Genomic DNA, 55,433 nt, shown 5'->3' with positions numbered 1-55,433 from the left:
CGCCGGCACCGTCGACACCCTGCGTGAACTGGGCGAGGGCCGCTTCGAGGTGGAGGCGCTGCACCTGGTCCGGTTTCGGGACGAGGAGACCTGTTCGACGGTGATCCGGGACGCGCTGGCCGCCGGCGATGTGGCCCATGCCGCCGAGCATCTGGGACGTCCGTTCCGGTTCACCGGTGTGGTCGCCCACGGTGACCATCGGGGACGCGAGCTCGGCTTCCCGACCGCGAACCTGCCGGTGCCGCCGGAACTGGCCTGCCCGGCCGACGGCGTCTACGCCGGCTGGGTGACCCGGCTGGACGGACGCGATGCTCATGGCCTCGAACTGCCCGCGGGTCAAGAGGCTGGACGCTGGCCGGCGGCGATCTCGGTGGGGACCAATCCGACCTTCGACGGCGTCCAGCGGCGGGTGGAGTCCTACGTTCTGGATCGCACCGACCTGGAGCTCTACGGCGCGCCGATCGCGGTGGAGTTCACCGCCCGGATCCGTGGTCAGGTCCGGTTCGGCGACATCGAGACCCTGGTCGCCCAGGTGAACGACGACGTCCGGCGCAGTCACGAGATCCTGCAGGGCTGAGGTTCCGCAGGTTAGCGGCCCGCACCCTGGGTTTTGCCGACGAACCCGAGCGCCGGGTCGCGGTCGACCCGACGGACGGCCCTCAAGCCGCTTTCTGGTTGTTCTGAAATACCCCTACGGGGTATGTGGTCACCCGGGTTTCCGGTGTGAGCCACTTTCTGGTGGATACGGGTCGCTCCTACCGAGGCCATTTCAACCAGAAACTGGTTCGAGCCGGAACGGCACCCCGGGCAGGCGTCCATAACCACAACGATCCGGTTCGAGCCGGGACCTGCAGCACCTTGCGCTCGGCCCTCGGCGGGCGCACAGTAGGGGTATGACCTGGCTGGTCGCGCTGGGGGTGGTGGCTGCGCTCGTCGCGGTCACCGTTCTGATGCTGCGGCGGCCGAAGCGGCCCGCGTCCGCCGGCGGCTACGACCATCGGGTGCCGGGCAACAGCCTGGGCCTCGACGAGGCGGACGCCGAAGAGCTGCGAGAGCTGGAACGCCAGATCGAGCAGGAATTCGGGGTGGCCCGGGTGCAGGTGCTGATGCACCGGCTGACCAATGTGGTGCGCCGCAACGTGCCGCTGCGGGCGGTCCGACCCGGACCGGCCCGTGGGCTGGCCCGGATCTGCTTCGCCGACGGCACCACCGTCCAGGTGCGCGGACGCCAGGTCGGCGACCTGGGTTATCTGGCCGCCACGGCGATCACCCGTACGGTGTGGGTGTCGGATTTCCACGCCGAGCAGAGCAACGTCGTGGTCGATCTCGACTGGGACCGCGGCCGGGTCAGCGTCGTCGCCGTCGGCCTGGATCAGGCCGACTGACCCGCTCGTCCCACCGCCCGCCGGTTGAGCCTGTCGAACCCGTTGCCGGGGGACGTCGGCCGACGAAACCACCGCTCGCCTAACTATTTGGGGCTCGCTGAACTCAGCGAGCCCCAAATAGTTAGGCGAGCGGTGGAGACTGGCGACCGGGACCAGGCCGAGTGGAGCGGGGCCAGGCCGAGTGGAGCAGGGCCGGACCGACTGACCGGAGGTCGGGTAGCCAGCCGAACCTCAGCGCAGCAGCCGCAGCGATTTGCGGTAGATGGCGTCCATCTCTTCGCGGGAGTGGGTGTTGCCGAGGCCGTCCACGTACTCGTAGGTGGTCAGCTTGTGGTCGCCGGTGGGGGTGTAGTCCAGCGAGATGTACATCGGGATCGCCGCCGCGTTCTGCGGGTCGACGCGCAGGAAGATCTCGTCGAACCCCAGCTCGACGGCCTGCTGTTCGAGGAACCGGGTGAGCTCTCGGGCGGCGCCCTGGCGGCGCGACTCCGGATACACCCACAGGCTCTTCAGTTCGGGCTGCAGCAGGTTGTCGGCGCGGCAGTCGAGCACGCTGGAGCCCAACTGGACGTCACCCCGCATCGCGATCGCGAAGTAGTAGTCACCCTGCTGCTGCCGCTCGAAATGGCCTTCGGCGTAACGGGCGTTGGGATGGGGTTCCCGGCGTCCCAACTCGGGGAGATCGCTCGCTGTGCACAGCCGCACCAGGATGGGCTCCGTCATAGATACCTCCGTGGCCTCGAGGGCAGTCCGGTTGGTTGTCGGTCGGGGGTCGGCGCTGCCGCCCCGACTGGCGCAAGCCTACGTCCCCCGCACCAGCCCCGCACCCCCCACCCGGGTGCCCGGGCGGGGAGGCCGCGGAGCATCGGCATCGTCATCCCAGGTCCTTGAGCTGGGCGATCACGTCGGCGACCGCCTGCTGCGCGCTGCCGTACAGCATCGAGGTGTTGTCGGCGTAGAACAGGGCGTTCTCGATGCCCGAATAGCCGGCGCCGCGGCCGCGCTTGATCACGATGCAGTTGCGGGCCTTGTCGGCGTCCAGGATCGGCATGCCGTAGATCGGGGACGTCTTGTCGGTGCGCGCCACCGGGTTCACCACGTCGTTGGCGCCGATCACCAGCGCCACGTCGGTCTGCGGGAACTCGGCGTTGATCTCGTCCAGGTCGAAGATCTTCTCGTACGGGACGCCGGCCTCGGCGAGCAGCACGTTCATGTGCCCCGGCATCCGGCCGGCCACCGGGTGGATCGCGAACGACACCTCGACCCCGGCGTCCTCGAGCAGCTTGGCCATCTCCCAGACCTTGTGCTGGGCGCCGGCCACCGCCATGCCGTAGCCGGGGACGATGATCACCTTCTCCGAGTACCGCATCAGGGCGGCCGCGTCGGTGGCGGTCATCTCCTTCATCCGGCCCTCGATGGCGCCGCCGGCCTGCGCCTCGCCGCTGATCGGGGTGAACAGCACGCCCAGGATCGGCCGGTTCATCGCCTTGGCCATCAGCTGGGTGAGCAGGGTGCCGGACGCGCCCACCACGATGCCGGCGATGATCAGCGCCGGGTTGCCCAGCACGTAGCCCTCGAAGCCGACGGCCAGGCCGGTGAACGCGTTCAGCAGCGAGATCACCACCGGCATGTCGGCGCCGCCGATCGGCATGGTGAGCACCGCGCCGAGCGCCAGGGCGAGCAGGAAGAACAGCACCAGCAGGACCGGGTTGGCCGATCCGGTGCCCATCGAGGACAGCACGATCCAGATGCCGAGGCCGATGGTGACCAGGGCCAACACGACGTTGACCAGGTTCTGCATCGGCAGCCGGATGGCCTTCTTCATGATGCCCTGCAGCTTCAGGAAGGCGACCACCGAGCCGCTGAAGGCGACCGAGCCGATCAGCGAGCCGAGCACCGCCAGGGTGCCGACCACCGGCCCGTGCACCTCGGCGCGGGCGAACTCGACCGCCGCGATCAGGGCCGCGGCACCGCCGCCCATGCCGTTGTAGATGGCCACCATCTGCGGCATGTCGGTCATCTTCACCACGCGTCCGGCCCACCAGGCTACGCCGCCGCCCAGCACGATCGCGACCGCGATCAGCGCCATATTGCGCATCCCGGGCACGAAGAAGGTGGCCGCGGTGGCGAGCACCATGCCGACACCGGCCCAGGCGATGCCGCGCCGCGCCTTGACCGGCGAGGCCATCGCCTTCAGGCCGACGATGAACAGCACCGAGACCAACAGGTAGATCCCGTTGACGATCCATTCCATGGGTGATCAGGCCTCCTGGCCCGGGTTGGGCAGCTTCTTCTTGGGGGCGAACATGGCCAGCATCCGTTCGGTCACCACGTACCCGCCGGCGGCGTTCGCGGCGCCGAGCAGCACGGCCAGGAAGCCGAGCACGATCTGCAGTGGCGTCTCGGCGTGGCCCAGCGCATACATCGAGCCCACCAGCACGACGCCGTGGACGAAGTTCGAGCCCGACATCAGCGGCGTGTGCAGGATCACCGGGACCCGCGAGATCACCTCGTAGCCGGTGAACGCGGCCAGCATGAAGATGTACAGGTAGAGCAGGTCGTTCATCTCAGGCCTCTCCTCGTTCCGGGGCCGGCTCGGGGAATCCCAGCACCTGGCGGACCAGCGGGTGGACGACCTCGCCGCCCAGGGTCAGCGCGGTGCCGGCGATCACCTCGTCGGTGGTGTCGATGCCCAGCGCGCCGTCGGTGATCATCGGGGCGGTGAAGTTGAACAGGTTCTTGGCGAACATCTCTGAGGCGTGCACCGGCATCCGGCTGGGCAGGTTGATCGGGCCGACGACGTGGGCCGGGCCGACCCGGACCTCCTGTCCGGCGACCGTTCCGGCCACGTTGCCACCCTGCTCGGCGGCCATGTCGACCACCACCGCGCCCGGACGCATCGCGCTCACCATCATCTCGCTGACGATCCGCGGGGCCTGCTTGCCGGGCACCGCGGCGGTGGTGATCAGCACGTCGCACTGGGCGATGGCCTTGCCGAGCTTCGCCTCCTGGGTGCCGCGCTCGGCCTCGGTCAGCTCGCGGGCGTAGCCGCCAGCACCGACCGCGCTGACCCCGGTGTCGACGAATTTGGCGCCCAGCGACTCGATCTGCTCCTTGGTCTCGGGACGGACGTCGTAGCCCTCGACGATCGCGCCCAGCCGCTTGGCGGTGGCGATGGCCTGCAGCCCGGCGACACCGGCGCCGATCACCAGCACCCGGGCCGGACGGACGGTGCCGGCGGCGTAGGTCAGCATCGGGAAGAACTTCGGGCAGCGGGCGGCGGCGATCAGCGCGCACTGGTAGCCGGACGCCGCACCCTGGGAGGACAGCACGTCCATCGACTGCGCCCGCGAGATGCGCGGCAGCAGCTCCATGGCGAAGGCGTTCACCCCGCCCGCGGCGAGCGCCTGCACCCGGGCCGGGTCGGCGAACGGCGCCAGCGTGCCGATCAGGACGGTGCCGGGACGCAGCGCCGCGATCGCCTCCGGGGACGGCGGCCCGATCGTCCACACGACGTCCGAGCCGGCCATCACCTCCTCGATGCTGCGCGCCCAGGTGACCTCGCCGAGCGAGTGGTCGGTGATGTGGGATTTCGTGGTCGCGCCGGCCTGAACCAGGACGGTGGCCCCCAGCGCACGCAGCTTCGTGGCCACGTCGGGCACGATCGGGGTACGCCGTTCGGCGGGGTCGGCGCTGACCGGGATTCCGAGAACGAAGCCCATGGCTGTGGATCTCTCCCTTGTCCTTGTCGGACGTCGTCAGACGATGATGATCCAATCCAACCCTGGCCTGATGGGCTTGTCACATCGTCTGTGGGGGTGGGTGCGGTGCACTAGGCTGCTGCGGTGGATTATCGCGTCGCCGACCTGAACCTGGCCGATTTCGGACGCAAGGAGATTCAGCTCGCCGAGCATGAGATGCCCGGGCTGATGGCCATGCGGGAACGCTACGCCGACGCGAAACCCCTTGCCGGAGCCCGGATCGCGGGCTCGCTGCACATGACCGTGCAGACCGCGGTGCTGATCGAGACGCTGGTCGCGCTGGGCGCCGAGGTGCGCTGGGCGTCCTGCAACATCTTCTCCACCCAAGACCAGGCCGCGGCTGCCGTGGTGGTCGGCCCGCACGGCACGGTCGAGGATCCGCAGGGGGTTCCGGTGTTCGCCTGGAAGGGCGAGACGCTGGCCGAGTACTGGGCCTGCACCGAGCAGATCATGGACTGGGGAGACCGGCGTCCGAACATGATCCTGGACGACGGCGGCGACGCCACCCTGCTGGTGCACAAGGGCGTCGAGTTCGCCAAGGCCGGCGAGGTACCCGAGGCCGGCCCGGGCGACTCGGCCGAGTACGCGGTGGTGCTGCAGCAGCTGCGCAGCTCGACGCTGGACTGGGTGGCGATCAGCAATGAGATCCGCGGCGTCACCGAAGAGACCACCACCGGGGTGCATCGGCTGTACGAGATGGCCAAGCAGGGTGCTTTGTTGTTCCCGGCGATCAATGTCAACGATTCGGTCACCAAGAGCAAATTCGACAACAAGTACGGCATCCGGCACTCGCTGATCGACGGCATCAACCGCGGCACCGACGTGCTGATCGGCGGCAAGACCGCCGTGGTCTGCGGCTACGGCGACGTCGGCAAGGGCGCCGCCGAGGCGCTGGCCGGCCAGGGCGCCCGGGTGATCGTCACCGAGATCGACCCGATCTGCGCGCTGCAAGCGGCGATGGACGGTTACCAGGTGGCCCGGCTGGACGACGTGCTCGACGTGGCTGACATCGTGATCACCTGCACCGGCAACCGCGACGTGGTCAGTGCCGACCAGATGGCCCGGATGAAGCACCTGGCGATCGTCGGCAACATCGGCCACTTCGACAACGAGATCGACATGGCTGGGCTGGAGGCCTACCCGGGTGTGCAGCGCACCGTGATCAAGCCGCAGGTGGACCGCTGGACGTTCCCCGACGGGCATTCGATCCTGGTGCTGTCCGAGGGCCGGCTGCTGAATCTCGGCAACGCCACCGGGCACCCGTCGTTCGTGATGAGCAACTCGTTCACCAACCAGGTGCTGGCCCAGATCGAGCTGTTCACCAAGCCCGAGGACTACCCGACCGGCGTCTACACCCTGCCCAAGGAACTGGACGAAGAGGTCGCCCGGCTGCACCTGGACGCGCTGGGTGCGGTGCTCACCGAGCTGACCCCGGCCCAGTCCGACTACCTCGGCGTCCCGACCGACGGACCGTTCAAGCCGGACGCCTACCGCTACTGAGTTCACCGCGTGGTCTTGCATGACGACGCGGATCACTCTTCCGGGTTTTGGCGTCTTTTCCGTGGTTCAAACCCTGGATAGGACGCTAAACCCCGGAAGTGTCGTCCGGGGTCAGGTGGTCGTGCGGCGGCTGAACCTATCGATCAAGCCGACCACCGCCACCGCGACCACGTAAACCACGATGTCGCGGACGTCGAAGCCGGTCCCGAGCACCAGTGCGATCGGCGGGAAGCCGGACGCCCAGGCGTGCGGCAGGCCGGTCAGCTGGAACAGCTCGATCGCCACGCAGAGCGAACCCGCGATCGCGGCAACGGCTGCCGGACGCACCCTCGGCACCAAGAAGACGACGGCCAGGTAGATCAGGACCGCGTACAGCGCATCGCCGGCGACATCGGACGCCTCGCCGCTGGGCAGCGCGAAGCGCACCGCCAAGCCGGCCAGCACCGTCACCACGGCGAGCCCGGCAGCGATCAGCCGGCGGCGCGGTGACGAGAGCATCTCGACAGGCTAGCCGCGGTCGTCCGGCCCGACGTGGTACGAGGGGCGGATCCGCGTACCACTGCGGTCGGGTGCGGACCGTGGGGTCTGACCCCACGCACCACCCGCTCGCGTTCGCTCAACTCACAGCGGGCCGAGGACGTCCCTTGGATCGGCCTCCAGTTCCAGCGTCTCCAGCACCGTCAGCAGGCTGCGTTCCTCATAGCGGAAGTGGCTTTCCATGATCGCCGCGATGCCCTCCAGGTGCCGGTCCAGCTCGTCCGGCGGCGCCGTCCGATCGACCGCGGCCTGCAGGCTGGTGAGCAGATGGGCGATCATCGAGTGGTCCTGCCGCAGGTTGCGCAGGGTGTCCCGCAGTTCCGGGTGGGCCGCGGCGATCGCCGGGAACAACTCCCGGTCCTCACCCTCGTGGTGCCCGGTCAGCGCGGTGCAGAAGCCGTGGCAGAACAACAACAGATCCCGCTGTGCGGGTTCGGCGGGTTCACCGGCGGCCAACGCGGTGCGGGTCAGCCGCAGCGCTTCGCGCAGTCGTTCGTGGACGGTGCGCAACTCGCGGCTCCAGGCGATCAGCCTGGCCTTGTCGCTCTCAGTCACGTGAGGGCGAAGGGGGCGACACGATCATCGTCGTCTCCTCGTGTTCGGCGCCTCCATGCCTGACACTGCCTGCCACCGGCACGCGACGCTGACCCGAAGACTACTGCGGGTAGAACGTCAGAAGAGCTCTCGGCCCAGCGGCCGAGCGTAGGTTGGCGGTATGGATACCCGCCACGAGAAGCTCGCCCACGCCCGCTCGTTCGGTGAGGTCGCGGACGTCTACGAAGCTGCGCGTCCGAGCTATCCGGCGGACGCGGTTTCTTGGTTGGTGAGGCCGGACGAGGTGCGCGTCGTCGATGTCGGTGCCGGCACCGGCAAGCTCACCCGGGCGCTGGTGGCCGCCGGCCACGAGGTCACCGCGGTCGATCCGTCCGAGCAGATGCTGGCGGTGCTGCGCTCCCGGATCCCCGGGGTGCAGACCCTCACCGGCACCGGCGAGCAGCTGCCGCTTCCCGACGGAACGGCCGATGCGATCACCTTCGCGCAGGCCTGGCACTGGGTCGACCCGCAGCGGGCCTCCGTGGAGGCGGGCCGGGTGCTGCGTCCGGGCGGAACCCTGGGGCTGGTCTGGAATCTGCGCGACGAACGGGTCGACTGGGTGCGCGAACTGGGTGTGGCTATGCGGGCTGACAAGGGTCAATACACCATCGGTATGGACGACGACCCGAAGGTGGCCGCGCCGTTCGGAACACCCGAGCGGACCGAGTTCGGTTGGACGCAGCCGATCGATCGCGAGGCGTTGCTCGAGCTCGTTCGCTCGCGCAGCTACTTCGCCGTCCTGGACGCCGCGGGGCAGCAGAAGGTGCTCGATGCCGTGCGCCGTCTGTTGGACACCCACCCGCAACTCGCCGGCCGGGAGGCCCTCGAACTGCCCTACGTCACCGTGGCCTTCCGCTACCGGCGTCCCGACCGCTGCGCCGGAGCGACAGCGGCACGGGAGGGCCGTCGCCCTGTGGTGAGGCGTCCAGGCCCTAATCCAGGGTGCTCAGAATCCGGGTGAAATTCGTCCGGAACTGGTCGTGGATCTTCGCGCTGGTCACCCGCAGCACCGTCTCGTCGTTGTCGCGCAGCGAGCCGTAGGAGAAATTATGGCTGCCGGTGAAGACCACCTTGGTGTTCTTCTTCCCGGCGAAGTAGCCCTCGATCAGCATGTACTTGGAGTGGATCAGCCGCCGGGCCGGGTTCTCCGTGGTCGCCGGTCCGGCCAGGAACAGCCGGACGCGTCCGCCGGGCTTGGTCAGCGGACGGCTCAGCGCCGCCACCACGGCGTCCGACTGGCCCAGATAGGGCTGGAAGGTGGCCGGGACGTCGTAGGCGACGTCCACCAGGCAGCCGCGGTCGGCCAGTTGCCACAGCGCCTCGGCGACCTCGATCCGGTAGAAGTCCTTCATCGCCACCCGGATGACGGTGCGGCCCTTGGAGCCCACCTTGGTATTGCCGGTGCAGCGGACGTCGCTGCTCAGGGTCTCCGCGATCGGGTCGCCGGCGGCCACCGGGAAATGCCACACCTTGGCGTTCCCGCTGGTCTTGACCCGTCCGTAGTCCGCCGACGGCTGCTGCTTCCAGAGGTCGTTGAAGTAGGCCACGTAGTCGTCGTAGAGGCCGGCGTTGGCCAGCACCACGGCGTTGTTCCAGTAGCCCGCCGAGTTGGTCTTGTTGAGGTTGGCCGACGACTGCACGACCACCTTCGTGCTGCCGTCGGTGCGGGAGAACAGGAAGAATTTGTTGTGGTTGTTGGAACCCGGATGGGCGTTGCCGATGCAACCCCGTCCGATCGGGCAGAACGTCACATGGAACTTCGGGTACTTCTGTTCGAGCGTGCGGAAATAGTCGCCGTAGTGGGTGAAACCGGGCTCCAGCGCGCCGTCGCTGTCCAGCAGCAGCCGCACCGTCACGCCTCGCTTGGCGGCCCGGATCAGGGCGTCCACGGTGGCCTGTTCGGTGCTGGTGTAGACGTACATCGCCACCCGGATGATCGCGCCGCCGTACTTCTTCGACTTGCCGGGCGCGGCGTCGATCAGGGAGCGGATGCGTTTGCTGATCGTGTACTGCTTGGCGGCGACCAGCGGATCGTTGAAGACCGCCGAGTCGGTCACTTTGGCCGTGGCGGGGGTGGCAGGGAGGGCCAGCAGGCCCACGGTGAGTGCGCCGGCGAGGGCGCCGGCAAGAAGGCGCAGGACAGGCATGATCGTTTCTCCGGATGGGGGGCTCCGGCGTCGACCGGGGGTGGCCGACCGGGGGGTGGTCAGGAGTGTACTGGCCGGGCCGGCTCAACAGAGCCGGACGGGCTGCCCGTAGCCGGCGACCTGCTGATCGACGGTGAGCAGTTGAACGCCCTCCACCCTGGCCTGGGCCACCAGTAGCCGATCGAACGGATCGCGATGCAGCGGCGGCAGGTCGGCCACGGCCGCCGCATGGGTGCCGGTGATGGGCAGTTCCGTGTAGCCGTTTTCGATCAGCGCGCGGCGGAGCACGCGAGCGTCGGCGGTGAAGTCGCTGCGTCCGAGCGTCGCCTTGATGGCGACCTCCCAGATGCTGGCCGCGCTGAACAGCAACGAGTTCCGATCGTCGGCGATCTCGGTTTGCAGCGACGCCGAGAGCTTCTCCGGCGCGTAGCCGGCCCGCAGCAGCAGGTGGGTGTCGAGCAGCAGGATCATGACTGGAACAGCGCCGCGATCTCGTCGGCGCCCAGCTGGTCGAAGTCGTCCGGGACGATCGCCTGCCCGGCGAGGAACCCGAGCCGCTGTGGGGCCGGGGCGGCGTCGACGCGGGTGAGCTTGGCCATCGGGCGTCCGGCTTTGGCGATCACGATGGTGTCGCCGGCCGCGGCCGCTTCGACCAGCTTGGAGAGTTCGGTCTTGGCCTGGTAGATGTTCACCGACGTCATGGCAGCCTCCTCGTCGTTGGTCAATCATACTTGGTCAAGGCCGGGGCCGGCATTCCGCAGCCCGAAAGCCGACGGCGGTGACGGTCGATTCGCCCTGGATGGACCCGTGCGGTAAAGTCTGGGGTTGGCGTCAGGACGCCCGCGGAACCCCAAGAGCCGCCCATCGATCATCCAGCATCGAAACCATCTGGTCGGGCAGCGCCGCGCAACGGGAAACCGAGAGGAGAGCAGCAGTCTTCATGGACGCTGAACTGAAGAAGAAGACCATCGAAGAGTACGCGACCAAGCCGGGTGACACCGGTTCGCCGGATGTGCAGATCGCGCTGCTCACCCGCCGGATCGCTCACCTGACCGAGCATCTGAAGGTGCACAAGGGCGACCACCACAGCCGCCGTGGCCTGATGCTGCTGGTCGGCCAGCGCCGCCGGCTGCTGAACTACGTCGCCAAGCAGGACATCGAGCACTACCGCGAGCTGATCGCGCGACTCGGCCTGCGTCGCTGACTTCACGAGGGGAGTGGCTCCGGCCGCTCCCCTCGCGGCATCCCGCCGGGTTTCGACAAGCTCGACCAACGGAGAGTTTCGACGAACTCAACCAGCGAGTCCCGGCGCACAACTGAATAACCACACCACCGTCCACCGCGCGAAGTCATGGGAATCGTCGGTCCTCGGTAGTGGCTCTCGGGTCGCCGACCATCTGAAGGCAAGCCCCGCGGGCCTCGATCGAAGACCGGGTTCGTCAGCCGTATCGGACGTGTCGCCGCAGCGGTGGAGCAACCCGAAAGGAGGTCCCGTGGAGGGACCCGATCTGCAGTACACCGAGGCCGTCATCGACAACGGCCCGCACGGCAAGCACGTCGTCCGGTTCGAGTCGGGCCTGCTGGCCCGGCAGGCCAGCGGCAGCGCCTGCGTCTACCTGGACGGCGACACCATGCTGCTGTCCGCCACCACCGCGTCCAAGAACCCGCGCGACGGCATCGACTTCTTCCCGCTCACCGTCGACGTCGAAGAGCGGATGTACGCCGCGGGCCGCATCCCCGGCTCGTTCTTCCGCCGCGAGGGACGTCCCGGCGAGGCCGCCATCCTGGCCTGCCGGCTCACCGACCGTCCGCTGCGGCCCTGCTTCGTGAAGGGCCTGCGCAACGAGGTCCAGGTCGTCATCACGGTGATGGCGCTGAACCCCGAGGTGCTCTACGACGTGCTGGCGATCAACGCCGGCTCGGCGTCCACCACGCTCGCCGGCCTGCCGTTCACCGGCCCGGTCGGCGGCATCCGGGTCGCCCTGATCGGCGACACCTGGGTCGGCTTCCCCACCAACAGCCAGCTCGAGGACGCCACCTTCGACATGGTGGTGGCCGGCCGGGTGCTGCCCGACGGCGACGTCGCGATCATGATGGTCGAGGCGGAGTCCACCGAGCAGACCTGGGATCTGGTCCGCTCCGGCCGTCCGGCGCCCACCGAAGAGGTCGTCGCCGCCGGTCTGGAGGCCGCCAAGCCGTTCATCAAGGCGCTCTGCGACGCGCAGGTCGAGCTGGCCGCCAAATTCCCCAAGAGCGTCGGCGACTTCCCGGTCTTCCTCGACTACCAGGGCGACGTGTACGAGGCCGTGGCCGCCGCGGCGTCCGAGCGGCTCGGCCAGGTGATGAGCATCTCCGGCAAGCACGAGCGGGAGACCTCCACGGAGGCTTTGCTGGCCGATCTGCACACCGAACTCGACGGCACCTTCGAGGGCCGCGAGAAGGAGATCACCGGTGCCTACCGGGCGCTCACCAAGAAGGTCGTCCGCACCAAGACGCTGACCGACGGCATCCGGATCGACGGCCGCGGGCCGCGCGACATCCGGACGCTGAGCGCCGAGGTCGGCGTGCTGCCGCGGGTGCACGGTTCGGCGCTGTTCATGCGCGGCGAGACCCAGATCCTGGGCGTGACCACGCTGAACATGCTCGACATGGAGCAGAAGATCGACTCGCTGGCGCCGGAGAACACCAAGCGCTACATGCACAACTACAACTTCCCGCCGTACTCCACCGGTGAGACCGGCCGGGTCGGTTCGCCGAAGCGGCGCGAGATCGGCCACGGCGCGCTCGCCGAGCGGGCCCTGGTGCCGGTGCTGCCCAAGCGCGAGGAGTTCCCCTACGCGATCCGTCAGGTGTCCGAGGCGCTCGGCTCCAACGGTTCGACCTCGATGGGCTCGGTGTGTGCGTCCACCCTGGCGCTGCTGAACGCCGGCGTGCCGCTGAAGGCGCCGGTCGCGGGCATCGCGATGGGCCTGATGAGCGACGAGATCGACGGCCAGATGCGCTACCTGGCGCTGACCGACATCCTGGGCGCCGAGGACGCGCTGGGCGACATGGACTTCAAGGTCGCCGGCACCCGTGACTTCGTCACCGCCCTGCAGCTGGACACCAAGCTCGACGGCATCCCGTCCGACGTGCTCGCCGGTGCCCTGCAGCAGGCCCGCGAGGCCCGGCACACCCTGCTGGACGTGATGGGCGAGGCGATCGACACCCCGGACGAGATGTCGCCGTTCGCGCCGCGGATCATCACCATCAAGATCCCGGTCGACAAGATCGGCGAGGTGATCGGCCCCAAGGGCAAGATGATCAACCAGATCCAGGACGACACCGGCGCCAACATCTCCATCGAGGACGACGGCACCATCTACATCGGTGCCGACAACGGCGAGGCGGCGGACGCGGCCCGGTCGATGATCAACGCGATCGCCAACCCGACCATGCCGGAGCGCGGCGAGCGCTACCTGGGCACCGTGGTGAAGGTGATGAACTTCGGCGCCTTCGTCTCGCTGCTGCCCGGCAAGGACGGCCTGCTGCACGTCACCAAGCTGCGCGCGCTGAACAACGGCCAGCGGGTGGAGAACGTCGAGGACGTGGTCAGCGTCGGCCAGAAGATCCAGGTCGAGATCTCCGACATCGACGACCGCGGCAAGCTGTCGCTGGTCCCGGTGATCGAGGAGAAGGCCTCCGCCGAGGCCTGATCCGCCTTCCGGCCCGATCCATCGTCCGGCGCCGCATCGCTCTTCTCGAGCGGTGCGGCGCCGGCGCGTCTGCGGGTGTTGCCGGCGCCGGGGTCAGCTCGGCAGTCCCAGAGCCTGCGCCACCGTGCGCAGATCCGGCATCGATCCGATCCGGCCGCCGGGTTCGCAGGGGGTCCCGTTGCCGGGGTCGCTGAACAGGCTGCGGATGTCGCCCGGCGTGAGCACCTGGCCGGTGGCGGCGTGGTAGATGCTCTGGATCGACGCCGCCGCCCCCGCGATCACGGCGCTGGCGGCACTGGTCCCGTTGAAGTTGCGGTACGCCGTCGTCGGATCCGCACAGGCGTTCCGGCACCCGCCGGTGTGGACGCCGTCCGCCCACGCGTAGCAGTCCACCCTGCTGCCGAAGTTGGAGCCGTCCCAGCGTCGGTGCTCACCCGCGGGGGTCGTCTCGGGGACTCCGCCGCCCACCATCAGGGCATCCGAGGTGAATCCGCTCTCCGGACCCAGGTCGGCGCGGCCGCCCCGGGTGCCGAGGGTGTCCAGGTCCACGCCGCCGTTGCCGGCCGCCTCGACGACGATGATGCCGTCCGCGGTCAGGCCGCTGAGCGCGATCTGGACGGCGACGTCCCGTTCCACCGGGCGTTGGCCCCCGGCGTAGGACGCGGCCTCCAGGCTGGTCACCTCGAGCAGGACGATGTCCCCGGTGTCCGCGGCGGCACGCGCGGCCAGGATGGCGTCGCCCAGGTGTGCCGGCGCGTAAGGGTTGGACAAGGTCGGAATGACGTTGGACGGTGCCTCTCCCTTGTAGTGCGAGGCGGCGAGCACCGCAGCCTCCCGGCAGATCCCCTCCACGCCGCCGGCGGGCAGCGGCTGTCCGGCGACGATGCCGAGCACCGCCGTCCCGTGATTGCCCCGCTTGCCGTTGACGCCGTCCTGGTTGAGGCCGCTGATGATCGGCACGTTCAGGTGGGAGATGGCCTCGTGCTCGAGCACCCACCCGCACTCGACGTCGATCAGCCGGGTGCGGCCCACCTGACTGCCCCGATCCCATCGCCCGCTGCCCCCGTCGCGGGTCCATGCCCAGCGGGCGTTGATGCCGTAGGGCGCTGGGTCGAGTTGGTCCCAGCGCCGGGCCGAGGCCCGGCCGGGGGAGCGAACGGTGCGAGCTTCGGCGATCTCCTCGCGTTCCATCAGGCCGGTGGCGGCCTCGACGACCGGGGGCTCGGTGTAGGCCAGCTGCACCTCGGGGAGCTGGTTCAGCATGCCGACGAGCTCGTCGGGGTCGAAGCGTCGTGAACTGACGTCGATCCGCCAGAACTGGACCAGGCTCGGCACCTCGCGGGCCCCGCGCCGGCGTCGATCGGTCTCCTGGCGGCGCAATTCCGCGACGTCGACCGCGGTGATCAGGCGGGTGCCGGTCAGCTCCAGCCTGGTCAGCACGCTGTCCAGCCCCTGCAAGCCGAGTTCCTGGGCCGCGGCGGCGAGGTCCGAGAAGGCGTCGGCGTTCACCTCCGGGGACAGCTGCACGACGACGTGGTTCGGCACCGGCACCTCATCCCAGGCGCGGTGCGCGCGCGGGTCGTCGGCGGTGCGGGTCGGGTGTTCGGACATCGGCCCTCCTGACTCAGAGTTCGACTCGGTTGTCACCGGATAGGACGGCCGGGGCGACACCGGTGATACGCCCGCGGGCTGGTCCGGTGTCGAACCGGACGAGTCAGGCCGCCGGAAGTGCCACCCGCAGCCGGTTCAAGGCGCGCTGCCGGGTCGGCCCGATGCTGCCCAGCGCTATGCCCAGACGAGCGGCCAGCTGTTCGTAGGAGAGGTCCTGCAGCAGGGCGGCGACGACCTCACGCTGGCGCGGGCTCAGCTGGGCGATCGCGTCGTGCAGATTCCGCAGCCGCTCGCTCCGCAGGATCTCCCGTTCGACGCTGCTGCCGCCGGCACGGTCCGGCGGGGCCGGCACGTCGTCGACGCTGATCTCGCGGCACTCCTGCTGCAGCAGGGCCATTCCGGCCCGGTGGGCGGTGGTCGACAGCCACCCCGGCAGGCAGGCCGCGTCCCGGATCTTGGTGGCGTTCTCCAACAGGGCCAGCCAGACCCGCTGTTCCAGGTCCTGGCGCTGCCACGGCCGAAGACGCAGTTGGGCTGCCCGGGCATAGATGCACGGCCGGTAGCTGCGGACGACCCGATCCCAGATCTCCGCGTCCCGATCGGCAAGTCGCTGGAGGAGATCGGCCGGCCAACGACGGCTCTCCTCGATTTCGCCGGTGGCGATGGCTGAAGTGGTCATAGGTCGAGCTTCCGGCGTTCTCGGTCGCCGGGCAGGGACCTCCGCCCGCCACGATCGGGAGGAACGCCCGGACCGGGCGGCCCGCGTCCGGCTCAGGGTTGCTCAGAGGTGCAGCCCGGCGTCACGCGCCATCAGCGCGATCTGCACCCGGTCGGCGATGCCGAGCTTCGCGAGGATCCCGGCCATCTGGTTGCGGACGGTCTTCTCGGTGACGCCGAGGGCGTCGGCGATCTGTGCTCCGGAACGCCCGGAGGCGAGCAGCCCGACGTGTTGGAGCTCCCGCGGCGACAGCAGGTCGAAAGGGGACGGGACGGTGCGCCGCAGCCCGGCCAGCGCGGAGGTCGCCACCTGCGGCCCCAGCACCATCCCGCCGTCGCGGACCGTTCGCAACGCCGGCAGCAGGGCGTCGGGTGCCGACTCCTTGAGCAGGTAGCCGGAGGCGCCCGCCTCCAGGCTGGCGTGCACGGTGGCGTCGTCCTGGGTCATGGTGAGCACCACGACGGCGCATTCCGGCACCGCCCGCCGAATCCCGCGGATCAGGCTCACCCCGTCCCCATCGGGCAGCCCGAGATCGACGACCGCCGTGCCGGGCCGCTCCAGCACGGTGAGTCGCAGCGCCTCGGCGATGGTTCCGGCCTCGATCAGCCGGCCGATCCAGTCCTCACCGCTCAGCAACGCGGCAAGACCCCGCCGCACCACCGGATGATCGTCGGCCAGCAGCACGGTCTCCGCCCCCGGGAGCCTCCGCATGAACCGATTGTAGGAATCGGACGTATCAATGTCAGGGGCGCATCCGCTCCTCTCGCCGAGCCGTAACGTGCGGCCGAAGCGGAGCGTTAGGAGTGGCGGATGTCGGAGATGTCCCAGGGAACGGCGTCGGAACCTGGCGATCAGACGGTGTGGGAGGTGCCCCGACGCTGCCTGGTCGTCGATGCGACACCCTCGTTGCAGGGCTGGGTCGACGATTTCTACACGATCATGGCTGCCGCCGAGAAGCCCGGTGGCAAGCCGGAGCTTCCGGACGGCATCGTCGTCGTCACGGTGGCCGCACTGTGGCGAGCGGTCGAGGCCGCCTTCGGCGAGGACGGCGAGCCGTGGTCGATCGTGGAGAACGGTTGGCCGACCCTGCCCGACCCGCACGAGGTGGGTCCGGGTGACTTCTGGTCGGAACTGCGGAGGCTGATCTGCCGCTTGCGCGGGGGTTGCTGAGAGCATTGTGCGATGCGCCGCCACCTCGGAGCGCCCACCGTCGCGTGGACCATCGCGGCGGCCGGCCTGATCGTCGCCCTCGGCAGCCTGCTGGTCGAGCCGGTTGCCGCCGGGACGGTCAACTTCCACCACGTGATCGTGGCGGTGATCGCGCTGCCGCTCGGGGCGCGGGTGGCGAGCCATGCTCCCCGCAACCACTTCGGGTGGTGGCTGCTGGCCGCCGGCGCCCTGGCGGCCCTGGCGGCCGGATTCGGGTTGGCCAGGAGCGGCGTCGGCGGCTGGGTCGGCAACTGGGTGTGGTTCCCGGGCTACGCGATCCTGGCCCTGAGCGGGGTGCTGTTCCCGGACGGACGGCTGCCGTCGAGGCGGTGGCGGGTACCGCTGGCGGTGATCGGTGCCGGGCTGCTGATCGGCCTGGTCGGGATCGCCGTCTTCCAGGCCCGCTACCTGCCGACCGGCGCTGCCGTACCGATGACCTGGGACGTGGTGGCCAGCTGGATCGGTCTGGCCGCGCTGCTGCTGGCGGCCGTGCTGGCGCCGGTCGCGATCGGGCTGAAGGTTCGCCGGGCCGGGCCGGGCGAACGGGGCGCCCTGCTGTGGGGGGTGGCCTCGGCCGCCCTGGTGGTGGTGGCCTTGGCCCTGGAGGCGGGCGGGGTGTCGCTGGCCGGCGTCCTCGCGATCCTGGCGTTCCCGCTGGCCACGGTCGTCGCCATCGTCCGCTACGGCCTGTACGACATCGACACCGTGGTGCACCGCGCCATGCTCTACGGCACGCTGGCCTTGGCGGTGATGGGCATCTACGCGGCATTGACCGCGGTGGTGGCGGACGTGGCGGGCGCCCAGCTCGCGCCGATCGCGGCCGCCCTGGCGGCGGTGGCCGTGCTGCCGGTGCGGGACAGCCTGCAACGGGCGATCGACCGGCGGCTCTACGGCGACAGCGGCCGGCCCTACGAGCTGCTCACCTCGCTGGCGCGGGGCGTCGGAATGGCCCTGACTCCCGGCGAGATGCTGACCGCGGTGGTCGACCGGGTCGCCGAAGGACTCCGGGTGCCCTACGTGGCGGTGCTGCTGGATCCGTCCGAGCGTCCGGAGCGCTCCAGCGGCACCCAGCGGCCGTGGCCGGTGACCACGCTGGACCTGGTCCACCGGGGCGCCACCATCGGTCAGCTGGTGGTTCAACAGCGTGCCCCCGATGAGCCCTGGCTGCCCCGCGAGCGCCGGCTGCTGCACGCGCTCGCCCTGCAGGTGGCGGCCCCGGCGGCCGCCGTCCGGCTGATCCGCGACCTGCAGCAGGCCCGGGAAAGGCTGGTCACCGCCCGCGAGGAGGAACGTCGCCGGCTGCGCAAGGACCTCCACGACGGGGTGGGGCCGGCGCTGAGCGGTGCCCGGATGCAGCTCCGGGCAGCGCTGGCCGCGCTCGGCCGGACACCGGAGGAGTCCGCCGTCCGCGCCATCGAGGACGATCTGAGCCTGGCCTCCACCGAACTGCGCCGGGCCATCGAGGGACTGCGGCCGCCGGCGCTGGACCGCGGCCTTCCCGCGGCGCTCGCCGGGGTGGTCGACCGGCACGCCCAGGGCGGGCCGCCGATCGACCTGGTGCTCCCGGACCGGCTGGAGGGGGTGCTGGCCGCGGTCGAGGTGGCGCTGTACCGCGTCCTCGACGAGGCGCTCTCCAACTGCGTCCGGCACGCCGGGGCGTCCCGGGTGACGGCTCAGATCCGGCGCCAGGACGACAGCCTGCTGCTCACCGTCACCGACGACGGACGCGGCTACTCCGGACCCCGTCCGGGCGGATTCGGCACCGAATCGATGCGGCAGCGCTGCGAGGAACTCGGCGGCTCGTTCGCCATCGAGGCCGCGGCACCGCACGGAACGGTGGTGACCGCCCGCTTCGGCTGCGGGCAACCCGGCTAGCGGCCGTTCGGGTACGCGAGACGGTTTGGTATCGGGGGCGGATCTGCCGGTATTGTTGGCGCCACTCGGGGGAGGCCTGTTTCGCGACCCCCGAGGAGACTCAGCCGTGTATGACCAGCGGTCCCATCCGCTCAATGCTTCGCACGTCGCATTAGACGATGCACCCCCACCCGCCGCTTCCGATCATTCCCCCCGCACCCTGCGCCGTTCGTCCTTCCGGGCGGACGTGGCCCGCTTCGCCACCGCACCCAATGCCCGCCTGGCCGGCTGGGCTCCGGGTCTGCGGCTGCTCGGCACCGAAACCAACCGGTCCCGCCTCTCGGCCCATCTGGGCGTGCTGCTCTCGATCACCGCGATCGTCGTCTACGGCACCTGGCGGATCCTGTTCACCATGCCGCTGGGCGGCTGGAACCTGGTCGCCGCCTGGGCGCTGGTCGCCTTCGAGGTGCTGCCCGTGGTCGGCCTGGTGGTCCGGGCCCGCAACCTGTGGAACCTGGACTGCTCCGGCCCGGAGCCGGTGACCACCGTCGAGCCCGGGCTGCGGGCCGCGGTGTTCATCCCGACCTACAACGAGCCGGTCGAGGTGATCGCGCCGACCATCGCCGCCGCCGTCGCGCTGGAGCCGGCCCATCAGACCTGGGTGCTGGACGACGGCGACCGGCCGTGGGTGCGCGAACTGTGCGAGAGCTACGGCGCCCGCTACGTGCGCCGCGACCAGCACACCCACGCCAAGGCCGGCAACATGAACCACGCCCTGGAGCTGATGGCCGTCGAGGTCGCCGCCGGGGCCGAGCCGATCGACGTGATCGGCGTCCTGGACTGCGATCACGTGCCGCTGCCGCACTTCCTGACCGCGACCCTGGGCTGGTTCCGCGATCCCGAGGTGGCCCTGGTGCAGGCGCCGCAGACCTACTACAACTCCGGCGCCTTCGACGACGACGGCGACACCGGCGAGCAGGGCGTCTTCTTCCACGTCCAGCTGCCCGCCCGCGACCACGCCGGCGAGGGCTCGTCCTGGTGCGGCTCCACCTCGCTGATCCGGGTGAGCGCGCTGCAGGACATCGGTGGCATCGCCACCGACACCATCGTGGAGGACCTGCACACCACGATGCTGCTGGTCCGGGCCGGTTGGAAGACCGCCTATCACCATCAGGTGCTCGCCCTCGGCCTGGCCCCGGCCACCCCCGAGCAGTACCTGCTGCAGCGCCGCCGCTGGGGCCTGGGCTGCATGCAGGTGCTGGTCCGTGAGCGGCTCTGGGCCGCGAAGCGCTGGCTGTCCTGGCGGGGCTACTACGAATACCTGGACGCCACGGTGTGGTGGCTGGAAGGCGTCGCCACCGTCGCCGGGTTCCTGATCCCGGTCATCGTGCTGCTCAGCGGGGCGCACGTCTCGACCGCCGACCCGTGGGTGTTCATGGCCGTCTTCACCGTGCTGTTCGTGATCCGGCTCTGGGGCGCCCGGCGGCTGTACCGGCTGCACCTGCACTGGGGCAGCGCCTTCGCCCTGCGCATCCTGCGGATCCCGGTCGGCCTGGCCTGCCTGTGGTGGCTGCTCACCCGGCGCACCCTGGAGTTCGCGGTGACCCCGAAGGCCGGCTCGGACGAGCGGCGCCGCGGCCACGTCCCGCAGATCCTGTGGTGGCTGCTGGGCCTGATCGTCGCCGTCGTGCTGTACGCCGGGCTGGGCGTTGCCGGAGTGGTCCCGTGGCAGACCTCGCCGTCGTCCACGGTGACCGCCGGCGCCTGGGTGGTGCTGGCCGGCGTGGTGCTGCTGATGGGCATCCGCCGCATCCAGTCGGCGCAGTTCGCCACCTCGCGGCGCAACGCCTACCGCGTCGAGGTGCATGCGCCGATCAGTATCAACGGGGCCGAGGGCCAGCTGCTCGACGTCTCGATGGGCGGCGTCGCGCTGTCGGTGCCGGCCGGCGTGCTGCCGCCGGCGTCCGAGATCGAGCTGGTGCTGCCCGGGCAGACCGAGCCGATCCTGCTGGAGACGGTCCGGGTGCGCAGCGAGGGAGCGACGGAGATCGCCTCCTTCCGGGTCCGCTTCGGCGACTGGGAGGCCTACCGGGCGATCGGGCTGTGGCTGTTCCACACCCCGTCCGGGGTGATCCAGGGCCTGCCGGACGCGGTGCCGGTGGTGGCGCTGCGCAACGGGCCCCGGTCCACCCGGGTGCAGACCCTGGTCGCCCAGTACGGGGTGTCCGCCGGCAGTCCGGTGCTGGATGGCTGAGCCCACCGGCGAGTCGGCGCCACCACGTCCGACGGGGGACCGCTCCCGCGCGTGGTGGCTGCTGCTCGCGGTGGGGGCGGTCTGGATCGTGGTCAGCCGGCTGCTGCCGGACGGGCTGCCGCGTTCGCTGTCGTTCCAGCTGCTCGGGCCGATCTGCGCGGCGGGGATCGTCGTCGGCATCCGGATGAACCGTCCGGCGCATCCGCTGCCCTGGTACCTGATGGCGGCCGGCCAGTTGATCTGGGCGGTCGGCGACACGGTCGGCGCGATCGACAGCGAACTGCTCGGCAACCACACCTTCCCGGCACCCTCCGACGCGATCTACCTGGCCGGCTACCCGGTGATCGGGTTCGGGCTGCTGCTGCTGAACCGGGAACGCTCCCGGCGCGGCATCGCCGGCCTGCTGGACAGCGCGATCCTGGTGGTGGCCCTCGGGCTGCTCACCTGGGTGTCGATCGCGCAGCCCACGCTGGCCACCCTGGACGTCTCCACCGCCGGCGCGGTGATCAGCCTCGCCTACCCGGCCGCGGACGTGGTCCTCGCCGCGATCGTGATCCGGCTGGTGCCGACGACGTGGGGCCGGACGCCGTCGTTCCGGCTGCTGCTGGCCGCGCTGGGCACGCTGCTGCTCGCCGACCTGCTGGCCTCGGCCCTGGAACAACTCACCTGGGCCTCCAGCGACCAGCTCGGGTTCGGCTGGATGGCCTCCTACCTGCTCTGGGCCGCCGCCGCGCTGCACCCGACGATGGCTCCGGTGACGCAGTCCGCCCCGGACGCCGAACGCTCCTTCAGCCGCGGCGGCCTGGTCGCCCTGGCCATGGCGCTGGCGATGCCGGGCGCGCTGCTGACGGTTCGGGAACTGACCGGGCAGGGCGTCGACGTCTGGCCCATGGTGATCGGCTGGGCGCTGACCTGTGGCCTGGTGATGGCCCGGATCGGGGTCGCGGTGCGGGCCTTGGAGCAGACCCAGGCCGAGCGGGAACGGGCCCTGCTGGCGCTCGCCCACCAGGCCACCCACGACCCGCTCACCGGGCTGCCCAACCGGGCCCAGGCGATCGAGGTGATCCGGGCCGCGCTGAACCGGGCCCGGCGCACCGGGGACGTGATCGGGCTGCTGTTCATCGACCTGGACGGCTTCAAGCAGGTCAACGACACCCTCGGCCATGCCGCCGGCGACGAGGTGCTGACCGTGGCCAGCGGACGGATGCAGCAGGGCGTCCGGGCCGGTGACGTGGTGGCCCGGTTGGCCGGCGACGAGTTCGTGGTGCTGCTGGAGCCGGTGGACGACGAGTTGAGCGCCGTCCGGGTGGCCGAGCGGCTGGTCGCCGACCTCGGCGAGCCGATCAAGCTGAGCACCGGACGCGAGGCCCGGATCGGCGCCAGCATCGGCGTGGCGATCAACAGCGACGTGACCCTCGACCCGGACCGGCTGCTGCAGGAAGCCGACCATGCGGTGTTCCGGGCCAAGGCCGGCGGACGCGGCCGGGTCGAGGTGTTCGAGCCGTCGCTGCGTGCCGAGCTGGACCACCGCGCCACGGTGGAGGCGGCGATCGTCAGCGCGCTGCGCAACGGCACGCCCGCGGTGCGGCTCAGCCCGATCGTCGACCTGCGCACCGGCCGTCCGACCGGGGCCCAGGTCGAGGTCGCCGTCCCCGGACCCGACGGCGAGCACTGGACGCGGCGCGAGCTGCTGCCGCTCACCCAGGGCACCGACAAGCTGTGCGACCTGGACAGCTGGGTGCTGCGCACCGGCGTGCTGGACCAGCCCGGCGACGGCTGGCTGCTGGTCCCGGTCACCGGACGCCACCTCGCCCAGGGCACCATCCTCGCCGACGTGACCTCCGCGCTGGAGGCCGGTCTGCCGGCCCGGCGGCTGATGCTGCTGGTGCCGTCCGACGAGGTCGGCGGGGCTCGGGTGCTGGACACCTTGGAGCAGCTGCGCCGGCTCGGCGTCCGGATCTGCGCCGACAGCTTCGGCGCCGACGACAGCGGCACCGACCGCTGGGCCCGGGTGCCCTTCGACTACGTCCGGCTGGACCGCCGGCTGCTCGGCATCACCGACGGCACCCTGCTGCTGCGGCTGACCGTGGAGACCGCCAACGCCTTCGGCTACGGGGTGATCGCGCCCGGGATCGGCACCGAGGCCGAGGCCGAGGTGTTCGCCGCCGCCGGCTGCGAGCTCGGTCTCGGCCCGCTGTACGCCGACCTCGCGGTCACCCGCGCGGCGCGCTGAGCCAGCCCGGCAGCTCCGCCGCCGGGATCGGCCGCGACCAGTGGAAGCCCTGTCCCAGATCGCAGCCCAGCCGGCGTCCGACGTCGGCCTGCTCCGCCGTCTCGATGCCTTCCAGGGTGACCTTCAGGCCCATCTCGTGGGCGGCCGCGGTCAGCCCGCCGATCAGCGGGGCGGCGCGCGGACGGTGCAGCTGGGCGGTGAAGCTGCGGTCGAATTTGATCCCGTCCACCGGCAGCCGGATCAGGTCCCGCAGGTCGTAGTAGCCGGAGCCGAAGTCGTCCAGCCAGACCGCGATCCCGGCCTGGCGCAGCGCGTCCAGCTGGGGGGCGCCGGTGTCGGCGGCGACCGGGCGGGCGGTCTCGGTGAGCTCGACGCAGACCGTGCCCGGGGTCACCTCCGCGGCGCCGATCGCCGCGATCAGGTCGCCGACGCCGGAGGCCGAATCGAGGTGCCGTCCGGACATGTTCACGCTGAGATGGAAGCCGGGGCGGAGCCGTTGCCAGCGGGCCAGGTCGGTCAGCGCCTGCCGGATGATCGCCAGGTCGAGTTCGATCACCAGGTCGCTGTCCTCGGCCAGCGGCACGAACTCCGCCGGCGGGATCAGTCCCGCGGGGGAGTGCCAGCGGGCCAGCGCCTCGACGCCGATGATGGCGCCGCCGGCGAGGTCGATGAACGGCTGGTACCAGGGGACGAGCTCTCCGGCATGGATCGCTTCGCGCAATGCAACGGCATCGACGGCCTCGACGCTCACCGCCGGACGGCTGTTCTGTGCGCGTCCGGACGTTGCTGATTGCGCCGGTTCGTGGGGGTGAGTTCCGACATGGTCCGAAGGCTACAAGAAGCGCGGAGGCCGCAACGGGCAAAGCCGCAGGTGAACAGCATTCGGCCGGTGGGAGAACAGCGGGTGACGTCCACTAAGGTCGTTCCCCGTGGCCAGCGACATCACCGTCTTCTCCGGCTCCGCCCATCGCGAGTTCGCGCAGGAGGTCTGCGACTTGCTGGGCATGGAGCTGTCGCCCTCGGTAACCACCCGGTTCAGCAACGACTGCCTCCAGGTGCATCTGGACGGCAACTGCCGCAAGCGGGACGTGTTCATCGTCCAGCCGCTGGTGCCGCCGGTGCAGGAGAACCTGGTCGAGTTGTTGCTGATGCTGGACGCCGCCCGCGGCGCGTCCGCCGGCCACCTGACCGTGGTGATGCCGCACTACGCCTACGCGCGCAGCGACAAGAAGGACGCCCCGCGGATCTCGATCGGGGCCCGGCTGGTCGCCGACCTGCTGCACAAGGCGGGCGCGCAGCGGGTGGTCACCATGGCGCTGCACTCGCCGCAGGTGCACGGCATGTTCGAGATGCCGGTCGACCACCTGAGCGCCCACCACGTGCTGGCCGAGCACTTCCGGCAGCGTGACCTGAGCAACGCCGTGGTGGTGTCGCCCGACTTCGGCAACGTCAAGGAAGCCAACCAGTTCGCCCGGCTGCTCAACCTGCCGGTCGCGGCCGGTGCCAAGCGCCGGCTCACCGACGACCGGGTGGTGATCGACAGCATCGTCGGCGACGTCAAGGGCAAGGACGTGATCGTCCTCGACGACGAGATCGCCACCGCCGGCTCGCTGGTCGAGCTCTTCGACAAGCTGCGCGAGGTGGGCGTCAACTCGATCAGCGCCGCCTGCGTGCACGGGCTGTTCACCGGCCCTGCGGTGGCCCGGCTGAACGCCCAGCCGGACCTGAAGGAGATCGTCTGCACCAACACCGTCCCGCCCCGGATCGCCGGCGAGCTGGACCGGCTGACCGTGCTGTCGGTCGCCCCGCTGTTCGCCGAGGCCGTCCGCCGGATCCACAGCGGCGAGTCGATCTCGTCGCTGTTCGACGCCTGAGGCAACGCGGCCACCGCTGGTCGAGCTTGTCGAGACCCCCTCGGTCAGTCAGCCAGCTGGGCGAGCAATGCGTCCAGGCCGGGTGCGCTGCCGGTGTTGTCCACGCTGACGTGGCGGGCACCCAGCCAGTCGCAGCGGACGTCGCCCGCCGTCGCCCAGAACTCGGCCCAGTGGGCGAGCTTCCAGGTGTCCCGGGCGAGGCTGCGGGCCTGGACGCGACGCCGGATCGCCTCGCCGTCGACTCGCACGTGCACCACCACCGGCTCGATGTCGGACGTCCAGCCGTACCGTTCCGCGGCGTCCAGCACGAACCGCTCGCGGGGCAGGTAGCGGCCGAACGGGGCGTCCAGCACCACCGGCAGACCCAGCATCAGGTTGTCGGTGGCGACCCGCAGAATGGCGTCGTATTCCAGATCCATCACGTGTGCCTGGTAATAGGCGTTGTTGTCGCGTTCCTGCGGATCGGTGCCGGCCAAGCTCAGCAGTGCTTCGGTGAAGCCTGTGCAGGTGGTGTCCTTGTCGATGTAGGCGGCCCGCAGCCGCTGGGCAAGTTGCTTGCTGGTGGTCGACTTGCCGCTGCCGGCCGGGCCGACGACGAACAGCAGTTGGGGCATGGGTCCTCCTCGTTGAAGACGTGACGAGGCGCGCGGCCTCGAAGAAGTGGGCCGAGTGTGGGTGTCCCGCGGCGTCCGAGCGCCGCGGGACACACCTCTCAAGCGAGTTGCTTGCGATCCTTGACGAAGACGCCGTAGGCGATGGCGCCGACCAGCAGCAGCACGCCGCCGGTCACGAACACCAGCGTGTAGGAGCCGTCGTTGGCCGCCAGGATCGCCCCGGTGACAATCGGCGCTACGGCGGCACCGATGAAGCCGCCGAAGTTCTGGATTGCGCCCAGTGACGCCACCTGATTGCTCGGGGCGACATCGGCGGCCAGCGTCCACAGGCAGCCGATCGGCACCTGTGCGGCGAAGTAGCCGACGCACAGCAGCGCGATCACGGCGGGCACGTTGGTGACGAAGGCCGCCGGCAACACCGCGGCCGCGGCGAGCACGGCTCCACCCACGATCGGGATCTTGCGGGCCAGCACAGTGTTCACGCCGTGTTTGACCAGGCGGTTGCTGAGCCAGCCGCCGAACAGCACGCCGGCGATGCCGAACATGAACGGCAGCATGGCGACCCAGCCCATCTGGCTCAGCGAGAATCCCAGCGAGGTCTGCAGGTAACTCGGCAGCCAGGTCAGGTAGACCCACACGGTGTAGAAGATGCCGAAGGCGCCGATGATCATGAACCAGGTGTTGGAACGCTTGAACAGCTCACCCCAGCCGACCTGCTCCTCCTTCTCGCCGGACGCCGTCGTGTCGGGGGTGTGGCCGTGGATGGCCAGGAACTCCTGGGTGCTCGGATCGCGGTACAGGCGCAACCAGAAGACGACGACCACCAGGCCGAGAACGCCGATCACGATGAACATGCCACGCCAGCCGATGGCCAGCAGCAGGGCGACCAGCAACGGCGGTGCGATCGCGTTGGCGATCTGGGAACCGGTGTTCACCACCGCGACCGGCAGGGCACGGTCCTTCGCGGCAAACCAGTTCTGGTTGACCTTCAGGCCGGCGGTGAAGAACGGCGACTCGGCGATTCCGAGCGCGACCCGCAGGGCATACATCGTGCCGAAGCTGTTGGCGATGGCCATCAGCATGCCGACCACAGACCAGCCGGTGGCCGCCCAGGCGAACATCCGCTTCGGTCCGAACCGGTCGACCAGGTAGCCGGCCGGAAGGTTGGCGATGGCGTAGGGCCAGGAGAACGCCGACAGCAGCAAGCCCATCGCCACGGTGTCGAGGCCGAACTCCTTGGCGATGGTGGTGTTACCGATGCTCAGGGTCGAGCGATCGAGGTAGTTGACGACGCCGCCGATGACCAGCAGCGTGACGAACCCCCAACGCAGCCGATTGAGGGCCTTGTCCGGCGACGTATCGGCGCCCGCGGTTTCATGGTGAGGCATGGATGACACTCCTTTGTGGTTCCGGATCGGTTGGGGCTCAGCGGGCGTCGGCGACGGCGGCCAGGAAGCGCTTCGCGGCGTCGGTGACGCGCGCATAGTCGCCGTCGACGCGCGCGGCTTTGGTGATGCTGCTGCCCACGCCCACCGCGACCACGCCGGCCGCGAACCAGTCGCCGACGTTCTCGGCGGTGGCGCCGCCCGCCGGCAGGATGGGTGCCTGGGGGAGCGGCTCGAGCACGTTCCGGACGTAGGTGGGGCCGGCGATGCTGGTCGGGAAGAGCTTCACGATGTCGGCACCGGCGGTCATCGAGTCGACGATCTCGGTCGGGGTGAACGCGCCGCTGATGGAGACCAGCCCGTAGCGGTTCGCGACCTTGATCATCTCGGGCTCGAGGTTGGGGCTGACCAGGATCCTCGCTCCGGCTTGGGCGCAGGCGAAGGCCGACTGGGCGTCCAGCACGGTACCGGCGCCGACCGAGATCCCGTCGGCGGCGTACTCACGGCTGAGGGTGCGGATCACCTCGAGCGCGTTGGGCACCGACAGCGTGATCTCAAGAGCGCGGATGCCGCCTTCGACGGCGGCCCGGGCCACGGACAGTGCCTCATCGGCACTGGGCAGACGCACGATCAGAAGGGTGCCGGTCTGCACGACACCGTTCATTGTGTCCAGTTTGGTAAACATCGTGGTTCACACGATAGATCAAATATTCACACAACGTCACTAGTTCGGCCAGGACTCGTTCACGTTTTCCCACCGTCGCCTAGAGTCCGGGGTGACGAAAGGACGCCGGTGGCTCTTCCGCTGATCCCTGAGCAGCGCCAGCAGGAACTGCTGCGCATGCTGCGCGACTCCGGGGTGCTGAGCACCCGCGAGCTGACCGGAGCCCTCGGGGTCTCGCACATGACGATCCGCCGGGACATCGCCTCGCTGCAGGCGGCCGGCCGGGTCGAGGCCGTCGCCGGCGGCGTCCGGCTGCTTCCCGAGCATGTCGGCAAGGAGCCGCCCCGCCAGCGAGTGGCTCGCAGCGCGCTGGAGGTGCCCCGTAAACGTGGCATCGCCCGGACGGCCGCAACGCTGGTGGAGGACGGCATGGTGGTCTTCCTCGACGCCGGGACCACCTGTGAGGCGCTCGCCCTGGAACTGCTCCGGCACCGCCGGCTGACCATCGTCACCAATGACTTCCACACCGTCGCGACGCTCAGCGTTCAGCGTGGCCCGGAGGTGATCCACACCGGTGGCGTCGTCGACCCCGATTCGGCTTCGGCGAGCGGGTCGCTGGCCGCCGGCACCGTCCGGGGGCTGGGCATCGACCTGTACTTCATGAGCACCGGCACCTGGGATATCGCCCACGGCGTCACGACTCCCCAAGCTGACACCGTGGTGCTCAAGCAGGCCGGACTGGAGGTGGCCGCTCGCACCGTACTGCTGGCCGACAGCACCAAATTCGGTGACTTCGAACGGTTCCGGGTGGCCGAACTGGCCGACCTCGATGCCGTGATCACCGACGCCGGCCTTCCGGACGCCGACCGCGAGGCCGCGCGCGCCGCGTCCGTGACGCTGCGGATCGCCGACCTGCCCTGACCTGCCCTGACCTGACCGAGCGGGCTCGGCTTCGCCGCCGGGTGCGGGCCGCCTCCGGCTCAGTAGGGTTGGACTCGATCGGACGGGTGCTCGCGGGCCCGGTGAACAGGAGGACTGATGAAGGTAGCCGTTTTCGGAGCTCGGGGACGGATGGGTTCCGAGGTGATCCGGGCCGTCGAGGGGGCCGAGGGGCTGGAACTGGTCGCCGCGGTGGACGCCGGGGACGACCGGAGTGCCGTCGAAGCCGCCGAGGTGGTGGTCGACTTCACCCACCCGGACGCCGTGATGGACAACATCGCCTGGTGCACCGAGCGGGGCATCCACATCGTCGTCGGAACCACCGGATTCACCGCCGAGCGGCTGGAGCAGGCCCGTGCGTTGGCCGAGCAGGGCGGTGCCGGGGTGCTGGTGGCGTCCAATTTCTCCGTCGGCGCGGTGCTGATGATGCACGTCAGCGCGCTGGCGGCCCGGTTCTTCGAATCGGCCGAGGTGATCGAACTGCACCACCCGAACAAGGTCGACGCCCCCTCCGGCACGTCGGCGACGACGGCGGGCAAGATCGCCGCCGCCCGCGCCGAGGCCGGTCTCGGTCCGGTGCCGGACGCCACCGCGCAGTCGCTGCCCGGCGCCCGGGGCGCCGAGGTGGACGGCATCCACGTGCACAGCGTCCGGCTGCGCGGGCTGATCGCGCACCAGGAGGTGCTGTTCGGTGGTCCCGGCGAGACCCTGACCATCCGGCACGACTCGCTGGACCGGGTCTCTTTCATGCCCGGGGTGATCGCGGCGGTGCGGGCCATGCCCGGCCTGCCCGGGCTCACCGTCGGCATCGAGTCGATTCTCGGCCTGGGCTGAGATGAGGCGGCTCGGCAGGCTTCTGGCCGTCCTGGCCGTTCTTGCCGCGCTGCTGGTCGGGGCCGAGTTCGGGGTCCGAGCCCTGATCGGGTCGGAGGCGCCCAAGCTGCTCGCCGGCACCGATCTCGCCCTCGAACAGCCCACCGTGGAACTGGCCGGCGGTTCGGTGCTGCTCGCCGTCGCCCAGCGCCGCTTCGTGGACGTCTCGGGCACCGCCCGGGCGGCCCAGCTGCCGTTCGGCAAGCGCCGGGTTCCGGTGCGTTCGCTCAGCTACCGGGCGTCCGGGATCGCCTTGGTCAGCGCCGGCGAGGCGACTATCGGCACCCTGGCGGCGACCGGGACGATGAGCTGGAGCGGGCTCAGCGACATCGCCCGGCTGCCCGTCGGCTACGGCGGCGAGGGACGCCTGCTGGTCAGCTACACCGCGGACGTGCTGGGCCGGAAGGCGGTCAAGGTGGGCGTCTCCGGCGTCCCCAGCCTGGACGTCGCCAACCAGCGCGTCGAGCTCACCCAGGCCCAGGTCGAGGTGGCGGGGGTCCGGCTCGACAAGACCCGGTCGCAGCAGCTGATCGACCGGGTGGTGAAGCCGATCCGGCTGACCGCCGACGACCGGGTCCGGATCACCGCGATCTCGGTCGCCAAGGACGGCCTGGTGATCGATCTGACCGTCACCGACCTTCTGGTCGGCCGTTAGTCACGGTGCAAGAGATGGGGGCCGCAGATCGCCCGCCGGGTGCGCCGCAGCCGGGACATGATTGATCAGCGGTTCCTTTAGGGAAGCGGTTCCTTAGGGCCGCCGACGCCGCGATAGCCTCCTGTCAGTCGAGTCAGGAGAACAGATGTCCATCGCCGATTTCCCACGCCACCGGCTCACCTTCGGACCCAGCCCGGTGCATCCGCTGCGGCGGCTCAGCCAGCACCTCGGCGGCGCGCAGATCTGGGCCAAGCGCGAGGACGTCAACAGCGGCCTGGCCTTCGGCGGCAACAAGGTGCGCAAGCTGGAGTACATCGTCCCGGACGTGCTGGCCAGCGGCGCCGACACCCTGGTGTCGATCGGCGGCTACCAGTCCAACCACACCCGGCAGGTGGCCGCGGTGGCCGCCCACCTGGGGTTGAAGTGCCGGCTGGTCCAGGAGCACTGGGTGCCCTGGGACGACCCGATGAACGACAAGGTCGGCAACATCCTGCTGTCCCGGATGATGGGCGCCGACTCGCGGCTCGACCCGTCCGGCTTCGACATCGGCATCCGCGATTCGTGGAAGGACGCGCTGGCCGAGGTGGAGGCGTCCGGCGGCACGCCGTATCCGATCCCGGCCGGCGCCTCGGAGCATCCGCTGGGCGGTCTCGGCTTCGCCAACTGGGCGTTCGAGGTGGCCGAGCAGGAACGCGAACTCGGCGTGCTGTTCGACACCATCATCGTCTGCACCGTGACCGGCTCCACTCACGCCGGGATGATCGCCGGCTTCGCAGCCCTGGAAGACCTGACCGGCGTCCGGCGCCGGGTGATCGGCATCGACGCCTCCGCGACCCTGCAGCAGACCCGTGACCAGGTGGCGCGGATCGCCCGGCACACCGCCGACCTGATCGGGCTGGGTCGCGAGCTGCGCGACGACGAGATCACCGTGCTGGAGGGCTGGGCCGGCGAGCTGTACGGCATTCCGGTGGAATCCACCATGAACGCGATCGCCCTGGGCGCCCAGCTGGAGGCGATGATCACCGACCCGGTCTACGAGGGCAAGTCGCTGGCCGGTCTGATCGACCTGGTCGGCTCCGGTGAGATCGGGCGCGACTCGACCGTGCTCTACGCCCACCTCGGCGGGCAGCCGGCGATCAACGCCTACCACCGGCTCTGGTCCTGATCCGAGGACGTAACCTGCCGGTCATTGCCGCCGGGCAGAGCCCGGGCGGATAATCGCCGCAGCCGCACGGACGGAGGGGCGATGAAGTACGACTACGACCTGTTGGTGGTCGGCAGCGGCCCGGGCGGCCATCGGGCCGCGATCGCGGCGGCGAAGCTCGGGCACCGGGTGGCCATCGTCGACCGTCGGCAGATGCTCGGCGGGGTGTGCATCAACACCGGCACCATCCCGTCCAAGACGTTGCGCGAGGCCGTCCTGTACCTGACCGGCATGCACCAGCGCGAGATGTACGGGGCCTCGTACCGGGTGAAGGATGAGATCACCATCGCCGATCTGACCGCCCGCACCCAGCACGTGATCGGACGCGAAACCCAGGTGGTGCGCAACCAGCTGCTGCGCAACCACGTCTCGCTGTACAGCGGGGACGCCTCGTTCATCGACCCGCACACCATGAAGATCGAGGGTGTTGACCATCACCGGGTCAGTGCGCACCGCATCGTGCTGGCACCCGGCACCGAGCCGGCCCGGCCCAGCAACGTCGAATTCGACGACGTCAACGTGGTCGACTCCGACGGCATCCTCGACCTGCAGCATGTGCCGGGAACCATGGTGGTGGTCGGCGCCGGGGTGATCGGCATCGAGTACGCGTCCATGTTCGCCGCGCTCGGCACCCGGGTCACCGTGGTGGACTCGCGGCCCTCGATGCTCGACTTCTGCGACGCCGAGATCGTCGAATCGCTGCGGTTCCACCTGCGCGACCTGTCGGTCACCTTCCGGTTCGGCGAGACCGTCGAGCGGGTGGAGCGCAGCCCGCACGGCACCATCACCACGCTGAGCAGCGGCAAGCGGATCCCCGCCGAGACGGTGATGTACTCGGCCGGACGCCAGGGCGCCACCGCGGCGCTGGCGCTGGAGAACGCCGGGTTGGAGGCCGACCGGCGCGGCCGGATCAGCGTCGACGAGCACTTCCGCACCTCCCAGCCGCACATCTACGCCGTCGGCGATGTGATCGGCTTCCCGGCGCTGGCCGCGACGTCGATGGAGCAGGGCCGGCTGGCCGCGATGCACGCGATGGGGGAGAAGCCCGGCGCCATCACCCCGCTGCAGCCGATCGGCATCTACACCATTCCCGAAATCTCCTACGTCGGGAAGAGCGAGGACGAACTGACCGGCGAATCGGTGCCCTACGAGACCGGGTTGTCCCGTTACCGGGAGCTGGCCCGCGGTCAGATCGTCGGTGATTCCTACGGCATGCTGAAACTGCTGGTGCACAGCGTCGACCGCACCCTGCTCGGCGTCCACGTCTTCGGCACCGGCGCCACCGACCTGGTGCACATCGGCCAAGCCGTGATGGGCTGCGGCGGCACCGTGGACTACCTGGTCGACACCGTCTTCAACTATCCGACCTTGTCGGAGGCCTACAAGGTGGCCGCACTGGACGCCACCAACAAGCTCCGGGCGCTGAGCCGGTTCGAGGTCGCCTGACCCACTCGAACCAGTTTCTGGTGGTTATGGCGGCGGTCGCCGGGAGCGATTGCAGCTCGAACCGCTTTTTGGTTGATATGGCCAGATGTCTACACGAGTCATTTCAACAAGAATTCGGTTCGAGCTCGAACCCGGCGTCGTCACCGCGGTCATAACCACGAGAATTCGGTTCGAGGTCGATGTTTGCCCGCCAACTCGACCGCGGCCACAGACCTGGCGGCCGTCGATCAGGGTTCAGGCAGAGATGTCGGTGTGCAACCGGACCAGCTTGACCCGGGTGTCGTCGTCGGCGCCGATCTCCTGGTGGCCGCCGTCGGCGCCCCAGCCGGCTTCGATCAGGAAGCGGCGCAGTGCGTCGTCGGTGGAGCGCACCCACCAGGTGGCTCGCTGGAAGCCGTCCGCGCGCAGGGTGTCGACGCAGGCGTTCAGCAACCGCGAGCCGTGACCGGAGCGCTGGGCGGCGGGGTCGACGGCGAACTCGGCGACCGTGCCGTCCTCGCCCGGTTCGGCGTCCGCGTCGTCGCTCGGCCCGACCACGGCGAAGCCGACCAGCCGGTCGTCGGCGACCGCGACCAGCACCCGGAACTGGGCCAGCGGTGGACGCAGGATCGCCGCCTGCCAGGACTCGGTCATGGTCGCCAGGTCGACGCTGGCCAGCACCGACTCGGCCACCTCGGCGGGAAACTGCTGGGTCCAGGCCCGGCGCTGGATCGCGGCGATTTGCCCGGCCTCGGCGGGCAGGGCGAGACGGACGGAGTCGGCGATCACGGGCTCAGCCTAAGCCTCGATCCGCCGAGGGCTGCGTAGCGAGCGGCGCCAGATGGGTGCAATGGCGAGCCGGGGACGCGAAAGTGTGCCGGGTCGTACGGTGAGCGGGGCCGGCGACGCCAGTGCGCCCGGCTGGGGTCGCGCAGTAGGTGCAGATCGGTGGATCGAGGCTGAGAGGTTCGGTGAGTAGGGCAAATGCCGCCCGGTCGTCGCACGCTCAGGGTGCCGTCAGCCGATCCCTGCCCTGCGACGGTAGGGTGTCCGACGTGCGTGAGTCCCTGAAGACACCCCCCAAGCTGGCCCGGGACACGTTGCGAGTCATCCCCCTCGGGGGTCTCGGCGATGTCGGCCGGAACAGCACCAGCTTCGAAATGAACGGTCAGCTGCTGTTGGTCGACTGCGGCGTCCTGTTCCCCTCCGACGACCATCCCGGCGTCGACCTGATCCTGCCCGGGCTGCATCTGCTCGAAGAGCGGCTGGATGACATCCAGGCCCTGGTGCTGACCCACGGTCACGAGGACCACATCGGTGCCGTGCCCTACCTGCTGCGGCAGCGGCCCGACATCCCGGTGATCGGCTCCCGGCTGACCCTGGCGCTGCTGCGCGAGAAGCTCCGCGAGCACCGGCTGCGCGACGTCGACCTGCGGGTGGTGACCGAGGAGACCCGGATCAAGATCGGCGAGTTCGACCTGGAGTTCCTGGCCGTCAACCACTCCATCCCGGACGCGCTGGCGATCGCCATCCGGACGCCGGCCGGGCTGGTGCTGCACACCGGCGACTTCAAGATGGACCAGCTGCCGCTGGACCGCCGGCTCACCGACCTGCGCGGCTTCGCCCGGCTCGGCGAAGAGGGCGTCGACCTGTTCATGGCCGACTCCACCAACGCCGAGACCCCCGGCTTCACCACCCACGAGCGCGACATTGAGCCGGCCATGGAGCGGGTGTTCTCGTCGGCCAAGCAGAAGCTGATCGTGGCCTGCTTCGCCTCCCACGTGCACCGCGTCCAGCAGGTGATGGACGCCGCCGTCCGGCACGGCCGCAAGGTGGTCTACATCGGCCGCTCGATGGTGCGCAATATGACCGTCGCCCAGGAACTCGGCTACCTGAAGGTGCCCGCCGACACCCTGATCGAGCTCAAGCAGCTGGAGAACTACCCCGACGACAAGGTGGTGATGATCTCCACCGGGTCGCAGGGCGAGCCGCTGTCGGCGCTGTCCCGGATCTCCAACCACGAGCATCCGGTGGTGCAGGCGGGTCCGGGCGACGTGGTGCTGCTGGCGTCCTCGCTGATCCCCGGCAACGAGAACTCGGTCTACCGGGTGATCAACGGCCTGTCCCGCAACGGGGTCACCGTGGTGCACAAGGGCAACGCGCTGGTGCACGTATCCGGGCACGCGTCGGCGGGGGAGTTGCTGTACTGCTACAACCTGATCCAGCCGGCCAACGTGATGCCGGTGCACGGCGAGATCCGGCACCTGATCGCCAACGCCGACCTGGCGGTGGCCACCGGGGTGCCGCGGCGGCGGGCGATCGTGGTCGAGGACGGCGGCGTGGTCGACCTGTCCAACGGCAAGGCCCGGGTGGTCGGCAAGCTCGACTGCGGCTACATCTTCGTGGACGGCTCCACGGTCGGGAACATCGGCGACGCCGAGCTGAGCGACCGCAAGATTCTCGGCGCGGACGGGTTCATCAGCGTCGTCGTGGTGGTCAACCTGCACTCGATGAGCCTGGTCAGCGGCCCGGACATCCATGCCCGCGGCTTCGTCGAGGACGACTCGGTCTTCGACGAGATCAGGGGTCAGATCGCCAAGGCGGTCGAGGACGCCATGGCGGACGGCTCGGAGGACATCCGCAACCTGCAGCAGGTGGTGCGCCGCACGGTGGGACGCTGGGTGAACAACACCTACCGGCGGCGTCCGATGATCCTGCCGGTCGTGGTGGCCGCCTGATCCCCGCGATTAGGTGCTGCGGCGGCCTCTCGGGTATCGTTGACGAGGCCCTCATCGCGGGGCCTATTTCCCAAGCAATCAAGGAGTTACCAGTGGCTGCCGTGTGTGACATCTGCGCCAAGGGCCCAGGCTTTGGCCACAACGTGCCCTGGTCGAAGAAGAAGACCAACCGTCGGTGGAACCCGAACATCCAGCGCGTCCGCGCTGTGGTGGCCGGCGCCCCGAAGCGGCTGAACGTCTGCACTTCGTGCCTGAAGTCCGGCAAGGTCTCCCGCTGACCTGACCGGCGCGCTTGAGGACCCGCTCCGGCGGGTCCTTTTGCTTTCCCCGGACGCCGGTCCGCCGGCGCGACTCAGCCGGCTCGACGGGCCATCTCGTCGAGGATCCAGCGGGCGGTGTCCCGGGTGCAGGCACCGGGGTCGCCGAAGCTCACCCCGAAGATGCCGGTGACCTCGGTCAGCCTCGGCACGCCGCGCAGCGCCAGGATCGCTTCGGCTTCGGACGCGTATTCGTCGCGTGGGGCACCGCTGGCGATCAGCCCGACCGGGTCCGCCTCGGCGAGGATCTCGATCAGTTGGTCGCGCGTGATGGCCATGGGGACGAGCCTAGAGCAGCGCCGTCGTGGGTGGCTGCCGGCGGCTTGCGGATCCGGCCGCCCTTCGTCGTCCCGGACGCCGGGATCTCGCTTCGACCCGCCGTCGGGCACCATGAACGACATGCCCGCCGCACGAACAGGTCGTCGATGATGCGCTTCAACCCGCCGCCTGGATGGCCGGCGCCGCCGTCCGGCTGGCAGCCCAGCGCCGACTGGCGTCCGGACCCGTCCTGGCCGCCGGCCCCGCCCGGCTGGGCGTTCTGGGTCGATGACGTGGCCCTCCCCGAACCGCGGGTCGTGCTGCGCAAGGTGGCCAACCTGTTGGTCGAGGACGCCCGACTCGACCTGGATCCGAGCCTGGCCGCGGCCCAGGCGCCGGTGTCGCGCGTTGAGCCGGTGATCGAGGCCTTCCGCGGCTATTACGGCGGGCTGTGGGTGGGCGGAACCCTGACCCTCACCGACCGCAGCGTCGACTTCCGGGCCAATGCGCTCAACCGTGCGGTGCAGTCCGGCACCCTCGATCTCTCGGTGCCGTTGGGCGCCATCGCCGCCGTCGAGGTGCAGCCCGGTGTGCTCACCCGGATCGTCGCGATGACGGTCGGCGAACGGGTGGTGAAGGCCCGCATGTACGGCGCCGATCGGGTCGCCGAGACGATCCAGGAGGCGGCCGCTCAAGCCCGCTGACACCGGGGCAGGCCGGCGCTGGCACTCGGTCGAGGGCCAGGCCGGACGCCCGTCCGATTCTGTCCGGGGCTCCGGTTAGGCTTCGGGCCATGGTGATGTGGCGGACGCAGGCGTATCGCGAGCTGCACATTCCGGTGGCCGAAGTGCTCGGCGCCCGCACCGCCAAGGAGTTCGAGAAGCTGCGGGTGCACACCGTCGGCGACCTGCTGCGGCATCTGCCGCGGCGCTACCTCTCCGGCACCGAGCTCACCGACCTGGCCACCCTGGAAGAGGGCGAGCACGTGGCGGTGATGGCCCGGGTGAGCCGCACCAACGTGATCCGGGGCGTGGGGCACGGGCCGGGCCAGCGGCGCGGCGGGCGTCCGAGCCGGCTCGAGGTGACCCTGACCGACGGGCACGGCTACCTGGCCGTCACCTTCTTCGGCCGCGACCACCTGGTCGACTACTGGGAACGAGAGCTCGGCAAGGGCGTCCGCGGCATCTTCGTCGGCAAGGTGGGCCGGTTCCGCGACCAGCTGCAGCTCACCCATCCCGAGTTCGTCATGCTGGATGCCAACGGCTCCATCGTCGGCTCGTCGGAGGAGAAGCAACGGCTGGCCACGATGAGCAGTTCGGGCCTGGTCGGCATGTACCCGGCGACCGCGAAGCTGCCCACCTGGAAGGTCGCCGAATGCTGCCGGCTGGCGCTGGCCACGCTCAGCGGCGACGATCCGTGGCCCGACTGGGTGCTGGACGCCGCCGACGTGATGCGCCAGGCGGACGCCTTCGCCGCCGTCCACCAGCCGCACACGCTGGCCGAGGCCGAAGCCGGCGCACAACGGCTGCTGTTCGACGAGGCGTTCGCCACCCAACTGACCATGGCGTACCGGCGGGCCGACGTCGCCACCCACACGGCGATCCGGCGCCGAGCGGTGCCCGGCGGGCTGCTGGACGCGCTGGACGACCGGCTGCCGTTCGCGCTCACCGAGGGCCAGCAGGCGGTCTGCGAGGTCCTGTTCGCCGAACTCGACCGGGCCCGGCCGATGCAACGGCTGCTGCAGGGTGAGGTGGGTTCGGGCAAGACGGTGGTGGCGCTGCGCGCCATGCTGGCCGTGGTCGACGCCGGGGGACAGTGCGCGCTGCTGGCCCCCACCGAGGTGCTGGCCCAGCAGCACTACGCGACCATCCGTGCGCTGATGGGCGATCTGGCCGGTGGCCGGCTGCTCGGTTCCCCGGACGCGGCCACCGACGTCGTGCTGCTCACCGGCTCGATGCCGGCGGCGGCCAAGAAGTCCGCGCTGCTGCGGGCGGCGTCCGGTGAGGCTGGGATCGTGGTCGGCACCCACGCACTGCTCAACGACAAGGTGCAATTCGCCGATCTGGGCTTCATCGTGATCGACGAGCAACACCGCTTCGGGGTCGAACAGCGGGGTGCGCTGACCGACAAGGCGTCCGCCCGGCCGCACGTGCTGGTGCTGACCGCGACCCCGATCCCACGGTCGGTGGCGATGACCGTCTTCGGCGATCTGGACGTCTCGACGCTCGCCGAACTGCCCGCCGGACGCCAGGTGGTCGGCACCGTCGTGGTGGACGCCGCACTGCGTCCGGCCTGGGTGGAGCGGGCCTGGCAGCGGGTCGCCGAGGAGGTGGCGCAGGGCAGGCAGGCGTTCGTGGTGGTGCCCCGGATCAACTCCAGCGACGAGGGCGTCGGGGTGGTCGAACTGGCCGAACGGCTCAGCAGCGGGCCGCTGTCCGGCGTCCGGGTGGGGGTGCTGCACGGGCAACTGGCGTCCGACGCCAAGGAGGCCACCATGGCCGCCTTCGCCGCCGGCGAGTTGGACGTGCTGGTCGCCACCACGGTCATCGAGGTGGGTGTCGACGTGCCCAACGCCACCATGATGGTGATCTGGGACGCGGAACGGTTCGGCATCTCGCAGCTGCACCAGCTGCGCGGCCGGATCGGGCGTGGCGACCACCCCGGGGTGTGCCTGCTGATCTCGTCCGCGCTGGTGGAGGAGAGCATCCGGGAACGCTTGGAGGCGGTGGCCGCCACCAACGACGGCTTCGAGCTGGCCGAACTCGACCTGCAGCAGCGCCGCGAGGGCGACGTGCTGGGCGCGGAGCAGTCCGGGTCGCGGTCCAGCCTGCGGTTGCTGCGGGTGCTGGAGCATGCCGAGGTGATCGCCCAGGCCAAGCAGATCGCCGCCGACGCGGTGCAGCGCGACCCCGACCGCACCACTCCCGGCTTCGTCGACGCGGTGGTGGCCACCGAACAGCTGATGGCGGGGGACTACCTGGAGCTCAGTTAGCTGCCCCCAGCCACGAGCTCTATCTCGAACCCTTGGACGTTCTCCAAGAACAGCGCCACATGCCGCTCCCCACCGGCATGTGGATATCGATCGGCGAACAGTTCCCGCCAGCCATGACGTGGTGACTCCGAACGCAACCAGTCCAGCCGACCACGATCGGATACCCGCAACGCCAAGTGGTTCAAGCCAGGACGCAGTCGATCGTGCGCCTCGTCGACCACGTCCGAGGACTCCTCCAAGACCAGGTAGACGCCCGAGTCGTGGCGCCAAATCAGGCCCTGGGGCCAGTCCGGGTCACGCTCGCCCACCCATCCCAGACATGACAACAGCCAATCGAAGGAACCAGCAACGCCGCGGAGATCGTTCGTCCACAACTCGATGTGATGAACAGGGCCTTGCATGGGGCCAAGCTACCGGCACCAGCCCGCAAGCAGCTGCGCGCGAGCCCGAGTCAGGGAGAACTGGCCAACGGCGACCGGCTGTCCTGAATGCCAACGTCTGAGGCCATCGGGGGACCGCTCTGCCCGTAGTTGTCCATCCTGCTCTGGCACGATGACCCGGTGACTTTGATCGCAGCGGCGGACGGCTCCGCGCTTGGCAACCCCGGACCGGCCGGTTGGGCCTGGTACATCGACCCCGATCGCTGGGCCAGCGGAGGCTGGCCGCACGGCACCAACAACATGGGTGAGCTGACCGCCGTGCTCGACCTGCTCCGGCAGACCGCGGGCGTCGACGACGACCTTCTGGTCTACTGCGACTCGATGTACGTGATCAACTCGCTGACCAAGTGGATGCCGAACTGGAAGCGCAAGGGCTGGCGCAAGGGCGACGGCAAGCCGGTGCTCAACGTGGAGATCATGAAGGAACTCGACGCCGCGCTCGCTGGACGCCGGGTGCGGTTCGAATGGGTGAAGGGGCATGCCGGGCATCCGTTGAACGAGGAGGCCGACCGGCTCGCCAACGCCGCCGCCGTGGCGTTCAGCCAGGGCCGCAGCCCGGACGCCGGCCCAGGCATGGGAGACACCGCTTCCGTCGCGGCGAAGGTCGTTGCCGCGCCACGGAAAACCGCTGCTGCCCGCCCGGCGCAGAGTGAATCGCCGGCCGCCGCGCCGGCGGCGTCCGATCAGCCCGAGGACCTGTTCTCGGCGATGGCCGATCTGGCCGAACCCGAGCCGACCGACACCGACCGGGTGATCGGCCTGGAGCGCGCTCTGCTCAGCGACGAGGTGCGTTCCGACCCGGCCTCGGTCGCCGCCCTGCTGCACCCCGACTGGTGCGAGATCGGACGCTCCGGGCGACTCTGGACCAGGGCCGACCTGCTCGCCACGATCGTGCCGCTGCCGGCCCCCGTCGATCTCGAGGTGGTCTCCGTCGACCGTCTGGACGCCGCCACGATCCTGCTGCTGTGGCGTTCCATCGGCTCGGACGGGTCGGCGCTGCGCAGCTCGCTGTGGGTGCGGCAGGACGGCGACTGGCGGCAGCGATTCCACCAGGGCACCGCCGAACCCTGACCGACCCGGCCGTGCCGCTTGTCGGCAGTCGCCGATCGCGCGATCGACCACAGCTTTCGGCTCATGTCACTGCCTTCGGGAAATATGCCGAAAGCAGTGACACAACCTGTCAGCAGTCGCCGATCGCGCGATCGGTCAGCGGTCCGGGCGCCACGATGCCTACCGGTGGCTGGCACAAGACGTGGAACGGGCCGTCTCGTCGGCGGCGAGACTCAGGCCGAGGTGTCGATCTCCGCTTCGGGCTCGTCGCCGAAGACGAACCGGCGTCCCTCGATCTCGTCGACCGCGATCCGGACGAAGTGCGTCTTCACCGTGGCCACCCAGGGACGCAGCGGCAGCGACTCGACCCGATCCAGGTCGGCCGGGTCGGTGACCTCCTCGGCGGTGCCCTTCACCACCACGCTCCAGCCGGTGATGTCGTCCCAGTCGTCGGCCTGGAAGGCCACCCGGGCGTTGACGGTCAGCTGCAGCAGCTTGGAGCCCTCGGCGGTGCGGAACACCACCGAGGTGCCGTCGGTGACGAAGTTGACCGGGAAGATGTCGGGTTGCCGGTTGATCACGGTGGCGAGCCGGCCGACCGCGGCACCGCCCAGCAGCCGCCAGGCCTCGGTTTCGGTCAGCCGTTCGATCGGGGTGGAGGTAGCCATGCTCGATTGTCCCACTCCGCGCGCCGGGCCGGGATGGGCTACCGTCAACGCCATGTCGCGGATCATCGCCGGTAGCCGGAAGGGTCATCGGCTGGCCACCCCGCCCGGCGACGGCACCCGGCCGACCTCCGACCGGGTCCGCGAGGCGGCCTTCGGGGCGCTGGCCTCCGAGCTGGGCCGCAGCGGGGACGCCGCCGCGATGCTCGCCGGCCGTTCCTTCCTGGACCTCTACGCGGGCTCCGGCGCGGTGGCGCTGGAGGCGGCCAGCCGCGGGGCGGCGTCCGTGGTCGCGGTGGAGCAGGACCGCAGGGCAGCCGAGGTGATCCGGCGCAACGTCCGGGATACCGGGCTCGCCGTCCGGGTGGTGGCGGCCGGTGTCGAGAAGTACCTGGCCGGGCCGCCCAGCCCGTTCGACCTGTGCTGGCTCGACCCGCCCTATCGGCTGCCGAACCAGGCGGTGGAGGCCGTGCTCAGACGCCTCGCCGAGGGCTGGCTGGCGTCGGCGTCCGTCGTGGTGGTGGAGCGGGCCAGCCGGGGGGAGCGGTTCGCCTGGCCGGACCGGTTGGGGGATCGCTGGGAACGTCGCTACGGTGAGACGACCCTGTTCTTCGCGACGGAAGGTGACGGATGAGGGCCGTCTGCCCCGGATCGTTCGATCCGATCACCCATGGCCACCTGGACGTGATCCGGAGGGCCGGTGCGCTGTTCGACGAGGTGATCGTCGCGGTCGGCCGGAACTCGGCCAAGAAGTACCTGTTCGACACCGACGAACGCCTCGAACTGGTCCGGGCCGCGATCGCGGACCTGCCCGGTGCCCGGGTCGAGGTGCTGTCCGGGCTGCTGGTCGACTTCTGCCGCAACCAGGGCGCGCAGGTCGTGGTGAAGGGTCTCCGATTCGCCTCCGACTTCGACTTCGAGCTGCAGATGGCGCACATCAACCAGTCGCTCACCGGCCTGGAGACGGTGCTGCTGCCGGCCTCGGCGCAGTGGGGCACGCTGTCGTCCACCATGGTCCGCGAGGTCGCCTCGCTGGGCGGCGACGTCGGCGCCTTCGTGCCGCCGCTGGTCGCCGAACGCATCGAACAGAAGAGGAACACCACGCATGGCTGAATCGACCGCGGAGCGGTTGGACGCGCTGCAGCGGATGATCGAGCAGGGCAAGGCGGTGCCGATGTCGGCGTCCTGCATGATCAACCGGTCCGAGGCGCTGGGCCTGGTCACGGCCGTCCGGGCCGCGCTGACCGAGGAACTGGACGCCGCCCGGCAGGCCGCCGAGGCCAGCCCGCCGGTGCTGGAGCGGGCCAAGCAGGAGGCTGCGGACGTCGTCCGGGCAGCCCAGCAGCAGGCGGAGCAACTGGTCGAGTCCAGCGCGGTGCTGCAGGCCGCGCAACGTCGGGCCGAGCAGGTGGAGCAGCAGGCCGCTGCCGAAGCCGACGCGCTGCGCCGTGAGGCCGACGTCTACGTGGACGGCCGGATCGCCGCCATGGAGGCCGGCCTGCAGAAGACGCTCAGCCAGATCCAGACCATGCGGGCCAGGCTGGCCTCCCGCTCCGGGCTGGACGACGACGCGGCCACCTCCTGACCACCTTCCCTGTTCCCACTCCACCGCTCGCCTAACTATTTCGGGCTCGCCGAACTCGGCGAGCCCGAAATAGTTAGGCGAGCGGTGGAGTGGGAGGGTGGGGACGCGGCACCGCCGATTGGCGCCGGAGAGAGGCGCCCGGTAAAGTTGCCCCTCGGTCATGACCATGTCACATCGCCAGTTGAATCCCCGCTCCGGTCTCGTCATCGATACCCACGAGCTGGGCCGACGCGTGGGCGCCATGAAGGAGATCCAGCGGATCGCCGAGGCTCCCGACGGTGTGGGCACGGACGTGATCGGGGTACCACCCGGATCCCCCGTCGATATCGAGGTTCGCCTCGAGTCGGTGGTGGAGGGGGTGCTGGTCACCGGAGCCGCCGAGGTTACGTTGACGGGGCAGTGCGGACGCTGCCTGGAATCGATCGCCTTCACCGAGGAGATCGACCTCCAGGAGTTGTACCTCTATCCCGACAAGGAACTCGACGACGACGAGGCCAGCCGCCTCGAGGACGAACTGCTCGACCTCGAACCCCTGCTCCGGGACACGGTGGTGCTCGACCTGCCGTACACGCCACTGTGCCGGCCGGACTGCGCAGGCTTGTGTCCCGACTGCGGGGCCAACCTGAACGCCGATCCCGGTCACCGGCACGACGACCGGATCGACCCCCGCTGGGCCGATCTGTCGAGCTGGACGGCGAACCCTGACGACGAAGACGAGGCCTCTCAGCAGGCCGGAAGCAAGGAGTGAGCCGTGGCCGTTCCCAAGCGGAAGATGTCCCGGAGCAACACCCGGCACCGCCGTTCCCAGTGGAAGGCGTCCGTGCCCACCCTGGTCACCTGCGCCAACGCGGCCTGCCGGGCCAAGCACCTGCCGCACACCGCGTGCCAGGAGTGCGGCCAGTACGGCCCCCGTGCCGCCCGGCGTCAGATCCTCGAGCCCTGACACCTGCGGCGATGTGCCGCATCCATGACGTTCTCGCCGAGCTGGGGATCACGATCGATCCCCAGCTCTTCGAGCTTGCCCTGGTGCACCGCAGCTACTCCTACGAGAACGGCGCGATCCCGCACAACGAGCGGCTGGAGTTCCTCGGCGACTCCGTGCTCGGTGTGGTGATCACCGAGCACCTCTATCTGCGCTTCCCCGACCTTCCCGAGGGACGGCTGGCGAAGCTGCGCGCCGCCGTGGTCAACGCGCATGCGCTCGCCGATGTCGCTCGCGGCCTCGAGTTGGGCCCGCTGATCCGGCTCGGCAAGGGCGAACTGGCCACCGGTGGAGCCGACAAGTCCTCCATCCTCGCCGACGCCTTCGAGGCGCTGCTGGGCGCCCTGTTCCTCTCCGCGGGCCGGGACGCCGCCGACGCCTTCGTGCACACCCTGTTCGACCCGCTGGTCGAGGTCGCCAACAGCCTCGGCGCCGGCCTGGACTGGAAGACCAGCCTCCAGGAGCTCTGTGCGCTGCGCGAGCTGGGTGCACCGGTCTACGCGGTCACCGAATCCGGACCCGACCACGACAAGCGCTTCCAGGCCGTCGCGGTGATCGGCGACGACAGCTATCCGCCGGCGCCCGGCCGCTCCAAGAAGCAGGCCGAACAGGGCGCGGCCAAGGCGGCCTTCGAAGCGCTCAGCGCTCAGCCGGCCAGTTCCGCGAGGTAGTTCTCCCAGCCCTTGTCGAGGATGCCGAAGGCGGCCGCCAGGGTGTCCAACGGCCTCGGACTGGAACTCACCAGCAGCTGGATCTGCAGCACGAACCGGGCATAGGCGCGGATCTCGTCGCTCGGCTCGGCCAGCCCGAACTCCTCGGCGATCACCGCGGCCAGCGAATCTTCGTACCGCACCCACATCCGGGCGGCGTAGTCGGCCAGCGCCGGCGTCCGGTCGATGAACGCCATGAACTCGCGGCGCAGCGCCCCGTCCACGTCGTGCTCGGGGGTCAGCTCGCCCCGGTAGTAGGCCAGCAACGCGTCCGAGATCGAGGTGCCGGCCGGACGGTCCCGGACCGCCGCGATCAGCAGTTCGCGCTGCTCGTCGTCCTCGTCGAAGACCAGCGCCTCCTTCTGTGGGAAGTGCGCGAAGACGGTCGTCGGCGAGACGTCCGCGCGCTCGGCGACCTCGCGGATGCTGACGTTGTCGAAGCCGCGTTCCAGGAAGAGCAGGGTCGCCGCGTTCGAGATCGCCTTGCGCGTCGCCGCCTTCTTCCGTTCCCGCCGGCCCAGGGGCTGATTCGTTACCACTCGGCCAGCTTAGCGGTACCGGTCCGAAACTGTGTTGACATCGAAACTGGTATGAGTACAGTTCTGGTGTGACTTCATCCAACTCGGGCGTCCAGCCGCGCAACGCACGTCACGCCTGGACCATGCTCATCGCCATCACCATGCTCAACGTCGTCGGGATGACCGTCGTCCTGCCGGTGCTGCCGTTCGTCGTCGCCCGCTATGTCCCCGACCAGTCCCAGCTGGCGGTCTGGGTCGGCGTCCTGGAGACCGTCAACGCACTCTGCGCCTTCCTGGTCGCGCCGCTGTTCGGCGGCCTGTCCGACCGGTTCGGACGCCGCCCGGTGATCGTGCTGGCCGCCTTCGGTGCCGCGGTCGGCTTCGCCACCTTCGGGATCGGCGGCTCGATCTGGGTGCTGCTCGCGGGCCGGATCATCCAGGGCGTCACCGCCGGCGACATGCCGGCGCTGTTCGCCTACGCCGCCGACATCACCCCGGCCGAGCAGCGGGCCAAGCGCTTCGGGCTGCTCGGTGCGCTGTCCGGCATCGGCTTCATGGTCGGCCCGGCGCTGGGCGGGCTGCTCGCCGCGGTGGACGTCGACCTGCCGGTCTTCGTCACCGCCGGCATCGCGCTGCTGGTCGCCATCCTGAGCTTCCTGCTGCTGCCGGAGAGCCTGAAGCCGGAGAACCGGACCGCCACCCTGCAACTCGAGGAGCTGCACCCGGTGCAGGTGTTCCGGACCGCGTTCGCGCGGCCCAACCTGCGTGGGCTGCTGGTCGCGATGATCCTGGTCGGCGTGCCGTTCTCGATGTTCGCGAACAACTTCAGCGTGCTGGCGATCGACGAGATCGGCTGGAGCGCGACCGAGATCGGCCTGCTGACCGCCGCCATCGGGGTGCTCGACATCGCCATCCAGGGCGGCCTGATGCAACTGTTGCTGCCTCGGATCGGCGAACGCGGGGTCATCCTCGCCGGCGTGATCACCCAGGCGCTCGGTGTGCTCGCGCTGGCCGTGCTCGCCTCGCTGTTCGCCCAGCCCTGGCTGCTGATCGTCGGCACCCTCGCGCTCGGTGCCGGGCAGGGTCCCGCGACCGCGGCGATGGACGGCGTGCTGTCGATCCAGGCCGGCGACGACGAGCAGGGCTGGATCGCCGGCGTCATGCAATCGCTCAACACCGGCGTCAACGTGATCGCGCCGGTGCTGGCCGGTGTGCTCTATGCCAGCGTGGCTCACGGGGCGCCGTACTGGCTCGGCCTGGCCATGGTGGTCGCGGCGGTGCTGATGCTGAGCCGGGCCCGGTTCGACAGCCCGTCGAAGCGGTCGGCGTCCGAGCAGCCGGAGCCGGTCCCGCTGGCGCCCTGACCCCGGGGACGCGGGACAGGACGCCGGCGGTGCCGGCTGGCAGAATCGCCGGGTGCCCGAACTACCCGAGGTCGAAACCGTCCGGACCGGCCTGGCCGGCATCGTCACCGGACGCCGCATCGACGGCGTCCGCGTGCTGCACCCGCGTCCGGTGCGCCGGCACCCCGGTGGCCCGGACGACTTCGCGGCGACCCTGACCGGCCGCACCTTCGCCGAGCCCCGGCGGCGCGGCAAGTACCTCTGGCTGCCGTTCGAGGACGGCGACGCGCTGCTGGCGCACCTGGGGATGAGCGGACAGTTCCGGCTGGACGCCCCGGACGCGCCGCTGCTGCCCAACACCCGGGTGCTGTTCGACCTGGGTCAGTCGGGTGACCCGTTGGCTGAGCTAGTCGAACCCGATCCGGCGGCCGACGGAACGGGGGATGTCTCGACAGGCTCGACCGGCGCCGGCCAACTCCGCTTCATCGACCAGCGGATGTTCGGCGGCCTGTCGCTCAGCCCGGGCGGGGCCGAGCTGCCCGCCGAACTCGCCCACATCGGACGCGACCCGTTCGACCCCGCCTTCGACCTGGCCGCCGCGGTGCGGAAGATCCGCGGCAAACGCAGCGCCGTCAAGCGGGTGCTGCTCGACCAGACGGTGGTCTCCGGCATCGGCAACATCTACGCCGACGAGGCGCTGTGGCGAGCACGGCTGCACTACGACCGTCCGGCCGACACCCTCACCGCCGCCAAGGTGCGCGAACTGCTCGGCCACGCCCGCGACGTGATGGCCGAGGCGCTCGAGCAGGGCGGCACCTCGTTCGACGCCCTCTACGTCAACGTCAACGGTAGTTCCGGCTACTTTGAGCGGGCACTGGCCTCCTACGGACGCGAGGGCCTGCCCTGCCTGCGCTGCGGACGTCCGATCAAACGTGAGCCGTTCATGAACCGATCCTCGTTCCGCTGCCCGTCCTGCCAGCGGAAACGATGATCTGTCGGGCTTGGGGCTCTGCCCTGAGCGTTGCATATAGACCTTGCAAGGTCTAAATTCACGGTATGTGGAGCGTGGACGTCGGTCTGATCGAGGACTGGCTCAACGCGCTCGACAGGGCGTCGTGGAAGCAGGTGATGGCGGCCATTGAGGTGCTGCGTGAGTTCGGTCCGCAGCTGGGCCGTCCGCTGGTGGACTCGTTGACCGCGTCCAGGCACCGGAACATGAAGGAGCTCAGGCCGGGATCGTCGGGCCGCAGCGAACTCAGGATCCTATTCGCCTTCGACCCTGAGCGCCGGGCGATCATGCTGGTGGCTGGTGACAAGGCCGGGAACTGGGGGCGGTGGTACAAGAAGAACATCCCCGTGGCCGATGACCTGTTCGACGACCACCTACACAGACTGAGGACCGGCAGAGACTTGAGAGGAGAGTGATCGAGATGGCGCTGAGCTACGAGGAGTACCTGGCCAAGCAGCCCGTCGACGCCGCGGACCGGGCGGAGATCGACGCACACAAGGAGCGGATGCTCGCCGAGGTGCGGGCCTACCGCCTTCGCGAGCTGCGCGAGCACGCCGGCCTCACCCAGGCGCAGTTGGCCGAGCGTATCGGCGTCGGGCAGCGGCAAGTCTCGAAGATCGAGCGTGGAGATCTCGACAGCGCCAAGGTTGGCACGATCCGCAGGTATCTTGAGGCCGTCGGCGGTGGCCTTGCCGTCGAGTACGTGATGGGCGACGAGCGCATCCAGGTCGGCTGATCCCGACCGGTCGGCCACCAACTTCAATGTGTGAACCGCCTTGATACTGGGCCTACTGTAGGCATACTCATCGGCGATCCGGGGTGCTCCGTGGGTACGACCATCACCAGCCGCGACTTCAACCGTGACGTCTCCGCGGCCAAGCGTGCCGCCGAGCAGGGGCCGGTCACGATCACCGATCACGGCCGCCCCTCGCACGTTCTGCTGACCGCGACGGAGTTCGACCGGCTCTCCGGCAGTCAGGAGTTGATGGGGACCGTCTCTGGAGGAGCCAGGATCCGAGCATCGACTTGCCCGTCCTTCGAGAACCAGGGGTCCGGCCCGTTGCACATCGCGGTCAATCAGGTCCGCCGTCACCCCGCACATAGTCGTCGGCAGCGGAGTATCTGACCTGCGTTGCTGCCACGGGCGACGACGGTGGAGCGGTCGAAGCCGAGCAACGAGGATGAGAACATCTGGGTGACTCGGCAGACGGTGGCCGAGTTGTATGGAGTCTCGGCACAGATGGAGAGTGAGCATCTGCAGACGCTGTTCCAGATCGGCGAGTTGCAACTGGAAGCAGTTATCAAGAGATGCTTGATAACTGCTACCGACAATGAGTCGCGTGGACGAACTGATCGCCTGGTTTGTGCCCGGGGCCTTTCAGGTCCCGCAGGACCCCAGGATCGACGCCGCGCCGTTCATTGATGACAGGCTTGCCGTCATCACGCGAACGCCGGATGAGTGCGAGCGCCGGGTCCACGAATCACCCCAGGATGACGAGGTAATGACGAGGCAAGCGACGACCTAAACGAGCGCCTGCTCGCCGTGCCGCGCCTGCATCCGCCGTGGAACGCGGAGCGGATCGGCAGGCACCCGGGAGCAAGCACGCGCACGGTGCAGGGTCACCGCAACCAACTCCGTGAGGCGGGGCGGCGTCCAGCACGAAGACGGGCCACTGGGCGTGCAGGATCAGTGAACGATCCTCTCCCTTTGGGTGCGATCCAATCGCAGTCAACTCTGAGACCACCGTCGTTGCCGAGTATGTCCCCGAGACGCGCCCGCGGGGACCTCTCAGGCGAGACGAGCGATCGCTTCGGCGATCGGAGCGTGCCGGGTGAGGCCTTCGTCATCCCAGCCGCTGAAGAGGTGCAGCGTGGCGACGCGGAACGCCAATGCTCGCAGCAGGAACTCGCGCCATTGCGCCACGCGGTGGTCGTCGGATAATGCGGTGAACGGGAGTTCGTGCCAGCATGCCGCGTCCACGACCGCGATAGCCAGGCCAAGGCCGGCCGGCCTCCAGTACGGCGCCCAGTCGATGACCGTTGGCGGGTGCCCGTTGGCAAACAGCACATTCCCGAGCAAGTCACCGTGGATGAGTTGGCTCGGGGCCTCTATTTCCCGGCATTCGCTGACGAGATCTTGCAGGAACGCATCCGCCGGTGGAGCGTGCTCGCCCCAGGCGATCCGATCGGCGACGCTCCACGCATCGCGCGCTTGGTCAAGGAACTCGGGACGCGGTACTGCGGAAACAGCCTCGTGAAACGCCTGTCCGGCGCGGATCACGTCGTCGACGCGACGTTCATCGGCCCTGCCCGGTAGCCACTCCATCGCATGCCAGCCACCCTGCACCCAGGCTCCGTCCCGGGTGGCGACCGGTTTCGGAGCCGTGAACTCTGCGTTCGGGGCCAGCGTCGAGAGCACCTCCGACGTCCAGACGGTCTCTTGCTCATCGTCCGTGGGGCGCAGCACCAGGCCCCCGGCTCGCCAGGTGAGTCCGCGCCCCCCGTCGAGAAGTACGAGATGCCCGCTCGCACCGAACGCTCGTAGAACGTCGCCAGGAGGCGGCGTCGGCGGCACGACAGGCATGGCAGCAGGCTACGTGGATCGACGAGCGTGCACCGTCCGAGCGGTGCGGAGTGTTGCGCTCAGTTCCCGACTTTGCGTGATCACCGAATCGACGTTTCCGTAGCATGGCGGGGTGACCGTCGAACTGCGTCCGCTCACTCATCGGGACGCCGAAGCCCACTGTGCCGGTGAGGACGCGGAGACCGTCCGCTGGCTCACCGGTGGTTACGGCACGGTCGACGGCACCCGCGCCTACTTCGATGTTCTGGCAGAGAATGCGATGGCTGGTCGCGGCAAGCGCGGTCTCGGCGTATGGCGTGACGGGCGACTTGCGGGATACGTCGATTTCGACCCTGACAATGCGGACGGGCTCGAGCTGGGCGATGTGAACCTCTCCTACGCCGTTCATCCCTGGGCGCGGGGTTCGGGCGTCGCTTCCGAGGCGGTGCTGGCGGTCTGCCAGCGCTTGCGCGAGCAGGACATCGGACGCCGTGCCGCGATTCGCGTCGAGCTGGAGAACGTCGGGTCGGTGCGGGTGGCGGAGAGGTGCGGCTTCCGCTACGTCCGACGCTTCGCGTCCTCCACAGATACGCACGCCGATGGATCGCCCGTCGTCCTCAGCCGCTACCTTCTCGACCTCTGAATCATCAGCTGCGGAGCCGCGTGCGAGGATGACCCCCATGTTTCGCCGCCAAGTCCCGCTGTTCCGACACGGCAAGGAACGGTCGAGATGGACTCGATAGCCCAGTCGCCGCACCCACCGCTGCCGGAGTTTCCCACGCTGCGCGGGCCGCGGACGGTGCTGCGCGAACTCGACCCGGCGGACGCGGGTGACCTCTTCGTGTTCCGCAGTGACGCGGACGCGCAGCGCTATAACGACGCACCGTTGCGGGATCCTGCGGAGGCGACGGAGTTGATCGAGCGGCTGCGGGCGGAGTTCGTCGCCGGCGAGGGCATCTACTGGGTGTTGGCGCAGCCCGACGACCCCCGCGCCATCGGCCTGTTCGGGCTCGGTCGTTGGGATCGATACCACCGCAGCGCCGAGATCGAGTTCAACCTGCATCGCGATCACTGGGGCCGAGGGCTCGCCACCGAGGCCGTCCGCGGCATCCTGGAGTTCGCCTTCACCACGATGAATCTCAACCGCATCGAGGCGCTCGTCATTGCTGACAACCATCCGTCGGCCCGGCTTCTCGAGCGCGTCGGATTCGTCCACGAAGGGACGCGGCGAGCGTGCTCGTGGGAAGACGACGGCGTCTTCCACGACAGTGCGATCTACGGCCTGCTCCAGCGTGAATACGAGGCGACCGGCATCCGCCTGAGTCCTGGTCGAGCGTGACTTGAGTAAGGTCGCCTGAGTCGCCCGCATGTATGCATTGTCTACAATGCATACATGAGCTCAACGGCACCGCTTGGACGACCCATCTCGGTCCGCCTTCCGGAGGATCTTCGCCGGCGCATCGAAGCGCTGGCGCGCGCCACCCGGCGTAGCCAGGGCGATGTCGTCCGCGAAGTGATCGAGCGCGACTTGGCGAAGCTGGAGTGGGAGCAGCGAATCGCGGCTCGTGCGGCAGACCTGCGCGCGGGCCGGGCGGAGGCCGTGTCCCTCAATGAGGTTGAGCGTGAGCTGGGTCTGGACGATGTCGTCGTCGACCCGCGCATCCTGGATGACATCGAGTGAGCTGGCGGGTAGCTCTGTCGCCGGAGGCGGCGGAGTGGCTCCGCAAGGCCGATCCGCAGGTGGCGCGTCGCATTCGCGACGCGCTCCGCATGGTGGCGTCGCTGGACGATCCGCGCAGCAGGGGCAAGGGCCTCACCGCGGGACTGGCGGGCCTGTGGAGGTATCGGGTCGGCGACTATCGCGTGATTTGCGACATCCGGGACCGCGAGCTGGTGATCCTCGCCCTCGACGTGGGCAAGCGCGACGAGGTCTACGGATAGTCGACACAATGGCGCCGCGATCCGGTCGCACATCCTCGGGGCCAGGAGGGCAGGGAGGTTCCGCGGGTAGTCGGCGTCACGATCCTGGCGCGACTCGTTGCGCTGCCCGTCGTGCCAGCGCCGTCCCCGCGGCCCGGCCATATAAAGTGCCCTGGTGACATCTGCCGGCTCGTTCCTCCGCCGTTACGCCTACGTCGGCCGGCAGTTCTTGAAGTTCGGTGCCGTGGGCGGCGCCGGCGTGGCGGTCAACATGGTGGTGGCCGTCGTGATGAACAAGCTCAACGGCGGCACCGTCAACGCCCAGAACGTCCTGTTCAGCATCCCGGGCACGCCGTTCAACTTCCGGTTCACCATCCTGGTCTGGATCGTCGGCTTCCTGGTGGCGAACCTGTTCAACTTCCAGTTGAACCGGCACTGGACCTTCCGGCAGGGGCAGAAGGCGCCCTGGCTGAAGGAGTTCCTGCCGTTCCTGGCGGTGGGCAGCGCGGCCGCGCTGGTCGGCATCTTCATCAAGATCGGCTTCACCAACCCGACCTCGCCGATCTACCTGCCCGAGCCCTGGTTCCACGAGAACGCCGGGCTGCAGTCCCGCGAGTACTGGTCCCAGCTGCTCACCATCGTGATCACCACGCCGATCAACTTCCTGGTCAACAAGCTGTGGACGTTCCGGCACGTCCGGCGCCGGCACGCCGAGGCCGAGACCCCCACCGGCATCCGGTAACCCATGCATCTGAAGTCACTGACCCTGCGCGGCTTCAAGTCGTTCGCGTCCACCACCACGCTGGCTTTCGAGCCCGGCATCACCTGTGTGGTCGGACCCAACGGCTCGGGCAAGTCGAACGTGGTCGACGCGCTCAGCTGGGTGATGGGCGAGCAGGGCGCCAAATCGCTGCGCGGCGGCAAGATGGAGGACGTCATCTTCGCCGGCACCTCCGGACGTGCCCCGCTGGGCCGGGCCGAGGTGACCCTCACCATCGACAACACCGACGGCGCGCTGCCGATCGAGTACACCGAGGTGACGATCAGCCGGACGATGTTCCGCTCCGGCGGTTCCGAGTACCGGATCAACGGCAACACCGCGCGACTGCTGGACGTCCAGGAACTGCTCTCCGACTCCGGCATCGGACGCGAGATGCACGTCATCGTCGGGCAGGGCCAGCTGGACTCGATCCTGCAGGCCACCCCCGAGATCCGCCGCGGCTTCATCGAGGAGGCCGCCGGCGTCCTGAAGCACCGCAAGCGCAAGGAGAAGGCGCTGCGCAAGCTGGAGGCGACCGGCACCAACCTGAACCGGCTGACCGACCTGCTGGCCGAGATCCGGCGCCAGTTGAAGCCGCTCGGACGCCAGGCCGAGGTGGCCCGCAAGGCGGCGGTGATCCAGGCCGAGCTGCGCGACGCCAAGGCCCGGCTGGTCGCCGACGACTACATCATGGCCACCTTGGCGCTGGAATCCGACCTGGCCGTCGAGGCCGATCTGAAAGCCCGCCGGGCCTCCGTCGAAGCGGCCCTGAACGCCGCCCGCGAGGCCGAGGCGGACGCCGAGATCACCGCCCGCGACGCCCTGCCCCGGCTCAACGCCGCCCAGGAGACCTGGTACGGGCTGGCCGGGCTGCGGGAGCGGCTGGCGTCCACGATGACCATCGCCGGCGAACGGGTCCGCAACGCCGAATCGGCCGGCGACGGCGACCGGCCCGGCCGCGACCCCGAGCTGATCGAGCGCGAGGCCGCCGAGATGCGCAAGGCCGAGGAGGCGCTCAACGTCGAGGTGGCGCAGGCCGCCCAGGCGCTCACCGACGCCACCGCCGCGCTCAAGCAGACCGAGGCGGCCCACGAGCAGGCCGAACGCAGCTATGCCGCCCAGCTGCGGGCGATCGCCGACCGGCGTGAGGGCCTGGCCCGGCTGACCGGCGAGGTCAACACGCTGCGCAGCCGCACCGAGGCCGCCGGCGCCGAGATCGAGCGACTCACCGCCGCCCGGGACGACGCGCTGGCCCGGGCCGCTGCCGCGACCCGCTCCTTCGCCGCGCTGGAGACCCGGATCGCCGGGGTCAGCGACGGCGAATCCGGACTGGACGCCGCCTACGAGTCGGCCGCCGCCGAGGTGGAGCGGATCGAGGCCGGGCTGGCCGAGATCCGGCAGGCCGAGGCGAAGGCGCAGACCGAGCGGGCCACCCTGGCCGCCCGGCTCGATGCGCTGGCGCTCGGCCTGGAACGCAAGGACGCCTCCGCGGCGCTGATGGCCGCTGGCGACGCGGTCGGCGGGCTGCTCGGCTCGGTGGCGACGCTGATCGGCGTCCGGCCCGGCTACGAGACGGCCATCTCGGCCGCCCTCGGCTCGGCGGCGGACGCCGTCGCGGTCGATGGCCTGGACGCCGCGGTGGGCGCCTTCGGACACCTGAAGGCCGAGGACCTGGGACGCGCCGGGCTGCTGCTGGGCGGGGCGTCCGAACCCGACGAACGACCCTGGCCGACGCTGCCGGACGGCATCGCGTGGGCGATCGACGTCGTCGAGTGCGCCGAAGCGGTTCGTCCGGCACTGTCGCGGCTGTTGCGCACGGTGGCGGTGGTGGACGACCTGACCGCCGCCCGGGTGCTGGTCGCCGAACTGCCGGACGTCACCGCGGTCACCCGCGACGGCGACGTGCTCAGCCAGTGGTTCGCCGCCGGCGGATCGTCGGCGAAGCCGTCGCTGATCGAGGTGCAGGCCGCGGTGGATGAGGCCGAAGCCCGGCTGGCGTCCGTCCAGGCCGACCTGGAACGGGCCCGGTTCGCGCTGGCCCAGGCCGACGCCGAACTGACCCAGGCCCGCGAGCGGGCCGAGGCGGCGCTGGCCCGGCTGCACGAGTCGGACGCCGAACACGCCGCGCTGGCCGAGGAACTGGCGACGCTCAGCCAGACCACCCGGGCGGCGCAGGCCGAAGCCGAGCGGCTGGGGGCGTCCATCGCGACCGCGCAGGCCACCCGTGAGCAGAACCGGTCCGCGCTGGCGGCGCTGGAGCAGCGGCTGGAACTGGCGTCGGAGCAGACCGAGGTGACCGAGGCCGACCCGTCCGAACGGGACCGGCTGAGCGCGGCCGAGCGGGCCGCCCGCGGCGCCGAGATGGAGGCCCGGCTGGCGCTGCGCACCATCGAGGAACGGGCCCGGGCGCTGGCCGGACGGGCCGACTCGTTGACCCGGGCGGCCGCCGCCG

61 protein-coding genes (1 of these 61 running past the window's edge) are annotated in these 55,433 nt (G+C 69.9%); 39 read left to right on the top strand and 22 right to left on the bottom strand.

What is annotated here, in order from left to right; genetic code table 11:
• On the top strand, positions 1-577 hold the 3' portion of the coding sequence (locus QM582_RS08275; RefSeq protein ID WP_415083434.1) for a bifunctional riboflavin kinase/FAD synthetase. 347 nt of this gene lie to the left of the window's left edge; only the last 577 of its 924 coding nucleotides appear in the window; the start codon falls outside the window, past its left edge; its stop codon occupies positions 575-577.
• A 316-nt stretch (positions 578-893) separates the two neighbouring features.
• A complete protein-coding gene (locus QM582_RS08270; RefSeq protein ID WP_415083432.1) occupies positions 894-1,385 on the top strand; it encodes a hypothetical protein in 492 nt (163 codons plus the stop codon).
• A gap of 231 nt (positions 1,386-1,616) precedes the next feature.
• On the opposite strand, the gene QM582_RS08265 is transcribed toward QM582_RS08270, so the two are convergent.
• The 4 genes from QM582_RS08265 to QM582_RS08250 form a co-directional block, all read right to left on the bottom strand.
• Positions 1,617-2,108, bottom strand: a complete 492-nt coding sequence (locus tag QM582_RS08265; protein WP_415083430.1) for a GNAT family N-acetyltransferase — start codon at positions 2,106-2,108, stop codon at positions 1,617-1,619.
• Between the two features lie 151 nt (positions 2,109-2,259).
• Positions 2,260-3,639 carry an NAD(P)(+) transhydrogenase (Re/Si-specific) subunit beta gene (locus tag QM582_RS08260; RefSeq protein ID WP_415083428.1) on the bottom strand — a complete coding sequence of 460 codons (1,380 nt, stop codon included), beginning with the start codon at positions 3,637-3,639 and terminating at the stop codon, positions 2,260-2,262.
• A 6-nt stretch (positions 3,640-3,645) separates the two neighbouring features.
• Positions 3,646-3,951 (bottom strand): NAD(P) transhydrogenase subunit alpha, encoded by a 306-nt coding sequence (locus QM582_RS08255; protein WP_415083426.1) that lies wholly within the window; start codon positions 3,949-3,951, stop codon positions 3,646-3,648.
• A gap of 1 nt (position 3,952) precedes the next feature.
• On the bottom strand, positions 3,953-5,107 hold the full coding sequence (locus tag QM582_RS08250; protein ID WP_415083424.1) for an NAD(P) transhydrogenase subunit alpha: 1,155 nt from the start codon (positions 5,105-5,107) through the stop codon (positions 3,953-3,955).
• A gap of 123 nt (positions 5,108-5,230) precedes the next feature.
• On the opposite strand from QM582_RS08250, the gene ahcY reads away from it, so the two are divergent.
• A complete protein-coding gene (gene ahcY / locus QM582_RS08245; RefSeq protein ID WP_415083423.1) occupies positions 5,231-6,646 on the top strand; it encodes an adenosylhomocysteinase in 1,416 nt (471 codons plus the stop codon).
• 111 nt (positions 6,647-6,757) lie between these two features.
• Here ahcY and QM582_RS08240 read toward each other — a convergent pair whose 3' ends face one another.
• A complete protein-coding gene (locus QM582_RS08240; RefSeq protein WP_415083422.1) occupies positions 6,758-7,144 on the bottom strand; it encodes a DUF2809 domain-containing protein in 387 nt (128 codons plus the stop codon).
• 123 nt (positions 7,145-7,267) lie between these two features.
• Complete coding sequence (locus QM582_RS08235) at positions 7,268-7,738, bottom strand: hemerythrin domain-containing protein (RefSeq protein ID WP_415083420.1); 471 nt, start codon at positions 7,736-7,738, stop codon at positions 7,268-7,270.
• A 160-nt stretch (positions 7,739-7,898) separates the two neighbouring features.
• On the opposite strand from QM582_RS08235, the gene QM582_RS08230 reads away from it, so the two are divergent.
• Positions 7,899-8,738, top strand: a complete 840-nt coding sequence (locus QM582_RS08230; RefSeq protein WP_415083418.1) for a class I SAM-dependent methyltransferase — start codon at positions 7,899-7,901, stop codon at positions 8,736-8,738.
• Here the strand turns inward: QM582_RS08230 and QM582_RS08225 are convergent.
• The 3 genes from QM582_RS08225 to QM582_RS08215 all read right to left on the bottom strand — a co-directional run bounded on the left by QM582_RS08225 (position 8,710) and on the right by QM582_RS08215 (position 10,625).
• Positions 8,710-9,924: a phospholipase D-like domain-containing protein gene (locus QM582_RS08225; RefSeq protein WP_415083416.1), complete on the bottom strand. Its 1,215-nt coding sequence runs from the start codon at positions 9,922-9,924 to the stop codon at positions 8,710-8,712. The two genes, QM582_RS08230 and QM582_RS08225, sit on opposite strands and share 29 nt — an antisense overlap.
• 84 nt (positions 9,925-10,008) lie before the next feature.
• Positions 10,009-10,395 (bottom strand): type II toxin-antitoxin system VapC family toxin, encoded by a 387-nt coding sequence (locus QM582_RS08220; RefSeq protein WP_415083415.1) that lies wholly within the window; start codon positions 10,393-10,395, stop codon positions 10,009-10,011.
• Complete coding sequence (locus QM582_RS08215) at positions 10,392-10,625, bottom strand: type II toxin-antitoxin system Phd/YefM family antitoxin (RefSeq protein ID WP_415083413.1); 234 nt, start codon at positions 10,623-10,625, stop codon at positions 10,392-10,394. The genes QM582_RS08220 and QM582_RS08215 overlap by 4 nt, the downstream gene beginning before the upstream one ends.
• Before the next feature lie 239 nt (positions 10,626-10,864).
• Here QM582_RS08215 and rpsO point away from each other — a divergent pair, with 239 nt between their 5' ends.
• Together rpsO and QM582_RS08205 are read left to right on the top strand one after the other, a co-directional pair.
• A complete protein-coding gene (gene rpsO, locus QM582_RS08210; protein WP_415083411.1) occupies positions 10,865-11,128 on the top strand; it encodes a 30S ribosomal protein S15 in 264 nt (87 codons plus the stop codon).
• Positions 11,129-11,417: 289 nt separating this feature from the next.
• Entirely contained in the window at positions 11,418-13,619 is a 2,202-nt protein-coding gene (locus tag QM582_RS08205) for a polyribonucleotide nucleotidyltransferase (protein ID WP_415083409.1), read from the top strand.
• A 93-nt stretch (positions 13,620-13,712) separates the two neighbouring features.
• On the opposite strand, the gene QM582_RS08200 is transcribed toward QM582_RS08205, so the two are convergent.
• The 3 genes from QM582_RS08200 to QM582_RS08190 all read right to left on the bottom strand — a co-directional run bounded on the left by QM582_RS08200 (position 13,713) and on the right by QM582_RS08190 (position 16,659).
• Positions 13,713-15,230, bottom strand: coding sequence for a S8 family serine peptidase (locus tag QM582_RS08200; protein WP_415083408.1), 1,518 nt, complete (start codon positions 15,228-15,230; stop codon positions 13,713-13,715).
• A gap of 103 nt (positions 15,231-15,333) precedes the next feature.
• Entirely contained in the window at positions 15,334-15,909 is a 576-nt protein-coding gene (locus QM582_RS08195; protein WP_415083406.1) for an RNA polymerase sigma factor, read from the bottom strand.
• A 102-nt stretch (positions 15,910-16,011) separates the two neighbouring features.
• Positions 16,012-16,659, bottom strand: a complete 648-nt coding sequence (locus QM582_RS08190) for a response regulator (RefSeq protein WP_415083404.1) — start codon at positions 16,657-16,659, stop codon at positions 16,012-16,014.
• Positions 16,660-16,758: 99 nt separating this feature from the next.
• Here QM582_RS08190 and QM582_RS08185 point away from each other — a divergent pair, with 99 nt between their 5' ends.
• The 4 genes from QM582_RS08185 (at position 16,759) to QM582_RS08170 (ending at position 23,498) form a co-directional block, all read left to right on the top strand.
• Positions 16,759-17,118, top strand: coding sequence for a hypothetical protein (locus QM582_RS08185; RefSeq protein WP_415083403.1), 360 nt, complete (start codon positions 16,759-16,761; stop codon positions 17,116-17,118).
• Between the two features lie 12 nt (positions 17,119-17,130).
• Positions 17,131-19,032, top strand: coding sequence for a sensor histidine kinase (locus tag QM582_RS08180; protein ID WP_415083401.1), 1,902 nt, complete (start codon positions 17,131-17,133; stop codon positions 19,030-19,032).
• A gap of 226 nt (positions 19,033-19,258) precedes the next feature.
• The gene (locus QM582_RS08175) at positions 19,259-21,265 is read left to right on the top strand and encodes a glycosyltransferase (RefSeq protein WP_415083399.1); all 2,007 of its coding nucleotides are present in this window, start codon (positions 19,259-19,261) and stop codon (positions 21,263-21,265) included.
• Positions 21,258-23,498 carry a diguanylate cyclase gene (locus QM582_RS08170; RefSeq protein ID WP_415083397.1) on the top strand — a complete coding sequence of 747 codons (2,241 nt, stop codon included), beginning with the start codon at positions 21,258-21,260 and terminating at the stop codon, positions 23,496-23,498. The genes QM582_RS08175 and QM582_RS08170 overlap by 8 nt, the downstream gene beginning before the upstream one ends.
• On the opposite strand, the gene QM582_RS08165 is transcribed toward QM582_RS08170, so the two are convergent.
• Positions 23,479-24,249 (bottom strand): EAL domain-containing protein, encoded by a 771-nt coding sequence (locus QM582_RS08165; RefSeq protein ID WP_415083396.1) that lies wholly within the window; start codon positions 24,247-24,249, stop codon positions 23,479-23,481. The two genes, QM582_RS08170 and QM582_RS08165, sit on opposite strands and share 20 nt — an antisense overlap.
• A 178-nt stretch (positions 24,250-24,427) precedes the next feature.
• Between QM582_RS08165 and QM582_RS08160 the strand changes: the two genes are divergently transcribed.
• Positions 24,428-25,372, top strand: a complete 945-nt coding sequence (locus QM582_RS08160; protein WP_415083395.1) for a ribose-phosphate diphosphokinase — start codon at positions 24,428-24,430, stop codon at positions 25,370-25,372.
• Between the two features lie 44 nt (positions 25,373-25,416).
• Here QM582_RS08160 and QM582_RS08155 read toward each other — a convergent pair whose 3' ends face one another.
• From QM582_RS08155 to QM582_RS08145, 3 genes are all read right to left on the bottom strand, one after another.
• A complete protein-coding gene (locus QM582_RS08155) occupies positions 25,417-25,986 on the bottom strand; it encodes an AAA family ATPase (RefSeq protein WP_415083393.1) in 570 nt (189 codons plus the stop codon).
• Positions 25,987-26,084: 98 nt separating this feature from the next.
• Positions 26,085-27,374, bottom strand: coding sequence for an MFS transporter (locus QM582_RS08150; RefSeq protein ID WP_415083392.1), 1,290 nt, complete (start codon positions 27,372-27,374; stop codon positions 26,085-26,087).
• A 37-nt stretch (positions 27,375-27,411) separates the two neighbouring features.
• The gene (locus QM582_RS08145) at positions 27,412-28,035 is read right to left on the bottom strand and encodes a bifunctional 4-hydroxy-2-oxoglutarate aldolase/2-dehydro-3-deoxy-phosphogluconate aldolase (RefSeq protein WP_415083391.1); all 624 of its coding nucleotides are present in this window, start codon (positions 28,033-28,035) and stop codon (positions 27,412-27,414) included.
• Positions 28,036-28,164: 129 nt separating this feature from the next.
• Between QM582_RS08145 and QM582_RS08140 the strand changes: the two genes are divergently transcribed.
• From QM582_RS08140 to sthA, 5 genes are all read left to right on the top strand, one after another.
• Positions 28,165-28,956 (top strand): DeoR/GlpR family DNA-binding transcription regulator, encoded by a 792-nt coding sequence (locus QM582_RS08140; protein WP_415083389.1) that lies wholly within the window; start codon positions 28,165-28,167, stop codon positions 28,954-28,956.
• A 114-nt stretch (positions 28,957-29,070) separates the two neighbouring features.
• Positions 29,071-29,808: a 4-hydroxy-tetrahydrodipicolinate reductase gene (gene dapB, locus QM582_RS08135; RefSeq protein ID WP_415083438.1), complete on the top strand. Its 738-nt coding sequence runs from the start codon at positions 29,071-29,073 to the stop codon at positions 29,806-29,808.
• Position 29,809: 1 nt separating this feature from the next.
• The gene (locus tag QM582_RS08130) at positions 29,810-30,502 is read left to right on the top strand and encodes a hypothetical protein (RefSeq protein WP_415083387.1); all 693 of its coding nucleotides are present in this window, start codon (positions 29,810-29,812) and stop codon (positions 30,500-30,502) included.
• A gap of 145 nt (positions 30,503-30,647) precedes the next feature.
• On the top strand, positions 30,648-31,667 hold the full coding sequence (locus tag QM582_RS08125) for a 1-aminocyclopropane-1-carboxylate deaminase (RefSeq protein WP_415083386.1): 1,020 nt from the start codon (positions 30,648-30,650) through the stop codon (positions 31,665-31,667).
• 81 nt (positions 31,668-31,748) lie between these two features.
• Entirely contained in the window at positions 31,749-33,152 is a 1,404-nt protein-coding gene (sthA, locus tag QM582_RS08120; RefSeq protein WP_415083384.1) for a Si-specific NAD(P)(+) transhydrogenase, read from the top strand.
• A gap of 234 nt (positions 33,153-33,386) precedes the next feature.
• On the opposite strand, the gene QM582_RS08115 is transcribed toward sthA, so the two are convergent.
• Positions 33,387-33,920, bottom strand: a complete 534-nt coding sequence (locus QM582_RS08115; protein WP_415083382.1) for a GNAT family N-acetyltransferase — start codon at positions 33,918-33,920, stop codon at positions 33,387-33,389.
• 257 nt (positions 33,921-34,177) lie between these two features.
• Here QM582_RS08115 and QM582_RS08110 point away from each other — a divergent pair, with 257 nt between their 5' ends.
• Positions 34,178-35,869 (top strand): ribonuclease J, encoded by a 1,692-nt coding sequence (locus QM582_RS08110; protein ID WP_415083380.1) that lies wholly within the window; start codon positions 34,178-34,180, stop codon positions 35,867-35,869.
• A 92-nt stretch (positions 35,870-35,961) separates the two neighbouring features.
• Complete coding sequence (gene rpmB / locus QM582_RS08105; protein WP_415083378.1) at positions 35,962-36,147, top strand: 50S ribosomal protein L28; 186 nt, start codon at positions 35,962-35,964, stop codon at positions 36,145-36,147.
• A gap of 74 nt (positions 36,148-36,221) precedes the next feature.
• Here the strand turns inward: rpmB and QM582_RS08100 are convergent, their stop codons facing one another.
• Positions 36,222-36,464, bottom strand: coding sequence for a hypothetical protein (locus tag QM582_RS08100; RefSeq protein WP_415083376.1), 243 nt, complete (start codon positions 36,462-36,464; stop codon positions 36,222-36,224).
• Positions 36,465-36,611: 147 nt separating this feature from the next.
• Between QM582_RS08100 and QM582_RS08095 the strand changes: the two genes are divergently transcribed.
• Both QM582_RS08095 and QM582_RS08090 read left to right on the top strand, forming a co-directional pair.
• A complete protein-coding gene (locus tag QM582_RS08095) occupies positions 36,612-37,148 on the top strand; it encodes a hypothetical protein (RefSeq protein ID WP_415083374.1) in 537 nt (178 codons plus the stop codon).
• Positions 37,149-37,237: 89 nt separating this feature from the next.
• Complete coding sequence (locus QM582_RS08090; protein ID WP_415083372.1) at positions 37,238-39,436, top strand: ATP-dependent DNA helicase RecG; 2,199 nt, start codon at positions 37,238-37,240, stop codon at positions 39,434-39,436.
• On the opposite strand, the gene QM582_RS08085 is transcribed toward QM582_RS08090, so the two are convergent.
• On the bottom strand, positions 39,433-39,837 hold the full coding sequence (locus QM582_RS08085) for a VOC family protein (protein ID WP_415083370.1): 405 nt from the start codon (positions 39,835-39,837) through the stop codon (positions 39,433-39,435). The two genes, QM582_RS08090 and QM582_RS08085, sit on opposite strands and share 4 nt — an antisense overlap.
• A gap of 159 nt (positions 39,838-39,996) precedes the next feature.
• Here QM582_RS08085 and QM582_RS08080 point away from each other — a divergent pair, with 159 nt between their 5' ends.
• On the top strand, positions 39,997-40,947 hold the full coding sequence (locus tag QM582_RS08080; RefSeq protein WP_415083369.1) for an RNase H family protein: 951 nt from the start codon (positions 39,997-39,999) through the stop codon (positions 40,945-40,947).
• Between the two features lie 212 nt (positions 40,948-41,159).
• On the opposite strand, the gene QM582_RS08075 is transcribed toward QM582_RS08080, so the two are convergent.
• The gene (locus QM582_RS08075) at positions 41,160-41,594 is read right to left on the bottom strand and encodes a pyridoxamine 5'-phosphate oxidase family protein (protein ID WP_415083367.1); all 435 of its coding nucleotides are present in this window, start codon (positions 41,592-41,594) and stop codon (positions 41,160-41,162) included.
• Positions 41,595-41,646: 52 nt separating this feature from the next.
• On the opposite strand from QM582_RS08075, the gene QM582_RS08070 reads away from it, so the two are divergent.
• The 6 genes from QM582_RS08070 (at position 41,647) to rnc (ending at position 44,829) form a co-directional block, all read left to right on the top strand.
• Positions 41,647-42,225: an RsmD family RNA methyltransferase gene (locus QM582_RS08070; protein WP_415083365.1), complete on the top strand. Its 579-nt coding sequence runs from the start codon at positions 41,647-41,649 to the stop codon at positions 42,223-42,225.
• Complete coding sequence (gene coaD / locus QM582_RS08065) at positions 42,222-42,704, top strand: pantetheine-phosphate adenylyltransferase (protein WP_415083363.1); 483 nt, start codon at positions 42,222-42,224, stop codon at positions 42,702-42,704. The genes QM582_RS08070 and coaD overlap by 4 nt, the downstream gene beginning before the upstream one ends.
• Positions 42,697-43,176, top strand: coding sequence for a hypothetical protein (locus QM582_RS08060; RefSeq protein WP_415083362.1), 480 nt, complete (start codon positions 42,697-42,699; stop codon positions 43,174-43,176). Before coaD ends, QM582_RS08060 begins: the two co-directional genes overlap by 8 nt.
• A 160-nt stretch (positions 43,177-43,336) precedes the next feature.
• Positions 43,337-43,924 carry a YceD family protein gene (locus QM582_RS08055; RefSeq protein WP_415083360.1) on the top strand — a complete coding sequence of 196 codons (588 nt, stop codon included), beginning with the start codon at positions 43,337-43,339 and terminating at the stop codon, positions 43,922-43,924.
• A gap of 3 nt (positions 43,925-43,927) precedes the next feature.
• Positions 43,928-44,119, top strand: a complete 192-nt coding sequence (gene rpmF / locus QM582_RS08050) for a 50S ribosomal protein L32 (protein ID WP_415083358.1) — start codon at positions 43,928-43,930, stop codon at positions 44,117-44,119.
• An 11-nt stretch (positions 44,120-44,130) separates the two neighbouring features.
• Positions 44,131-44,829, top strand: a complete 699-nt coding sequence (gene rnc, locus QM582_RS08045) for a ribonuclease III (protein ID WP_415083356.1) — start codon at positions 44,131-44,133, stop codon at positions 44,827-44,829.
• On the opposite strand, the gene QM582_RS08040 is transcribed toward rnc, so the two are convergent.
• Entirely contained in the window at positions 44,805-45,407 is a 603-nt protein-coding gene (locus QM582_RS08040) for a TetR/AcrR family transcriptional regulator (protein ID WP_415083354.1), read from the bottom strand. The two genes, rnc and QM582_RS08040, sit on opposite strands and share 25 nt — an antisense overlap.
• Before the next feature lie 68 nt (positions 45,408-45,475).
• Here QM582_RS08040 and QM582_RS08035 point away from each other — a divergent pair, with 68 nt between their 5' ends.
• The 6 genes from QM582_RS08035 to QM582_RS08010 all read left to right on the top strand — a co-directional run bounded on the left by QM582_RS08035 (position 45,476) and on the right by QM582_RS08010 (position 49,264).
• Complete coding sequence (locus QM582_RS08035) at positions 45,476-46,750, top strand: MFS transporter (protein ID WP_415083352.1); 1,275 nt, start codon at positions 45,476-45,478, stop codon at positions 46,748-46,750.
• 52 nt (positions 46,751-46,802) lie between these two features.
• Positions 46,803-47,720 carry a bifunctional DNA-formamidopyrimidine glycosylase/DNA-(apurinic or apyrimidinic site) lyase gene (gene mutM / locus QM582_RS08030; protein ID WP_415083351.1) on the top strand — a complete coding sequence of 306 codons (918 nt, stop codon included), beginning with the start codon at positions 46,803-46,805 and terminating at the stop codon, positions 47,718-47,720.
• A gap of 65 nt (positions 47,721-47,785) precedes the next feature.
• A complete protein-coding gene (locus QM582_RS08025; protein WP_415083349.1) occupies positions 47,786-48,154 on the top strand; it encodes a type II toxin-antitoxin system RelE/ParE family toxin in 369 nt (122 codons plus the stop codon).
• Between the two features lie 5 nt (positions 48,155-48,159).
• Positions 48,160-48,474: a helix-turn-helix domain-containing protein gene (locus QM582_RS08020; protein ID WP_415083348.1), complete on the top strand. Its 315-nt coding sequence runs from the start codon at positions 48,160-48,162 to the stop codon at positions 48,472-48,474.
• 90 nt (positions 48,475-48,564) lie between these two features.
• Complete coding sequence (locus tag QM582_RS08015; protein ID WP_415083347.1) at positions 48,565-48,864, top strand: type II toxin-antitoxin system prevent-host-death family antitoxin; 300 nt, start codon at positions 48,565-48,567, stop codon at positions 48,862-48,864.
• Between the two features lie 214 nt (positions 48,865-49,078).
• Positions 49,079-49,264 (top strand): hypothetical protein, encoded by a 186-nt coding sequence (locus tag QM582_RS08010; protein ID WP_415083345.1) that lies wholly within the window; start codon positions 49,079-49,081, stop codon positions 49,262-49,264.
• A gap of 263 nt (positions 49,265-49,527) precedes the next feature.
• On the opposite strand, the gene QM582_RS08005 is transcribed toward QM582_RS08010, so the two are convergent.
• Entirely contained in the window at positions 49,528-50,322 is a 795-nt protein-coding gene (locus QM582_RS08005) for a phosphotransferase (protein ID WP_415083343.1), read from the bottom strand.
• 112 nt (positions 50,323-50,434) lie between these two features.
• On the opposite strand from QM582_RS08005, the gene QM582_RS08000 reads away from it, so the two are divergent.
• The 6 genes from QM582_RS08000 to smc all read left to right on the top strand — a co-directional run.
• A complete protein-coding gene (locus QM582_RS08000) occupies positions 50,435-50,944 on the top strand; it encodes a GNAT family N-acetyltransferase (RefSeq protein WP_415083342.1) in 510 nt (169 codons plus the stop codon).
• Positions 50,945-51,100: 156 nt separating this feature from the next.
• On the top strand, positions 51,101-51,640 hold the full coding sequence (locus tag QM582_RS07995) for a GNAT family N-acetyltransferase (protein WP_415083340.1): 540 nt from the start codon (positions 51,101-51,103) through the stop codon (positions 51,638-51,640).
• Positions 51,641-51,694: 54 nt separating this feature from the next.
• A complete protein-coding gene (locus QM582_RS07990; protein ID WP_415083339.1) occupies positions 51,695-51,982 on the top strand; it encodes a ribbon-helix-helix protein, CopG family in 288 nt (95 codons plus the stop codon).
• Positions 51,979-52,242 (top strand): type II toxin-antitoxin system RelE family toxin, encoded by a 264-nt coding sequence (locus QM582_RS07985; RefSeq protein WP_415083337.1) that lies wholly within the window; start codon positions 51,979-51,981, stop codon positions 52,240-52,242. The genes QM582_RS07990 and QM582_RS07985 overlap by 4 nt, the downstream gene beginning before the upstream one ends.
• 154 nt (positions 52,243-52,396) lie before the next feature.
• Entirely contained in the window at positions 52,397-52,963 is a 567-nt protein-coding gene (locus tag QM582_RS07980; protein WP_415083335.1) for a GtrA family protein, read from the top strand.
• 3 nt (positions 52,964-52,966) lie between these two features.
• Positions 52,967-55,433 (top strand): chromosome segregation protein SMC (smc, locus tag QM582_RS07975; protein WP_415083333.1); only part of this gene is annotated, 2,467 nt, incomplete at its 3' end.

Source organism: Micropruina sp., from assembly GCF_047607385.1.
Taxonomy (GTDB): domain Bacteria; phylum Actinomycetota; class Actinomycetes; order Propionibacteriales; family Propionibacteriaceae; genus Micropruina.
The sequence above is the reverse complement of the archived record's forward strand: the minus strand, read 5'-3'. Positions and strand labels throughout refer to the sequence as shown.

What these genes read in the sequence shown, in the direction of transcription:
- QM582_RS08270 (WP_415083432.1), top strand. Translation starts at nt 894, where the DNA reads ATGACCTGGCTGGTCGCGCTGGGGGTGGTGGCTGCGCTCGTCGCGGTC.
- QM582_RS08265 (WP_415083430.1), bottom strand. Translation starts at nt 2,108, where the DNA reads ATGACGGAGCCCATCCTGGTGCGGCTGTGCACAGCGAGCGATCTCCCC.
- QM582_RS08260 (WP_415083428.1), bottom strand. Translation starts at nt 3,639, where the DNA reads ATGGAATGGATCGTCAACGGGATCTACCTGTTGGTCTCGGTGCTGTTC.
- QM582_RS08255 (WP_415083426.1), bottom strand. Translation starts at nt 3,951, where the DNA reads ATGAACGACCTGCTCTACCTGTACATCTTCATGCTGGCCGCGTTCACC.
- QM582_RS08250 (WP_415083424.1), bottom strand. Translation starts at nt 5,107, where the DNA reads ATGGGCTTCGTTCTCGGAATCCCGGTCAGCGCCGACCCCGCCGAACGG.
- QM582_RS08240 (WP_415083422.1), bottom strand. Translation starts at nt 7,144, where the DNA reads ATGCTCTCGTCACCGCGCCGCCGGCTGATCGCTGCCGGGCTCGCCGTG.
- QM582_RS08230 (WP_415083418.1), top strand. Translation starts at nt 7,899, where the DNA reads ATGGATACCCGCCACGAGAAGCTCGCCCACGCCCGCTCGTTCGGTGAG.
- QM582_RS08225 (WP_415083416.1), bottom strand. Translation starts at nt 9,924, where the DNA reads ATGCCTGTCCTGCGCCTTCTTGCCGGCGCCCTCGCCGGCGCACTCACC.
- QM582_RS08220 (WP_415083415.1), bottom strand. Translation starts at nt 10,395, where the DNA reads ATGATCCTGCTGCTCGACACCCACCTGCTGCTGCGGGCCGGCTACGCG.
- QM582_RS08215 (WP_415083413.1), bottom strand. Translation starts at nt 10,625, where the DNA reads ATGACGTCGGTGAACATCTACCAGGCCAAGACCGAACTCTCCAAGCTG.
- rpsO (WP_415083411.1), top strand. Translation starts at nt 10,865, where the DNA reads ATGGACGCTGAACTGAAGAAGAAGACCATCGAAGAGTACGCGACCAAG.
- QM582_RS08200 (WP_415083408.1), bottom strand. Translation starts at nt 15,230, where the DNA reads ATGTCCGAACACCCGACCCGCACCGCCGACGACCCGCGCGCGCACCGC.
- QM582_RS08195 (WP_415083406.1), bottom strand. Translation starts at nt 15,909, where the DNA reads ATGACCACTTCAGCCATCGCCACCGGCGAAATCGAGGAGAGCCGTCGT.
- QM582_RS08190 (WP_415083404.1), bottom strand. Translation starts at nt 16,659, where the DNA reads ATGCGGAGGCTCCCGGGGGCGGAGACCGTGCTGCTGGCCGACGATCAT.
- QM582_RS08185 (WP_415083403.1), top strand. Translation starts at nt 16,759, where the DNA reads ATGTCGGAGATGTCCCAGGGAACGGCGTCGGAACCTGGCGATCAGACG.
- QM582_RS08180 (WP_415083401.1), top strand. Translation starts at nt 17,131, where the DNA reads ATGCGCCGCCACCTCGGAGCGCCCACCGTCGCGTGGACCATCGCGGCG.
- QM582_RS08170 (WP_415083397.1), top strand. Translation starts at nt 21,258, where the DNA reads ATGGCTGAGCCCACCGGCGAGTCGGCGCCACCACGTCCGACGGGGGAC.
- QM582_RS08155 (WP_415083393.1), bottom strand. Translation starts at nt 25,986, where the DNA reads ATGCCCCAACTGCTGTTCGTCGTCGGCCCGGCCGGCAGCGGCAAGTCG.
- QM582_RS08150 (WP_415083392.1), bottom strand. Translation starts at nt 27,374, where the DNA reads ATGCCTCACCATGAAACCGCGGGCGCCGATACGTCGCCGGACAAGGCC.
- QM582_RS08145 (WP_415083391.1), bottom strand. Translation starts at nt 28,035, where the DNA reads ATGAACGGTGTCGTGCAGACCGGCACCCTTCTGATCGTGCGTCTGCCC.
- QM582_RS08130 (WP_415083387.1), top strand. Translation starts at nt 29,810, where the DNA reads ATGAGGCGGCTCGGCAGGCTTCTGGCCGTCCTGGCCGTTCTTGCCGCG.
- QM582_RS08125 (WP_415083386.1), top strand. Translation starts at nt 30,648, where the DNA reads ATGTCCATCGCCGATTTCCCACGCCACCGGCTCACCTTCGGACCCAGC.
- sthA (WP_415083384.1), top strand. Translation starts at nt 31,749, where the DNA reads ATGAAGTACGACTACGACCTGTTGGTGGTCGGCAGCGGCCCGGGCGGC.
- QM582_RS08100 (WP_415083376.1), bottom strand. Translation starts at nt 36,464, where the DNA reads ATGGCCATCACGCGCGACCAACTGATCGAGATCCTCGCCGAGGCGGAC.
- QM582_RS08095 (WP_415083374.1), top strand. Translation starts at nt 36,612, where the DNA reads ATGATGCGCTTCAACCCGCCGCCTGGATGGCCGGCGCCGCCGTCCGGC.
- QM582_RS08090 (WP_415083372.1), top strand. Translation starts at nt 37,238, where the DNA reads ATGGTGATGTGGCGGACGCAGGCGTATCGCGAGCTGCACATTCCGGTG.
- QM582_RS08085 (WP_415083370.1), bottom strand. Translation starts at nt 39,837, where the DNA reads ATGCAAGGCCCTGTTCATCACATCGAGTTGTGGACGAACGATCTCCGC.
- QM582_RS08075 (WP_415083367.1), bottom strand. Translation starts at nt 41,594, where the DNA reads ATGGCTACCTCCACCCCGATCGAACGGCTGACCGAAACCGAGGCCTGG.
- QM582_RS08070 (WP_415083365.1), top strand. Translation starts at nt 41,647, where the DNA reads ATGTCGCGGATCATCGCCGGTAGCCGGAAGGGTCATCGGCTGGCCACC.
- coaD (WP_415083363.1), top strand. Translation starts at nt 42,222, where the DNA reads ATGAGGGCCGTCTGCCCCGGATCGTTCGATCCGATCACCCATGGCCAC.
- QM582_RS08060 (WP_415083362.1), top strand. Translation starts at nt 42,697, where the DNA reads ATGGCTGAATCGACCGCGGAGCGGTTGGACGCGCTGCAGCGGATGATC.
- QM582_RS08055 (WP_415083360.1), top strand. Translation starts at nt 43,337, where the DNA reads ATGACCATGTCACATCGCCAGTTGAATCCCCGCTCCGGTCTCGTCATC.
- rnc (WP_415083356.1), top strand. Translation starts at nt 44,131, where the DNA reads ATGTGCCGCATCCATGACGTTCTCGCCGAGCTGGGGATCACGATCGAT.
- QM582_RS08025 (WP_415083349.1), top strand. Translation starts at nt 47,786, where the DNA reads ATGTGGAGCGTGGACGTCGGTCTGATCGAGGACTGGCTCAACGCGCTC.
- QM582_RS08020 (WP_415083348.1), top strand. Translation starts at nt 48,160, where the DNA reads ATGGCGCTGAGCTACGAGGAGTACCTGGCCAAGCAGCCCGTCGACGCC.
- QM582_RS08005 (WP_415083343.1), bottom strand. Translation starts at nt 50,322, where the DNA reads ATGCCTGTCGTGCCGCCGACGCCGCCTCCTGGCGACGTTCTACGAGCG.
- QM582_RS07990 (WP_415083339.1), top strand. Translation starts at nt 51,695, where the DNA reads ATGAGCTCAACGGCACCGCTTGGACGACCCATCTCGGTCCGCCTTCCG.